A 57,671-nucleotide genomic window follows, 5' to 3' on the forward strand; every position below is an offset into this window, starting at 1 on the left:
GTCGTGGGGCTGCGGATCGGCGGCGACCTGCCGCTCGGGGCGTTCACGCTGCTGATCGGCGCCGCTGCGGCGTGGGGGGTGTCCAACGTGCTCACCCGGCGGGCCGCGGCCCCCGACGCGCTGCGGTTCATGGTCTGGGTGAGCGCCGTGGCCACCGGGCCGCTGCTCGTGCTGTCCCTGGTGTTCGAGGGACCTTCGCGGGACCTGGCCGCGCTGCGCGGGATCGGCTGGCCGGAGGCCGGCGCGGTGTTCTGGGGGGCCGTGGTGTCCACGTTGTTCGGGTTCGGGGTGTGGGGCGCGCTGATGCGCCGGTACAACGCGGCGACCGTGTCGTCCTTCGCCCTCCTCGTACCGTTCTTCGGCCTGGGCTTCGCCGCGCTGGCCCTGCACGAGCGCCCGCACCCCACGGATCTGGTCGGCGCGGTCCTCGTGGTGGGCGGCGTCCTGTGGGGCGCCCGTGCCGTGCGGACCTCCCCGGCGACGACGACCACGGCCTCCCCGGCAGGGGCGACCACGGGCTCCCCGACAGCGCCCGCAGTCACCCCGCTGACCGTCGGAGCCGTTCAGTCGTCCAGCGGCCGGTAGGCCACGCCCTCCGCCTCGTACCGCAGCACCTGGGTAGCCAGCCGGGACCGGAACCCGGTCAGGTCCCCGGCCGTGCCCCACGCCACCTCCGCCACCGCCGCGAGCCGGGGCAGCAGGTTGTACTCGGCCCGCGCCGCGTTCGGCAGGTACTCCGTCCACAGGTTGCCCTGCACGCCGAGCACCCCGTCGCCGGGCTGGTAGCCGTACACCTTCTCCAGCGGCAGGGGCCCGGTGATCGACAACGGCTCGCCCGGCGCCAGGGACTCCGCGTGGTCGAGGTAGAGGTGGCTCTGCGGGGTGGCGATCACCGGATGCCCGGCCGCGAGGGCCTCGTCGACCCGTTCCGGCCCGCGCCAGGCCATCACGACGGCGTCGGCCGGGGCGCCGGCGCCGACCAGCTCGTCCCACACGATGACCTTGCGGCCGCGGGTGGCCAGGTGGTCGGCGAGCTGGCGGATCCACCAGCCCAGGAGGCCCTCGGGCGAGGACAGGCCCAGGTCGGCCATCAGCGCCCGCGCGCCGGGGTTCTCCGACCACTCCCTGGGCGGGACCTCGTCGCCGCCGAGGTGGATGTACTCGCTGGGGAAGACGTCGACGAGTTCGTCGAGCACCCCCCGCATGAAGTCGACCGTGGACTTCTCCACGTTGAGGACGTGTTCGCTGACCCCGAACCTGGTCATCACCGCGTGCTGGACGTCGGGCCGGTTGCCCAGCTCCGGGTACGCCGCGACCGCCGCCTGGGTGTGCCCCGGCAGGTCGATCTCCGGCACGACCGTGACGCCGAGCCGGGCGGCGTACTCGACGAGGCCGCGCAGCTCGTCCTGGGTGTAGTAGCCGCCGTGCGGGGTGTCGTCGGACAGGTCGTCGAGGGTGTGCCCGATCGGGGAGGAACTCCGGAACGCCCCGACCGAGGTCAGTCGCGGGTACCGCCGCACGTCGAACCGCCAGCCCTGGTCCTCGGTGAGGTGCAGGTGGAACCGGTTGAGCTTGTGCGCGGCGAGCAGGTCGGCGAACTTGTACAGGAACGAGACCGGGTGGTGCCAGCGGCCCACGTCGAGCATGCCGCCGCGCCACGCGTGCCGGGGGCTGTCCACGATCCGGCCGCACGGCATCGACCAGTCCGCCTCGACTGGGGTGGGGGAGTAAACCGACGGGGGCAGCAGTTGGCGCAGGGTCTGCACGGCCCACCGGAGCCCGGCCACGGTGTCGGCGGTGGCCAGCACCCCGTCGGGGGAGACCGTGAGGGTGTAGCCCTCCGGGCCGGGCCCGCCGCCGGACGACCCGCTGTCCGACGACCCGCCGTCGGACGACAGGAGCAGCGCGATCATGCCGGGGCCGGCGGGGGCGTCCGGCAGGGCGAGGCCGGTGGCCGGGCCGAGCAGTCCGCGGAGCAGATCCGCGACCTCGGGCGCGTCGGGCGCGTGCACGCCGGTGTCGGCCGTGAGCGTGAACCGCCCCGGGCGGGGCTCGTGCGACGTCGGTCGGGGGATCAGCATGCCGGCTCCTTATTGCAAGGTTCCTTCAATATTGCGTGAGGGTACCCCGCCGACGGCTACAGGCCCAGCTTCGCCGACCGGATGGCCTGCACGGACTCCTCCGGGCCGTCATACGTCACCTGCGCGACCTGCTGCCGGCCGAAGCAGAACAGCGCCAGCTCGCTCGGCGGCCCGGTGACCGTCACCGTGGGCGAGGTCCCGGCGGTCCGCTCGCCGACCCCCGGCGCCACGAGCCGCACCGACTCGTTACCCAGGAGGAGGCCGAGGGCGCGCAGCCGGCCCCAGACCGCGTGCTCGAAGCCCTCGGTGAGGTCGCGGGCTTCGAAGCCCTTCGCGGCACGCCGGACGTCCTCGTGGTGCACGAAGAACTCGACGAGGTTGATGGTCTCGTCCACCGGGGCGATCCACCACGGCCGCTGGCGGACCAGGTCCACGATCTCGGCGTAGCTCCTCCGCTCGCGCAGGGACGCCGCGACCTTGTCCGTCCAGCCGGCGAACGCCGGCACCCACACCCCGAGCCCGGCGTCCGGCCGGCGCTCCCGGATCACCAGGTGCACCGCGAGGTCCAGCGTCCGCCAGCCGCCACACAGCGTGGCGGCGTCGGGGCCGACCTCCAGCAGCAGGTCAGCGAGGAGTTGCCGTTCGCGGAGCGCGTACGAGGTCATTCGGGAATCCTAACGGCGTAACGGACAGTGATCTAGATCGCATTCGAGATGCGTTCGTCACGTTCAACGGCTAGAACTTGTAAGGACCAAGAACGGAAGTTGAGCTGACATGGACAATGGTGTTCTGGGCCGCGGAATGTGGGTGCTCGGCCAGGCCATCCGTGACGAACCAGGTCGGTTCGCGATCGCGGTGGCCGGTAGTTGTGTGTTCGGACTGACGACGGTGGCCAGCGCGTACGTGGTGGGCCGGGTGGTCGGCGACATCGTCGTCCCCGCGTTCGACTCGGGGCACACGACCACTGGTTCCCTCGCCCTGGGAGCCGGGGCGATCCTCGCCGTCTCCCTGGTCAAGGTGCTCGGCATCCTGGGCCGGCGGCTGGGGGCCGGGGCGATGCAGTTTCACCTCCAGGCCCGGTACCGGCGCAAGGTCACCAGCCGCTATCTGCAGCTGCCGCTGGCCTGGCACTCCAAGCACCCCACCGGCACCCTGCTGTCCAACGCGAACGCAGACGTGGACGCCGCCTGGTCGCCGATCGCGCCGTTCCCGATGGCCGTGGGCACCCTGGTGATGCTGGTCGGCGCCGTCGCGTCGCTGTTCGCCGTGGACTGGGTCCTCGCGCTGGTCAGCCTCGTGGTCTTCCCGGCGGTGTTCAGCCTCAACGTCATCTACTCCCGGAGGATGTCCCCGAACATCACCCGTGCCCAGCAGCTGCGGTCCGAGGTCAGCGAGATCGCGCACGAGAGCTTCGACGGGGCCCTGGTCGTCAAGACGATGGGCCGCGAGGAGGCCGAGACCCTGCGGTTCGAGCAGCGGGCCAACGAGCTGCGCGACGCCATGGTGAGGGTCGGCCGGATCCGGGGCGCGTTCGACCCGGCGATGGACGCCCTGCCCCAGCTCGGCACTCTCGCGGTGCTGGTCGTGGGCGCGTGGCGGCTGTCGGCCGGCGCGGTCACGGTCGCCGACGTGGTGGCCGTGGCGTTCCTGTTCACGATCCTGGCGTTCCCGGTCCGGGCGATCGGCTGGGTGCTCGGCGAGCTGCCCCGCAGCGTCGCCGGCTGGGACAGGTTGCAGAACGTGATCACGGCGTCCGGGGACATGGAGTACGGCACGACCCCGCTGCGGGACGCCGGTCCCGCCGTCCTGGAGTTCGCCGGCGTGGACTTCTCCTACGACGACACCCAGGTTCTCGCCGACGTGTCCTTCACGGTCCCGGCCGGCCGGACCGTGGCCCTGGTCGGCCCGACCGGGGCCGGCAAGTCGACCATCGCCTCCCTGGCCGCCCGGCTGGTCGACCCGAACGCCGGCCGGATCAGCATCGACGGCGTGGACGCCCGCCAGCTCAGCGGCGCGGCCCTCGCCGCGACCGTCGGCCTGGTCCCGCAGCTGCCGTTCGTGTTCGACGACTCGGTCCGGGGCAACATCACGCTCGGCCGCGAGGGGCTCGACGACGACGCCGTCTGGGCGGCGCTCGACCTGGCCCAGGCGTCCGGCTTCGTCCGCAAGCTCGACGAGGGCCTCGACACCCGGGTCGGGGAGCGCGGCACGAGCCTGTCCGGCGGCCAGCGCCAGCGGCTCACCCTGTCCCGGGCCCTGGCCGGCGGCCCCCGGCTGCTGGTCCTGGACGACGCGACCAGCGCCGTCGACCCCCGGGTCGAGGCCGCCGTGCTCGCCGGGGTGCGCGGTTCGTCGGCGAGCGTGCTGGTCGTGGCGTACCGCAGGGCCACCATCGCCCTCGCCGACCAGGTGGTCTACGTCGAGCAGGGCCGGGTGGTGGCGACCGGTACGCATGAGGAACTGCTCGCGGAGGTGCCCGGCTACATCGACCTGGTGACGGCCTACGAGCAGCAAGAAGCAGAGAAAGAGCTGGAGGACGCGTGACGGCCGCCGTTATCGAGGAGTCGACCTACGGCACCATGCGCCGGGGCCTGTCCCTGTCGCCAGAGCTGCGCACCGGCCTGGTCGGCACCCTGTGCCTCGCCGTCGTCGCGACCGCCGGCAAGATCGCGGTCCCGGTGGCCGTGCAGCAGGGCATCGACAAGGGGCTGCGCACCGCGTCCGGCGTGCCGGACATGCACGCCATCGCCACCATCGTCACCCTGACGATCGCGATGCTGACCGTGACCGTGACGTGCGGTTACTTCATGAACGTCCGGCTGTTCACGGTCAGCGAGCGGGCCCTGGCGGGGCTGCGGGTGCGCACCTTCCGGCACATCCACGACCTGTCGACCCTGCACCAGCAGACCGAGCGGCGCGGCTCGCTCGTGTCCCGGGTGACCAGCGACATCGACACGATCAGCCAGTTCCTCCAGTTCGGCGGGATGCTGCTGATCATCAGCTTCGGCCAGCTGCTCGTCGCCACCGTGATCATGTCGGTGTACTCCTGGCAGCTCACCCTCGTCGTCTGGGCGGCGTTCGGCCCGCTGGCCTTCGTGATCCGGCACTTCCAGAAGCGGCTGGCGACGGCGTACGGCGTGGCCCGGGTCAAGGTCGGCACCCTGCTCGGCGTGGTGGCCGAGAGCGTGGTCGGCGCGAGCGTCATCCGCGCGTACGGGGTGCACGAGCGCACCGCCGGCCGGCTCGACACGGCGGTGGAGGAGTACCGGGTCGCCCAGTACCGGGGACTGCGCACGTCGGTCGGGATCTTCTCCCTGGGAGAGCTGGCCGCCGGCCTGGTCAACGCCGGCGTGGTCCTGCTCGGCGTGTGGCTCGGCCTCGGCGGCGACCTCAGCGTCGGCGAGCTGACAGCGTTCATGTTCCTCGTGGCGCTGTTCGTGCAGCCGGTGCAGATGGCCACCGAGATCCTCAACGATGCCCAGAACGCGATCGCCGGCTGGCGCCGGGTCCTCGACGTCCTCGACGTCGCGCCCGACGTGGCCGACCCGGTGCCGGGCCGGGCGCTGCCGGCGGGCCCGCTGGGCGTCCAGTTCGACGGGGTCCGGTTCAACTACCCGGGCGGTCCCGACGTGCTGTCCGATGTGGACGTCGTGATCCCGGCCCAGATGAAGATCGCCGTGGTCGGCGAGACCGGCTCCGGCAAGACCACCTTCGCGAAGCTGCTCACCCGGCTGATGGACCCGACGGCCGGCACCGTCCAGCTCGGCGGCGAGCCGCTCGACGAGGTCAGCTTCGTGTCCCTGCGCAGCCGGGTGGTCATGGTGCCGCAGGACGGCTTCCTGTTCGACGCCACGGTGGCCGAGAACGTCCGGTTCGCCCGCCCCGACCTGACCGACGCCGAGCTCCTGGCGGCGTTCGAGGGCCTGGGGCTCGCCGACTGGGTCGCCGGCCTGCCCCAGGGCCTGGCCACCCCGGTCGGGGAGCGCGGCGAGGCGCTCAGCGTCGGCGAACGCCAGCTCGTGGCCCTGGCCCGCGCCTACGTCGCCGACCCCGACCTGCTGGTCCTCGACGAGGCGACCAGCGCCGTGGACCCGGCCACCGAGGTCCGCCTCGCCCGCACCCTCGACGCGGTCACCCGGGGCCGGACCACGGTCGCGATCGCGCACCGGCTGTCCACGGCCCAGGCCGCCGACGAGGTGATCGTCTTCGACGCCGGCCGGATCGTCCAACGCGGCCCGCACGCCACGTTGGTCGCGGAAACGGATTCCGTCTACGCCAAGCTCTATGCCTCCTGGCTGGAACAGACCCGCTAGGTGGTGCCGGCCCGCTGAGGGCGACGATGCGTGCGTTGTCAGGAACCCGGCATACAACACCGGTATGCCGGAACCTTCGCGGTCGTGCCGGAGGCGCGCCAGACAGCAGAGCGCCTCCCCGCCCTCAGCGGGCCACCGGCCTTAGCACAAAAGCAAAGATCAACCACCACTTTCGGTTACGCCGCGTCCCCGACCCGGCAGCCGACGCTCGTCCGCCTCCCTCGGCACCGGTGTCAGCCGGGCGCACTCGGGAGGGGGCGCGACGAGCACCCCTCCGCCGTCGCGGATATGTTGGCGACGGCGATAGGGGAGTGACATGGCCTGGTGGAGCAAGGCGCCTGTCCGGGTGGCCGGCATGCTCGGCCTGGTCGGGGCCGGCGTCGCCGCCGGTGCCGCCCTGGTCGGCCCGTGGTGGGGCTGGGCCGGGGCCGTGGCGGGCTACGCCCTCGCGCACACCGTCGGCTGGGCCCTCGACCGGGCCCGGGGCCGGCCGCGCCGCCCGGGGCCGCCGCCGGCCCAGGCCCAGCGGTACCAGCTGCGGACCACCACCCTGTCCGGTTCGATCGTCGCCGGGCTCGGGTTCGGGCTGCTCGGCATGTTGGTGCTGACCGCCACCCTCGGCCTGATCGGCAACGCCGTCGCCCGCCGGTTCGCGGTCGGCGCGCCGTTCCTGTACCTGACCGTCCTGCTCGTCGGCGTCGTCGGCGGCGTGTTCTGGCTGCGCCGGACCGTGCTGTCCGACGTCGAGGTCACCGTCGGCGGGGCCACCCTGCTCGTGCGCGCCCGGTCCCGCCGCCAGGACTGGCAGGAGCTCCGGCTGCCCGTGGACGCGGTCGTGCGGATCGACGCGTTCTCCGACCCGTTCGGGGCCGCCCGCTGGCTGCGGGTCGACGCGGGGGCGTACGGCCGGTTCGAGCTGCGGTCCTCCGGCGTGCTGGCCGGCAAACGGGCCCAGTCGGCGATCGGCCGGCTCACGGTCGATCTGCTCGACCGGCTGGGCGCGGAGCGGCGCACCCGGCCGTTCCTGGCCCGCTGGGGCACGTACCGCTACGACATCAGGAAGAATCACTCCTCGTGACCGAGACTCTGGCACCCGAGATCGCCGCCCGACTGAAACGCGACGCCGACGGTCTGGTGGCCGTCATCGCCCAGCAGCACGACACCGGCGAGGTGCTGATGCTCGCCTGGATGGACGACGAGGCGCTGCGCCGCACGCTGGCCACCGGCCGGGCGACGTACTGGTCGCGCAGCCGGGGGGAATACTGGGTCAAGGGCGACACGTCCGGTCATGTCCAGCGGGTGCTGTCCGTGCACCTCGACTGCGACGGCGACGCGCTGCTCCTGCGGGTGGACCAGACCGGTCCCGCCTGCCACACGGGCGCACCGAGCTGCTTCTTCACTCCCCTGGAGCTGGCATGACCACCGGCGAGATCCTCCCGGACGAGGCGACGTTCCACGCACTGGCCGCCGGCCGCCGGGTGGTGCCGGTGACCCGCCGGCTGCTGGCCGACGCGGAGACCCCTGTCGGGATGTACCGCAAGCTGGCCGGCGGGCCGGGGACTTTCCTCCTCGAGTCGGCGGAGGCCGGCGGCGTGTGGTCCCGGTACAGCTTCATCGGGGTCCGGTCGTGTGCCACCCTCACCGAGCGCGACGGGCGCGGCGTGTGGCTGGGCGACCCGCCCGCCGGGGTGCCGACCGGGGGCGACCCGCTGGAGATGCTGCGGGCCACGGCCGAGCTGCTGGCCTCGCCCCGGGTGGAGGGCCTGCCGAGCCTCACGGGCGGCCTGGTCGGCTACCTGGCGTACGACATCGTGCGCCGGATCGAGAAGCTGCCGGTGATCGCCGAGGACGACCTGCACCTGCCGGAGTTGGGCATGCTGCTGGCCACCGACCTGGCGGTCCTCGACCACCTGGACGGCTCGGTCCTGTTGATCTCCAATGCCATCCTCCCGGAGACGGGGGCCTCCGGGGGTCACTTCTACGCCGACGCCGTCCGCCGGCTCGACGAGATGGCGACCGCGCTCGCCCAGCCCACTCCGCCGATGGTCGCCACCATGACGAGGATGCCGGCCGAGCACGTCGTCGGACGTACCCCCGAGGGTGGTTACGGCAAGGCCGTCGAGGTGGCCAAGGAGGCGATCCGGGCCGGCGAGTGCTTCCAGATCGTGCCCTCGCAGCGGTTCGAGACCGACACCGACGCCGACCCGCTGGACATCTACCGGGTACTGCGGGCCACGAACCCGAGCCCGTACATGTACCTGCTGCGGTTCGACGACGTCGACATCGTCGGCTCCTCCCCGGAGGCGCACGTCAAGGTCACCGGCCGCCGGGCCCTGCTGCACCCGATCGCGGGCACCCGGCCGCGCGGCGCGACGCCGGAGGAGGACGCGGCGCTCGCCCACGAGCTGCTGGCCGACCCGAAGGAGCGCGCCGAGCACGTGATGCTCGTCGACCTGGGCCGCAACGACCTCGGCAGGGTCTGCGTGCCCGGCAGCGTGCACGTGCCGGAGTTCTTCCAGGTCGAGCGGTACAGCCACGTCATGCACATCGTCTCCACGGTCGTCGGCGAGTTGGAGCCGGACCGCACGGCCCTGGACGCGCTGACCGCGACCTTCCCGGCCGGCACGCTGTCGGGCGCGCCGAAGGTCCGCGCCATGGAGATCATCGAGGAGCTGGAGCCGACCCGCCGCGGCCTGTACGGCGGCACGGTCGGCTACGTCGACTTCGCCGGGGACCTGGACATGGCGATCGCGATCCGCACGGCGCTGATCCGCGACGGCCGGGCGTACGTGCAGGCCGGGGCCGGCGTGGTCGCCGACTCCGACCCGGCGACCGAGGACCTGGAGACCCGGAACAAGGCGGCGGCGGTGCTCTCGGCGATCGCCTCGGCGGGCACCCTGCGCCCGGCGCGCGCGACGCTCCCGGCCCACGCGAGGGCCGCCCCGCCGGCCGGCGCGCGGGTCGCCGACGGGTGGCAGGGGACAGGCTGATGGCGAAGCGGACCTCCGACCCGGCCGACTCCCGGCCCGGCCCCGAGGGCAGTCGGTTCTCCGGCGGGCGGGGTCTGGGCTCCGCCGTCGTGGCCGTTCTCGCCGCCGCCGGCCTGGCCCTCTGGCTCGGCACCCGCCCCTGGCTGATCGAGCTGGTCCACCGCCCGGACCCGCTGCCCGTCGAGCGGGTCGCGCACTCCGGGGCGCAGAACACGCCGTGGCTGACCGCCGCCGCCGTCGTGGCGATGGCCGGCGCGGGCGCCCTGCTGGCCACCAGGGGCCTCGGACGCCGCCTGGTGGGCGTGCTCCTGGTCCTGGCCGGTCTGGGCGTCCTGGCGGCCTCTGGGTACGGCCTGGCGGCCGAGGGCGCCGCCCGGCTCCTCCTGCCCGCCGGCAACGCCCTGTCCGGCCTGGTGCTGTGCGCCGCCGGCGTGGTGGCCGTCCGGTTCGGCGCGGGCTGGCCGACCATGGGCGCGCGCTACGAGCGCGGATCCGAGCAGAAAGACGACATGTGGTCGGCGCTGGATCGGGGGGAGGACCCCACCCGACCGGATGGGCACCACATATCCTGACATGGCGGTGAAAAGAATCCGGGTTAACGCCCGAGTCGTCGAGAGGTCGCGCATTATGCACGATTCCGTGGCGAGAGGTGGGACATACCCCGGGTCCGGGCGGCTGAGTTCCTGGCCCTACGATCGGCCGCATGGCGCCCGGAGAGGGGAGTCCGCGGTGAGTGTGCTGGACGAAATTTTGGCTGGAGTTCGCGAAGATGTCGCGGCCCGTCAACAGCAGGTTCCGTTGGAGCTGGTCAAGGAGCGGGCGGCGGCAGCGCGGCCGGCTCTGGACGCGTACGCGGCACTCCGTGCCCCGGGCGTGGGAGTGATCGCGGAGGTGAAGCGCTCCTCGCCGTCGAAGGGTGCCCTCGCGGACATCCCCGACCCGGCGGAGCTGGCGGCGGAGTACGCGGCGGGCGGGGCGCGGGTGATCAGCGTCCTCACCGAGGGCCGCTGGTTCGGCGGCAGCCTCGACGACCTCGCGGCGGTCCGTGCGGCGGTGAACGTGCCGGTGCTGCGCAAGGACTTCGTGGTGTCGAGCTACCAGGTGCACGAGGCCCGCGCGTACGGCGCGGACATGGTGCTCCTGATCGTCGCGGCCCTGGAGAAGAACGTGCTGGTCGGGTTGCTCGAGCGCATCGAGTCCCTGGGCATGGCGGCTCTGGTCGAGGTGCACGACGAGGACGAGGCCGACATCGCCCTGGAGGCCGGCGCCCGGCTGATCGGCGTGAACGCGCGCAACCTGAAGACCCTCGAGGTCGACCGGTCGACGTTCGAGCGGATCGCGCCCGGGTTGCCGAACAACGTCGTCAAGATCGCCGAGTCGGGGGTGCGGGGGCCGCACGACCTGATCCGGTACGCCTCGGCCGGCGCCGACGCCGTGCTCGTCGGCGAGGGCCTGGTGACCCAGAAGAGCCCGAAGGACGCGGTGAAGGAACTGGTGAACGCCGGCAACCATCCGGCGACGCCACGGCCGGCACGCTGATCTCGCCAGACGCGCGGGTGCGGGGTAAGGTGCGCGGGTGAATCTGGCATCGATCCCCAGCCCTTCGGTAGGCGTCTGGCACGTGCTCGGCATCCCGATCCGGGGCTACGCGCTCTGCATCGTGCTCGGCATCGTCGTGGCCTGCTGGATCACCGAGACCCGGATGCGGCGCCGCGGCGCGCCGAAGTACGCGGTGCTCGACGTCGCGGTGTGGGCGGTGCCGTTCGGCATCGTCGGCGCCCGGCTCTACCACGTGATCACCTCGCCGCAGGCGTACTTCGGCGAGGGCGGCCACGCGATCAAGGCCTTCTACATCTGGGAGGGCGGCCTCGGGATCTGGGGCGGCGTCGCCGGTGGGGCCCTGGGCGCGTGGATCGCGTGCCGGCAGCTGAAACTGCCGCTGCGGATGGTCGCCGACGCCCTCGCGCCCGGGCTGCCCGTCGCGCAGGCGGTCGGCCGGTTCGGCAACTGGTTCAACAACGAGCTGTACGGCGGCCCGACGACGCTGCCGTGGGGCCTCCAGGTGCACGACTGGGATTCCACGAACGGCCGCGCGCAGACCGGCCCGGACGGCCAGCCGCTGCTCAAGGACGGCCTGTACCACCCCACGTTCCTCTACGAGGCCGTGTGGAACATCGGCGTCGCCGGCCTGGTGCTCTGGGCCGAGCGGCGGTTCAAGCTCGGCTGGGGCCGCGCCTTCGCCCTGTACGTGATGGGCTACACCGCCGGCCGGGTCTGGATCGAGGCGATGCGCACCGACCCCGCCAACGAGTTCCTCGGCGTGCGGATCAACGTGTGGACGTCGATCGTGGTGTTCCTCGGCGCGCTGGCCTACTTCGTAGCGAAGCGGGGCAAGCCGCAGGAGAAGCTGGTGGCGATCGAGGGCGTGCTCACGCCGGTACCCCTCGACTGGGAGCCGGAACCGGAGACGGCGTCGGAGGTCGAGGCGGACGTCGAGGTCATCGCGGAGCCGGCCGACGAAGCTGGACCGGACGCGGAAGCCGGGCCGGCCGAAGAGCCGGACACGGAGGCCGAGGCGGACGAGAGCACCGAAAAGCCAGCACCAAACGGGGACAAAACTCACCAGAAGTAGCGCGAGTATCCTGGGTCGAGCGGACAAGAATGGGAGACCCTCAAGCATGGCGAAGATCGACGCGGTAGTCACCGGGGCCGGCGGGTTCATCGGCGGACACCTCACCAAGGCACTCCTGGCGGAGGGCAAGACCGTCCGGGCCGTGGACATCAAACCGCTCAACGAGTGGTACCAGCGGCTCGACACCGCCGAGGAGGTCGTCGCCGACGTCTCCCTGCTGGGCGAGGCCCGCTCGGTGCTCGACGGCGGGGCCGGCGAGGTCTTCAACCTGGCCGCCGACATGGGCGGCATGGGCTTCATCGAGAACAACAAGGCCGCCTGCATGCTGTCGGTGCTGACCAGCACCCACGTGCTGATGGCCGCCAAGGAGGCCGGCGTCGACCGGTTCTTCTACTCCTCCTCGGCCTGCGTCTACGCCGCCGACAAGCAGACCGACGCCGACATCGTCGCGCTGAAGGAGGAGGACGCCTACCCGGCGATGCCCGAGGACGGGTACGGCTGGGAGAAGCTGTTCTCCGAGCGCCTCGCCCGGCACTTCCGCGAGGACTACGGCATCGCCACCCGGATCGCCCGCTTCCACAACATCTACGGCCCCAACGGCACCTGGGACGGCGGCCGCGAGAAGGCCCCCGCCGCCGCGTGCCGCAAGGTCGCGCACGCCGTGCTGACCGGCAACCACGAGATCGAGATCTGGGGCGACGGCCTGCAGACCCGCTCCTTCACGTACGTGGACGACTGCGTCGACGGCATCCTCCGGGTCACCCGGGGCGACTTCGACGAGCCGATCAACGTGGGCTCCTCCGAGGTCGTCACGATCAACCAGCTGTACGCGCTGGTGGCCGACATCGCCGGCGTCGAGATCAGCTACAAGCACGTCCCCGGCGCGCTCGGCGTCCGTGGCCGCAACAGCGACAACACGCTGATCCTCAAGGAGTTCGGCTGGGAGCCCTCGACGCGGCTGCGCGACGGCATCGCCCGGACGTACGCGTGGATCCTCGAGCAGGCCAAGGCCAAGGCCGCCGGTCTGGCGTACACCAACTGATGGGCGACATCCAGCGGGTCGACGTCCTCGGCGTGGGCGTGTCCGCCGTCAACATGGACATGGCCGTCGAGGAGGTCACCCGCTGGGTGGACCACCGCGAGCGGCACTACGTGTGCGTCACCGGCGTGCACGGCGTGATGGAGTCCCAGCGCGACCCCGACCTGCTGCGGATCCACAACGAGTCGGGCCTGACCACCCCGGACGGCATGCCCATGGTGTGGGCCGGCCACCAGGCGGGCGCCGACTGGATGACCCGGGTCTATGGCCCCGACCTCATGCTCCGGGTCCTGGAGTTGGCCGCCGAGCGCGGCTGGGGCTCCTACCTCTACGGCGGCAACGACGGCGTGCCCGAGCTGCTCGCCGCCAAGCTCCAGGAGCGGTTTCCCGGGCTGAAGATCGTCGGGATGCACTCCCCGCCGTTCCGGCCGCTGACGACCGAGGAGGACGAGGCGATCGTCCGCGAGATCAACTCGTCCGGGGCCGAGCTGGTGTGGGTCGGGCTGTCCACGCCCAAGCAGGAGCGCTGGATGTCCGCGCACGTCGGGCGGCTCGACGCGCCGGCGCTGTTCGGGGTGGGGGCGGCGTTCGACTTCCACGCCGGGCTCGTGCCGCAGGCGCCGGCCTGGATCCAGAAGCGCGGCCTGGAGTGGGCGTTCCGGCTCACCAAGGAGCCCAAGCGCCTCTGGCGGCGGTACTTCCGCAACAACCCGGCCTACCTGTGGCAGACCCGCCGCCGGAAGCCGTTCCTGCGCTAAGACCTTTTGACGGTTACGAGTGGCCCCGCCCCGGCCAGCGCCGGCCCTCGGCAAGGAGTCGCCAGCGTGATCTTCATGCGGCCGGGGAGCCCGAACTGCCCGGGCGCATGAAGATCAGCCGGATCGGGTCGGTCGGACAGCTCGGCCGGGTCGAGGGCGAACGGGAACGGGTAGCGGGTCGACCAGCGCTCGCCGGGCGGGACCGTCGCCGTGATCGTGTAGCGGCCCTCGTTGATGAGCTCGTAGACGTGCAGGTTGCCCTCGCGGTCGATCCGCCAGTACGCCGGGATGCCGGCCTCGGCGTAGAACGCCGGCTTGCTGGTCCGGTCGTTCATCTGGGTCGACCGGGACGCGATCTCCACGACCAGCGCGGCACCGGCGACCGGGGTCCACTCCTCACCCCGGACAGCGTCCGGTTTGAGAACCACGATGTCGGGGGTCAGGTTGGCGCTCGGCAGCCGGAGCCCCAGGTCGGTCCGGATCCGCCAGCCTTCCGGGGCCGCGTTCCAGAGCCGGGCATACAGGTTGCCCTGGATGCCCGGGTGCGATTCGTCGCCCGGCGCTGAGATGACCAGGCTTCCGTCGAAGATCTCGTAGCGATGACCGTCGTCGGGGAGCGCCGCGATCGTTTCCTCCGTCCATGCGTCCGGCATCTTCCAGTCGTAGCCGGGCTGAGTCACGGAGCACCTCCTTTTCGGCGGATCCCCAGTTGCCAAGTGGGTCTTCGGGTGGCGCTGGTCAGGCGTCCTCGTCGGGGTCGTCGTCGGCCGGGTCCTCGTCGTCCTCGGTCGGTTCGGGTGCCGGGTCGATCCACACCAGGCGGAACTGGCCGATCCGCGACCACATCCGGCGGGCGCTCTCCGCCGACTGCATGATGTCGGCCAGCGCGCCTTCCTCGAACCTCCGGACCACGGCATGGTCGTCGAACTGCATCCCGTACGCGTAGACCCGGCCGTCCTCGCGGTCGCCCCGCACCTGGCAGAGGGCGAACCGGCGCGGCGCGCCCTCGTGCGCCATCGTCTCCAGCAGCGAGTCGAACTCCTCATCGGTCCACAACTCCACAGCAACCTCCCGAATACGTGGTGTGACTGGGCTGTCTCCAATAGAGCACAGAGCATGGTGAGATCACTAGATTTCTAGCGGCGTGGGAATGTGTCAGGTTTCGGACATGATGTGCGGGGTTGCTAGGCGGCGCGTCGCGACGGTGGCACTATCCGCAGATATGAGCATGCGTCCAGACCCCGCAGCGATGCGCTGGCTGATCGGCGTCGAACTGGCCCGGCACCGGAGGGACGCTGGGTTGTCCCTGGCGCAGGTGTCGGCGGCTACCGGCATCGGCCGACCGAAACTGGGCCACATGGAAACCGGCTTGTACCGCCAGCATGCCGACGACATCTCCACTGTGCTTGGGGCCTACGGGGTGCCGTCGGAGGACATCGCGCGGGTTGCGGCGCTGGCCGGCCATGCCAACGCCCGAACGTGGTGGGCACCCTGGGAGAGCGCGATCCCCGAGTGGATGCGAACCATGGTCGGGCTGGAAGGGATGGCGGAGCGGGAGTTCCTATTCGAGCCGTTGGTGATTCCGGGGCTACTGCAAACGGAGGACTATGCGTTGGCGTTGACCCAGGCGGCTGTCATCGTTCGGCCGGACCGCCGGGAGCGGGTCGTGTCCTTCCGCCGGGAGCGGGCGGCCAGGCTAACCGCGCATGAGCCGCTCGATCTGCATGTTGTGATCGGAGAGGCGGCACTCGGGCTCAGCGTGGGCGATGAGCCAGCTCGGCGTCACCAACTTGAGCATCTGATCCGGATGGCTCAGCAGCCCAACGTGGCGATCCAGGTGATCCGCCCGGAAGGCGGCTCGCACGGCGCTTTGGCGGTGGGCCAGTTCATGGCGCTCAAGTTGCCGGAGACTCGGCCGGTTGTCTACGTGGAGTTGCTCGATGGCGCGTGTTACATCCACGAGCCTGACTTGGTGACCACGTATACGATGGTGGCTGACACGCTACGCCAAGTGGCCCTGTCGCCTGCCGAATCACTCGCGTTGATCAAGGGGCTGGTCAGCGCGGCCTAGCCCGGAGCTATCGATGTCAACGATTGACCTGTCCCACGCACGTTGGTTCAAGAGCAGCCGGAGCGCCAACAACGGGAGTTGTGTCGAGGCGACTGTTCTCGCGGAGCATGTCGCTGTGCGGGACAGTAAGGACGTGGGCGGGCCGGTGCTCGTCTTCGGGGCCGGGGACTGGGGGGCGTTCCTCGCCGGGGCCAAGGGTGGTCGGCTCCGCGGGTGACCCCGGAGAGCCCCAGGTCAGAGGGCCGGCGCTGGCGGGGCACAGCCCACCGTAATCATATGATGGGTTTGATCTGGGTCCCTTGAGGATGGTCGGGCAGCTGACTGCGGGCTGCTGTCGCGGGCCCGACGATGGACGGCATGACGCGGAACCAGCGGATTCTGCTCGTGCTCCTCATCGTGGCCATGCTCGGGCTGGCCGTCACGTTCTACCTGGTCGGGCTCGAACGGTCCGAGAAACTGTCCGGCGTCCTCGGCTCGATCTACGGCGTCGTCGGCGTGATCGGCGGGATCTACGCGCTGGTGGAGCGCAAGCCGACGCCGATCGGTGAGCAGGACACGATCGAGTTCCCGGTGCCGGCCCGGCCGGGGCGCGCCGAACGCCGGACGCTGTACAGCCTGGTCGTGCTGCTGACTCTCGCGCTCGTCGGGGCGGTGCTGGTGCCGTTGCTGATCCGGCACGACGGCGGCGCGCCGGACGCCCGGCAGCCGGGCCCCCAGGTCAGCAGCCCTGTCCCGCAGCCGGGACCGGCCACGTCCCCGAGCACCGGCGGAGGCGGAGGCGGAGGCGGTGGTGGCACCCAGGGGGACCCGGCCAAGCGCACCACCGCGCCCACGGTCGCGCCCACCACGCCGCCGGCACCCCCGCGGCCGACCCCGACGCCGTTCGTGACCACGGCGGCGACGGAGTTCACCCTCTTCGACCGCGACGGGGTGTCCTTCGCCGGCGGCTGGGCCAACCAGCTCGCCAACGGCGGGGGCGGCGACATCTCCTACGACGACGGCAACCACCAGTTGAACTACTACGAGGCGGCCGACACCGACGACACGAGCCATTCCGGGTGCCGGGCGGCGACCGTGCACCAGCTCGCCTTCAAGCTCGAACAGGTGCCGACGGGGACGACGTTCTGCCGGGCCGAGGGCGTGAACGGTAACGACCGGCGGGTGTCCTACGTCGTGATCGTGGCGAAGGGCTTCGACATTCCGCAGCCGTACGTCAAGGTCCGGGTCTATTTCGTGACGGCGAGCTGACCGGTGACCCGGCGGCACCGCCGTTCACCGTCTGCTCGGCAGGACCCCGTCTTAAACCTCGTGCCCCGACAGATTTCCGACATCACCCAGAGTGACCTGCGAGGGTACGCTTCAGCCATGATGCCCGCCGGTGCGAACCTCGGCGGCCGTACCGCAGGCTGTGGCGCCGCCTTCGTGTTCTACGTGCCGGCCCTCGTCCTCGCCTGGATGCTCGCCCGACTGCTCCCGGACGACCTGCCGTGGTGGGGCCGGTTCGCGGTCGGGGTGCTCGTCCTCGTCGTCTTCTCCGCGGCGCTCCTGCTCGTCGTCTCCCAGGTCGACCACTGGATCCGCACGCCCGGCGAGCAGGTGCCCGGGCGGGCCTGGGCCTTCTTCGGGGCCGGCCTGGTCGCGGGCGTCCCGCTGGCGTATCTGGGCAGCGAGCTGTTGTCTCGACTATTCTGAATGCACTCATTCATCCGGTCGTTACTTTGATCACAAGACGGGTGTACTGCTAGGCGCGTTCCGTCGCGTACACTCAGTTCCACCTATCGGGCCGACGCTGTCCCGCCACCATGCGACCGCGTCAGGAGGCTCGATGCCTGGTTCCCGCATCCCCGCACTCCAGGGCCTTTACGATCCCGCCAACGAACACGATGCCTGTGGCGTCGCCTTCGTGGCGGATCTGCGTGGCGCATCCCACGATGTGGTCAGCAAGGGGTTGTCCGCCCTGGTCCGCATGGAGCACCGGGGCGCGCAGGGCGCGGATCCCGGTACGGGCGACGGTGCGGGCATCATGATCCAGATCCCGGACGCGTACTACCGGGCCACGGTCGACTTCGACCTGCCCCCGGCCGGCCACTACGCCACCGGCCTCGTGTTCATGGAGTCGGACGACACCCGGGTGCTGGAGAAGTACGCGATCGCCGAGCACGCCCACATCCTCGGCTGGCGCGACGTCCCGATCGACGAGACCGGCCTCGGCGAGGACGCCGTCGACGCGATGCCCGTCATCCGGCAGGTCTTCCTCGCCTCCGACGAGGGCAAGAGCGGCATGGACCTCGAGCGGGTCGTGTACTGCGTCCGCAAGCAGGCCGAACGCGAGTCCCGCGAACGCGGCGCGCCCCTGTACTTCCCGTCGCTGTCCACCCGGACGATCGTGTACAAGGGCATGCTCACCCCGGCGCAGCTCGGCACCTTCTTCCCGGAGCTGTCCGACCCCCGGATCGTCAGCGCCCTCGCCCTGGTGCACAGCAGGTTCTCCACCAACACGTTCCCGTCGTGGCCGCTGGCGCACCCGTACCGGCTGGTGGCGCACAACGGGGAGATCAACACGATCAAGGGCAACCGGAACTGGATGGCCGCCCGCGAGGCCCTGCTGGACAGCGACGTGCTGCCCGGCCGGATCAAGCGGCTGTTCCCGATCACCACGCCCGGGGCCAGCGACTCCGCGACCTTCGACGAGGTCCTCGAACTGCTGCACCTGTCCGGGCGGAGCCTGCCGCACGCGGTGCTGATGATGGTGCCCGAGGCATGGGAGAACGACCCGGACATGGACCCCGCCAAGCGGGCGTTCTACCAGTTCCACGGTTCGCTGATGGAGCCATGGGACGGGCCGGCCTGCGTCGCGTTCACCGACGGCACCCGGATCGGGGCCGTCCTCGACCGCAACGGGCTGCGGCCGGCGCGCTGGTGGCGCACGTCCGACGACCTGGTCATCCTCGCCAGCGAGGCCGGCGTCGTGGACCTGGACCCGGCGACAGTGATCGCCAAGGGCCGGCTCCAGCCGGGCCGGATGTTCCTGGTCGACACCGCCGCGCACGCCATCGTGTCCGACGACGAGGTCAAGGCGGAGCTGGCCGCCGAGCAGCCCTACGCCGACTGGCTGCACGCCGGGCTGATGCACCTGGAGACCTTGCCGGAGCGCGAGCACATCGTCTACACCCACGCCTCGGTGCTCCGCCGGCAGCAGACGTTCGGCTACACGGCCGAGGAGCTGCGCCTGCTGCTCGCCCCGATGGCCGTGTCCGGCGCGGAGCCCCTCGGTTCGATGGGTACCGACACGCCGATCGCCGCGCTGTCCAAGCGCCCCCGGCTGCTGTACGACTACTTCAGCCAGCTGTTCGCGCAGGTCACCAACCCGCCGCTGGACGCGATCCGCGAGGAGCTGGTCACCAGCGTCGCGACCACGATCGGGCCGGAGCACAACCTGCTCGACCCGGGCCCGGCGAGCTGCCGGCAGATCACCCTGCCCTACCCGGTGATCGACAACGACGAGCTGGCCAAGATCCTGTCGATCGACGAGGACGGCAACCTGCCCGGCTTCCAGGCCGTGCGGGTCTCCGGGCTGTACCGGGTCGCCGACGGCGCGGCCGGCATGAAGGCCCGGATCACCGAGATCTGCCGGCACGTGTCCGAGGCGATCGCCGACGGCGTGCGGATCCTCGTGCTGTCCGACCGCGACTCCACCGCCGACCTGGCACCGATCCCGTCGCTGCTGCTCACGGCCGCCGTGCACCAGCACCTGGTCCGCGAGCAGACCCGCACGATGACCTCCCTGGTCGTCGAGTCGGGCGACTGCCGGGCCGTGCACCACGTCGCGCTGCTCATCGGGTACGGGGCGGCGGCGGTCAACCCGTACCTCGCCCTGGAGTCCGTCGAGGACCTGATCAGCACCGGTGGGCTCGACCTCGCCCCGGCCAAGGCGGTGCGCAACTACGTCAAGGCGCTCGGCAAGGGCGTCCTCAAGGTGATGTCGAAGATGGGCATCTCCACGGTCAGCTCGTACTGCGGCGCCCAGGTCTTCGAGGCCATCGGCCTGTCCACCGAGCTGGTCGGGCGCTACTTCGCCGGCACCACCGCCCGGCTCGGCGGCATCGGGCTCGACGGCGTGGCCGACGCGGTCGCCCAGCGGCACGCGGCGGCGTACGGCGGGGCGAGCGAGCTGGGCACGGGCGGGGAGTACCAGTACCGGCGCGACGGGGAGGTGCACCTCTTCAACCCGGAGACCGTGTTCCTGCTCCAGCACGCGACGCGGTCGAAGCAGTTCGACGTGTTCCGCAAGTACACGGAAAAGGTCGATGGTCTGACGGCCGACAGCGGTTCCCTGCGCGGACTGCTGGGCTTCGCCGACACGTCGCCGGTGCCCCTCGACGAGGTCGAGCCCGCGTCGGAGATCGTCAAGCGGTTCAACACCGGCGCGATGTCCTACGGCTCGATCAGCGCCGAGGCGCACACCGACCTGGCGATCGCGATGAACCGCCTCGGCGCGAAGTCCAACACCGGCGAGGGCGGCGAGGACCCTGAGCGGCTCTACGACCCCGCGCGGCGCAGCGCCGTCAAGCAGGTCGCGTCGGGCCGGTTCGGGGTGACCAGCGAGTACCTGGTCAACGCCGACGACATCCAGATCAAGATGGCCCAGGGCGCCAAGCCCGGCGAGGGCGGCCAGCTGCCCGGCAACAAGGTGTGGCCCTGGGTCGCCAAGACCCGGCACTCCACGCCCGGCGTCGGGCTGATCTCGCCGCCGCCGCACCACGACATCTACTCGATCGAGGACCTCGCCCAGCTCATCCACGACCTGAAGAACGCCAACGACGCGGCCCGCATCCACGTCAAGCTGGTGTCCGAGGTCGGCGTGGGCACCGTCGCGGCCGGCGTGGCCAAGACCAAGGCCGACGTCATCCTGATCTCGGGCCACGACGGCGGTACCGGCGCCTCGCCGATGAACTCCCTCAAGCACGCCGGCGCCCCCTGGGAGCTCGGGCTCGCCGAGGCCCAGCAGACCCTGCTGCTCAACGGCCTGCGCGAGCGGGTCACGGTGCAGGTCGACGGCCAGCTCAAGACCGGCCGGGACGTGATCGTGGCCGCGCTGCTCGGGGCCGAGGAGTTCGGCTTCGCCACCGCGCCGCTGATCGTGCAGGGCTGCGTGATGATGCGGGTCTGCCACCTCGACACCTGCCCGGTGGGCATCGCCACCCAGGACCCGGTGCTGCGCGAGCGGTACACCGGAAAGCCCGAGTTCGTGGAGAACTTCTTCCTGTTCCTGGCCGAGGAGGTGCGGGGCTACCTCGCGGCCCTCGGGCTCCGGACGATCGACGAGGCCGTCGGTCGCGTCGAGCTGCTCCGGCAGACCTCCGGCGACCTCGACCTGGCTCCGGTGCTGCACATGCCGGACGTGGACTCCGCCCGGCGGCGCACCACCACCCAGAGCCACGACCTGTCGAAGATCGACCTGGACCTCGTGTCCCGGTGGACCCCCGGCCGGCCGCTGCGCGCCACCCTCGACGTGCACAACACCGACCGGTCGGTCGGCACCCTGCTCGGTTCCGCCGTCACCCGGCACGCCGGCGGCGCGGGCCTGCCCGACGGCACGATCGACATCACCCTGCGGGGCACCGCCGGGCAGTCGCTCGGCGCGTTCCTGCCGCGCGGCGTCACCCTGCGGCTCTACGGCGACGCCAACGACTACGTCGCCAAGGGCCTGTCGGGTGGCCGGATCGTGCTCCGGCCGTTCGTGTCCGCCCGGTTCGCGGCGTCCCAGCAGGTCATCGCCGGCAACACCATCCTGTACGGCGCCACCTCCGGCTCCTTCCACGCCTCCGGCCAGGTCGGCGAGCGGTTCGCCGTCCGCAACTCCGGGGCGCTCGGCGTCGTGGAGGGCGTGGGGGACCACGGCTGCGAGTACATGACCGGCGGCACCGTCGTCGTCCTCGGCCGGACCGGGCGCAACTTCGCGGCCGGCATGTCCGGCGGCGTCGCGTACGTGCTCGACCTCGACCCGGTCATGGTCAACCGCGAGCTGGTCGACCTGGAGCCGGTCGCGGATCCAGCGGCTCTGAAGGGCATCGTCGCCCAGCACCTCGAACTGACCGGCTCCACCACGGCGGCGCTCCTGCTGTCCGAGTGGGACCCGGCGCGGTTCACCCAGGTGATGTCCCGGGAGTACAAGGCGGCGCTGGCCGTGGTTGCAGAGAGGCAGGTCGTCCATGCCTGATCCGAAGGGCTTCCTCACCCACGGCCGCCAGACGGCTCCCCGCCGGCCGGTGCCGGTCCGGATCTCCGACTGGCGCGAGGTCTATCTGCCCGCGTCCGACGAGCTGCTGAAGAACCAGGCGTCGCGGTGCATGGACTGCGGCATCCCGTTCTGCCACGACGGCTGCCCGCTCGGCAACCGGATCCCGGACTGGAACGACCTGGTCCGCACCGGCCGGTACGACGCCGCGGCCGAGCAGCTGTACGCCACGAACAACTTCCCGGAGTTCACCGGCCGGCTGTGCCCCGCCCCGTGCGAGGCGGCCTGCGTGCTCGGCATCGCGTCCGACGCGGTCACGATCAAGCAGGTCGAGCAGGCGATCGGGGACCGGGCGTCCCTGGCCCCCGGTGTCGTCGCCCCGGCCACCGGCCGGCGGATCGCGGTCGTCGGCTCCGGCCCCGCCGGGCTCGCCGCGGCGCAGCAGCTGGTCCGGGCCGGGCACGCCGTGACCGTCTTCGAACGCGACGACGCCCCCGGCGGCCTGCTCCGCTACGGCATCCCGGACTTCAAGCTGGAGAAGACCGTCCTCGACGCCCGGCTCGACCAGCTCCGTCTTGAGGGCGTGGTCTTCGAGTGCGGTGTCAACGTCACCGACCTGGCCGCGCTCCGGGAGTCCTTCGACGCCGTCCTGCTCGCCGTCGGGGCCCTCGCCGGCCGCGAGGTCGACACCCCCGGCCGGCACCTGGCCGGCGTGCACCAGGCCATGGAACACCTCGTCGAGGCCAACCGGTGGATCGCGTTCGGCGAACAGCCGGTCATCGACGCGGCCGGCAAGCACGTCGTCATCATCGGCGGCGGCGACACGGCCGCTGACTGCCTGGGCGTCGCCCACCGGCAGGGCGCGGCCTCCGTGACCCAGCTCGACCGGTACCCGGTGCCGCCCACCAGCCGCGACGGCGACCGCGACCCGTGGCCCACGTGGCCCTGGCTGCTGCGCGACTACGCGGCGCACGAGGAGGGCGGCGAGCGCGCCTTCGGGGTTGCGGTCTCGGAGTTCGAGGGCGCCGACGGTCAGGTCACCGGCGTGCGGATCGACGAGGTGACCGTCGTCAACCGGGTGGCCACCCCGGTGCCCGGCACCTCGCGGGTACTGCCCGCCGACCTGGTCCTCCTCGCGATCGGCTTCGCCGGCACCGACTCCCCGCTGGGGCTCGCCGAGGGCGGGCGCTTCCCGGCAGGCGACGACTGGCAGACGGGCACCGACGGCGTGTTCGTGGCCGGGGACGCGCACCGGGGCGCATCGCTCATCGTGTGGGCGATCGCCGAGGGGCGCGCGGCGGCCTCGGCGATCCACTCCTACCTGGGCGGGACCGGCGCGTTGCCGGCTCCGGTGCGCCCGACGTCGGCGGCACTGACGGTGTAGGTTCCGGCTCCGGGCGGGCTCCAGGCTCCGGCCGGCCCCGGGCGGGCTTCGGCCCGGCTCGGCCGGCTTCGGCCCGGCTGTCCGGACGGGTTTCCGGCCTGGTAGCGACACCTTTCTGCAAGGTGCCGCCACCAGGGGCCGGGCCCCGTGCTCACATGCTCGGCGGCGCCGAGTACACCGCGTTGCAGTACCGGGCGAGCTTCTCCTCCGAGATGTGCGTCGCCAGGTCCGCCTCGCTGATCATGCCGACCAGCCGCTTGTCGTCCATCACGGGCAACCGGCGGATCTTGTGGTCCTGCATCATCTTGATGACCTCGTCCTCGTCGGCGTCGGCCTCCACCCAGAAGATCCGGCCCTGGGCCATCTCCGCCGCCGTGACCTTCGACGGGTCCAGCCCGTGCGCCACGCACTTCACCACGATGTCGCGGTCGGTGATGATGCCCTTCAACCTGTTGTCGGACCCGCAGATGGGCAGCGAGCCGACGTTGCGGTCCCGCATCATCTGGGCCGCCCGGTCCAGGGTCTCCATCTCCGGTACGCATTCCACCCCGGCGTGCATGATGTCCCGCGCGCTGCTCATGGTCCCTCCTCGGCTGTTCCTCCCCGTCCCCTGAGCATGCCGTCTGGGCGTCCCCCGCGAGGGCCGGATCCGAAAACCGCTCATGGTCGGGCCGCGTGATCCGCCAGCCTGAATTGATGGTTTCCGCGAGGAATGTTGACAGAAGTCATGGTTCTTATGGTGGGACGAGGGAGACCGGCGTCACGCTGGGCATACGCCGCGACTAGGCTCGAACACGTGACTCGTCGCGCGAAAATCGTCTGCACACTCGGCCCTGCTACCGCCACCCCGGAGCGTATCCGCGACCTCGTCGAGGCCGGAATGGATGTCGCCCGACTCAACTTCAGCCACGGTACCCACGCCGACCACGAACGGGTGTACCACCTGGTCCGCGAGGCCGCCGACGCCACCGGGCGCGCGGTCGGGGTGCTCGCCGACCTGCAGGGCCCGAAGATCCGGCTCGGCAAGTTCGCCAACGGCCCCGTCGAGTGGCGCAACGGCGACCGGATCGTGATCACCAGCGACGACGTGCTCGGCACGGCGGACAGGGTGAGCTGCACGTACAAGAAGCTGCCCGCCGAGGTGAAGGCCGGCGACCGGCTGCTGATCGACGACGGCCGGCTCGCGCTCGAGGTGCTCGGCGTCGAGGGCGGCACGGACATCGAGGCCCTGGTCGTCGAGGGCGGCACGGTCTCCGACAACAAGGGCATCTCGCTGCCCAACGTCGCGGTGTCGGTGCCCGCGCTGAGCGAGAAGGACGCGGCCGACCTGCGGTTCGCCCTCGGCCTCAAGGTCGACATGGTCGCGCTGTCGTTCGTCCGCTCGCCCGACGACATCAAGCTCGTGCACGAGATCATGGACGAGGCCGGCGGCCGGGTGCCCGTGCTGGCCAAGATCGAGAAGCCGGAGGCCGTGGAGCGCCTCGACGCGATCGTGGACGCGTTCGACGGCATCATGGTGGCCCGGGGCGACCTCGGCGTCGAGCTGCCGCTGGAGCAGGTGCCGCTGGTCCAGAAGCGCGCCGTGCAGATGTGCCGCGAGGACGCCAAGCCGGTCATCGTGGCGACCCAGATGCTCGACTCCATGATCGAGAACTCCCGGCCGACCCGCGCGGAGGCCTCCGACGTGGCCAACGCCGTGCTCGACGGGGCGGACGCCGTGATGTTGTCGGGGGAGACCTCGGTCGGCAAGTACCCGATCCTGACGGTCTCCACGATGGCCCGGATCATTGAGACCACCGAGTCCGGCGAGCTCAAGGCCCCGAAGCTGCGGCACGCCCCGAAGACCCCGGGAGGCGCGATCACGGCGGCGGCGTTCCAGATCGCCGAGGCCGTCGACGCCCAGGCGCTCGTCGCGTTCAGCCAGACGGGCGACACGGTGCGCCGGCTCGCCCGGCTGCACTGCGAGCTACCGCTGCTCGCGTTCACCCCCGAGCCCTCGGTGCGCTGCCAGCTGGCGCTGTCCTGGGGCGTGGAGACGTTCCTGGTGCCGTTCGTGCAGCACACCGACGAGATGTTCCGCCAGGTCGACTCGGCGCTGCTTGGCCTCGGGGTGGCCACGCTCGGCGACTCGGTGATCATCGTGGCCGGCTCGCCCCCCGGCACCCCGGGATCGACCAACACCATCCGCCTGCACCGGCTGGGCGACCTGACGGAGAATCGTTAGGGAATCCGCCGCCGTAGCGGCATCGAACGAAGTGGGATGACGCTGTGGCGATGGTCGGTCAAGAGGCGCTCGACGCCCTGCTGGAGGTCCTCGACCTGGAGAAGGTCGAGGTCAACATCTTCCGGGGCATCAGCCCCCCGGTGGGGCCCCAGCGGGTGTACGGCGGCCAGGTCGCCGGCCAGGCCCTGGTCGCCGCCGGCCGCACGATGGAGCCGGACCGCAGGGTGCACTCCCTGCACGGCTACTTCGTCCGGCCGGGCGACACGACCATCCCGATCGTGTACTCGGTGGAGAACATCCGCGACGGCCGCTCCTTCTCCGTACGCCGGGTGACGGCCATCCAGCACGGCAAGCCCATCTTCTTCATGTCGGCGTCGTTCCAGCAGGACGACGGCGGCGCGAACCCGATGGACCACCAGAGCGACTCCCCGATCGACCAGGTCCCCGGGCCGGACGAGCTGCCGACGATGCTGGAGCAGCTGGAGAAGTACCCGGAAAGGGCCCAGATCTGGGCCGGCGTGCCCCGGCCACTGGACGTGCGCTACGTCGGGGAGTCCGGCTGGACCCGCAGCGGGGAGCGGACCACCGAGCCCCGGCAGCGGGTCTGGATGCGGTTCGACGGCACGCTGCCCGACGACCCGCTGCTGCACGCCTGCCTGCTGACCTACGCCTCGGACCTGACCCTGCTGGACGCCGTGCTGTCCACGCACGGCGAGACGTGGGGCCCGGGCGGCGTGATCGGCGCGAGCCTGGACCACGCGCTGTGGTTCCACCGGTCGTTCCGGGCGGACGAGTGGTTCCTGTACGACTGCTGGAGCCCGTCGGCCTCCGGGGGGCGCGGACTGGCCAACGGCAGGATGTTCTCGCCGGACGGCCGGCATGTGGCCAGCGCCGTACAAGAGGGACTCCTCCGGCGGGTCGGCTGAGGAAGGCCGTACCCTCCGATCATGAGACTCTCCGCCCGGGTTGACTACGCCCTGCGCGCCTGCGCCGAGCTCGCCGCGTCCGGCGAGAAGTTGGTGACGGCGGAAAAGCTCGCCCGCGCCCAGGACATTCCGCCCAAGTTCCTCGAAAGCATCCTGGTTCAGCTGCGCCGGGGCGGGATCGTCAACGCCCAACGCGGCCCCGAGGGCGGCTACTGGCTGGCCCGCCCGGCCGGCGACATCCACCTCGCCGAGGTGATCCGGGTGATCGACGGCCCGCTGTCCAACGTCCGCGGCCACCGGCCGGAGGACCTGGGCTACACGGGCACCGCGCGCGCGTTGCAGGAGGTCTGGATCGCGCTGCGGGCCGCCGAACGGCAGATCCTGGAGGAGGTCACGGTCGCGGACGTGGCCACCGGCAAGCTCCCGGAGCGGATCACGTCCCTGGCCGCCGACCCGGCCGCCTGGTCCTAGAAAACCGCAGATCTGACGGTTACGGCGACCACCGACCCGCCGCGCGACGGCCGGAGCCCGGGGTGTCCCGGGCCTACGACAGGGGCCAGGCCCCGTTCTGAGGGGGGAACGGGGCCTGGCCGGGTCCTGGAATGAGGACCCCGGGATGGTCTAACCCTCCACGCGGTGGTTCGCCCAGAAGGACGTCAGATCCGTGGAGCCGGCCGCCGCCTGGGCCGCGACCTTGAAGTCCGCGACCGTGGACACGCCGTACCAGTGCGACGCCGCGTAGTCGTGCAGCAGCGTCGTCATGGCCGTGGTGCCGATCAGGCGGCGCAGGTCGTGCAGCGTGCACTTGCCGTAGCCGTAGACGACCGTGGAGTAGCGCGAGGAGTGCGCGTCCCAGTAGCCCATGTTGTTGGTGAGCTTCTCCGCCGACGAGGCCCAGCTGATCGAGCAGCCGGAGCCGTCGATGCCCCGGTACAGGTCGGTGGCGTAGTCCGTGAAGCCCTCGTCGAGCCACGGGGTGGCGTACTGGTCGTCGCCGACGATCCCGTAGAACCACTGGTGCGCGATCTCGTGCGGCAGCGCGGTGCTGCTGACCAGGTCGAGCACGAAGCCCGGGTACTCCATCCCCCCGAACCAGAAGTTGTTGTCGATCACGGCGTCGAGCTCGGCGTACGGGTAGTTCCCGAACCGGGCCGAGTGCGCGTCGACGGCCGACTTGGCCAGGCTGTGCATGGAGTTGAGGTCGGCGCTGGAGATGCCGCTGACCCCGTAGGTGTTGACGATGACCCCGTTGCCCGAGGTGCCGGTCAGCTTGCTGAACGGGCCGGCCGCCCACGCGAAGTCGCGGACCTTGGTGGCCGTGGCGTGGGTGGTGGTGTTCGAGCCGCTGGTGGTCTCCGTCGAGGAGCCGGTCGCCGGGGTGAGCAGCGAGGTCGGGTGGACCAGGGTGACGTCCCAGTCGCTGATCAGGCTGTAGAAGGACTCGCCGTTGTTGGTGTACGGGTCCAGGTGCCATCCGGCCGCGTCGCGCACCGCGAGCACCGGCACGGCGTTGCCGATCATGTTGTACGCGCCGTCGTAGCCGAACCGGTCGGCCCCGCTCGGCACGTCGATCCTCAGGTCGTACCCGATGGTGCCGCTCTGGCCCTGGGCCAGCGGCGTGGGCAGCGTGATCTTCAGGGCGGTGCAGTTCACCGACAGGGCCGAGGGCGTGCCGCCGGTGACGTTGGTGACCGTGATCGGCGTGGTCGGGCACGAGCCGTGCCAGTTGTCCCACAGGCGCAGGTACACCTCGGGCAGCGCGGTCGGCGAGGCGTTGGTGAAGCCGGTGCTCACGTGGCCGGTCCACGAGTGACCGTCGGAGTTGCTGGTCAGGCTGACCGTGTAGACGGGGCTGGCCGGGGTCCGGGTCGGGTCGTTGGACGCGCCGTTCACGGTCCAGGTGAAGGTGGCCGTGCCGGAGTTGTTGCCCGGGTCCTTGGCCGTGACGGTCACCGACGAGGAGCCGGTCGCGGTCGGGGTGCCGGAGATCAGGCCGGTGGACGCGTTGATGCCCAGCCCGGCCGGCAGCCCGGTCGCCGAGTAGGTCAGGGCGTCACCCTGCGGGTCGGTGGCCTGGATCTGGAGCGAGGCGGCCTGGTTGACCGTGGAGCTCTGGTTTCCCGGGTTGGTCACGGTCGGGCTCTGCCCGCCGCCGCCCCCGGTCAGGGTCAGCGAGACGTCGTCGATCACGAAGTTGGTGGCGAGGCTGGAGTCCTCGGTGCCGGTGAACTTCAGGGTCACGGTCTGGCCGATGTAGGACGTCATGTTGACGGTCCGCTGGACGTAGCCGGTCGCGGCGTTGACGTTGGAGTAGCTGGCCACGGTCGTGGATCCGACCTGGGCGGTCAGCTTGTCGTACACCGTGGAGCCGGTCTCCTTGGTGTCGATGTGCAGCCAGTACGTCAGCGTGGCGGCGGTGCAGCCGGCCGGCAGCGTCAGCGACTGGCTGAGGGTGTCGGTGTGGGTGCTGCCGTATCCGTCCAGCCAGGCGATCTGGGTGCCGCCGTGCGCCGGTTCCGCGGTGGTCGCGGCGGAGACCACGCCGGAGGTGGCGGTCCACGGGGTCGTGCCGGACTCGAAGCCCCCGTTGGCGACCACCTGGCTGGTGCAGTCCGCCGCGGCGGCCGGCGACGCGGCCCCCAGACTGCCGAGGAGCCCCGCCGCCAGGAGCAGCGTCGCCCCCATGACTGTGCGTCTCATCTGTGATCCTTTGCCCGAGGGGTCCGGCGCGGCGACCGGGAGGGTCGACAGTCCGGTTGGCGGCCAGAATGGCCCTGAACGCCGCACTAGGACAAGACACAGTTATTCACATGGGTTAATCGTTTGTTATGGGAAACAGGCTAAAACAGTGCAATCAGGCGGATGCCGTCTCGCGCTCCGGCGTCGTGCGCTGCGCGGGGACCGCCACCGGCCGCCGGTCGTGCCACCACCTGTTGATCCGGTTCGTGAGGAACAGGGCCAGCGCCGCCGTCGCGAACCCGGCCGCCACGTCCACGGCGTAGTGCACCCGCAGGTACATCGTCGACAGGTACAGGCCGAGCGCGACCGGGAGGTACGTCCAGAACAACCGGCGCGCGTCCCGCCACATCAGCCCGAGGACCACGGTGGTCATCGCGGTGTGCAGGCTGGGGAACGCGTCGCGCGCGCTGCCCTTCATCTTGTTCAGGGTGTCCAGCAGGCCGCCGTGGCCCCAGTCGGTCAGCGGGTCGGGGTAGAGCTGCGCCTGGAAGATGTACGGGCCGACGGCGGGGACGAGCAGGTAGCCGCAGTACCCGATGAAGGCGGTGATCGCGATCGCCAGCGAGAAGTCGCGGAAGGCGTCCATCTTCCCCCGGAAGTACTGCAGCCCGGCGTAGACCGGCGGCGCGAACGCGTAGCTCACGTAGCAGTAGGTCATGATCGAGGTGAAGGTCGGCGAGCCGAGGTGGTCGTTGAGCCACCGGCCGACGTCGGTGCCGAACACCGCGTGGTCGATCGCGACCAGGTGCCGGTCGACGATGTCGGGCCGCAGCACCGGGGTCAGGTCGTGCAGCGCCTCGTAGATCGCCATGCACGCGAACAGCGGGCTGAACTCGCGGAGCGTGCGGCCGAGGGTGCGCCAGCCGGCGTTGGCCCGGGCGCGGTAACCGACGGTGTCGAGCCGGGCCCGCCAGAAGGCGCGGGCGTAGACCACGGCGCACATGCCGGCGACGATCGCGGGGAACCGGATGTCACTGACCAGGCGCAGGAGTGTGGAGTAGCCCTCGCCGGTGTAGACCATGAGGACGACCAGCACCACACCAAAAAACAGGAAAAGGCATTCTTCCGGACGAAGGACTCGCCGAAAATCCCTTACGATCCCCGAATTCAGCATCAGCGGATCGTACTTCGCGTGATCGACGGACGTCGCGCCGGTAAACGCCAGGAGACTCCGCTCACCGTATTGACCCATTGGGATGTATCACTGAGGATCGGCGCATGACCTCACCCTTTGCCCGCAGCGTCGCGGTTCTCGCGCTTGTTGGCGGATTCCTGTCAGTAGCGGCCCCCGCGACGGCCGCCCCGAGCTGCCGGGACGCCTCCGTTCCCCTGACCGTGGAGGAGACCCGGCTCACCAGGACCATCGGCGCCGACCCCACCCCGGTGCCCGCCCGGCTGATCAGGTCCGGCGGCCTCGACGGCCTGGTCGCGACCTTCGAGACCTCCCTGTGCCACGTGCCGAACCGGCGCGCCGCCGAACTCGCCGTCGACGTCGCGGGCCGGCTGCTGTGGGAGACCGCCGTCGCCCGGGGCGGCGACGACCGTCCGTTGTACTGGGCCCGCCTCACCCTCACCCGCGCCCTGCGCCAGTGGACGCCCCGGTTCACGGTCTCGCACCCCGACCTGGAGGGCCGGCTCGAGCGCGCCTCCCGGGGCATCACCAGCTCGGCCTTCGCGCCCGGTACCCGGAAACTGTTCGTCTCCGGCTTCGACCCCTTCCTTCTGGACACCGAGATCCGGCGCAGCAACCCGTCCGGCGTGAACGCGCTCGCCCTCGACGGGAAGTGGATCACCGTGGACGGCGAGCCGGTCCAGATCCAGACCGCGATGTTCCCGGTCCGCTACGCCGACTTCGACCACGGCATGGTCGAGGACGCCTTCCGTGCGCACCTCGCGCCGGGCCCGCAGCGCGCCGACCTGGTCGTCACGGTCAGCCAGGGCCGGCCCGGCCAGTTCGACCTGGAGGTCAACAACGGCCGGCGGCGTTCGGTGTCCTCGATCGGGGACAACGACAACGTCTGGGGCGGCGGCAGTGTCACCGCGCCGCTGACCTTCCCCGGCGTCGGCCCGGGCGCGGAGTTCGTGCCCACCTCGCTGCCCGTGGACGCGATGCGCACCGCGACCGGCCGGTTCCCGGTGCTCGTCAACCACTCGGTGACGGAGATCCCGGCCGGCGGCACCGGCCCGGTGTTCCGCCCCGACGGCCCGACCCCGGGCTCGGTGGCCGTGAACGGCGGCGGTGGCGGCTACCTGTCCAACGAGATCGCCTACCGGGCCACCCGGCTGCGGGTCGAACTCGGCGCGCCGGTCGCCGGCGGGCACGTGCACACCCCGGTCCTGGACTTCGGCGCGGGCAACACCACCGAGCTCACCGACCCGGTGTTCGAGGCCAACCGGTCCGACATGACCGCCCAGCTCCTGCTCATTCTGCGGGCCGGAATCAGCGCGCGTGTCGCAATTGCTCAATAGGAGTAAATAGATACTCTGACGACGCTTGGACCCATCGGCCTCGGGGGGCGTCGTGGCGGACAGGAACACAAGGCACGGTGCGGTAGCCATTGTTGTCGGACTCCTGGCCGCCACGGCGTTCTCCCTGGCCGTGAGCCCGCCCGGATTCGCGGACCCGCTGCCGGGCGGGCTCGGGCCGTGCGTCCCGGGCAGCTGCCCGGCGGTCTGGCCGGACCCCAACAGCAACGCGCCCACCGGGTACGACAACGGGATCAACACCTTCGTCGGCACCGACTACCTGGTCCGGGAGGCGGTCGCCGAGTCGGAGGGCCGGATCGTGGTCCTCGGCAACTTCGACATGAACAAGTCCAGCGGCTCCTCCATCTACAACGTCGGCGTGGTCGGCTCCGGCTCCCGGATCCCGCCGCCGGTCGGCAGCGACTACCTCACCGTCGGCGGGGACGTGACCGTCGCGACCGGCCAGCACCTCGCGGCTGACGGCGGCGTGGTGAAGTACGCCGGCTCCCTGTCCATGACCGGCACGGTCACCGACACCTCGGTCCGGGACGACAAGGCCGTCGACGGGTACGCCCACCTGCGCGCCGACCTCGAGGCCGCCTCGAAGTGCTACGCGGACGCCAACCGGGTCGCGCCGACGGGCACTTTCAAGGTCGCGTTCTCGACGGCCACCTTCACCGGCGACGGCAGCGCGATGTTGCAGGTGATCAACGTCGACGCCGACATCGTCGCGGCCAACGGCACCGGCGCCGTGGACATGGTGTTCGCCAACATGCCGGCCGGCGCCACGATCCTGATCAACGTCGTCAAGACCGGCACCCTGGTCGTGCGGACCACGAGCGGGGCGGAGGCGAACTGGACGCCGTTCCGCCGGAAGTTGCTGTGGAACGTGCCGTCGGCGGACACGATCGCGTTCGACGGCTCAGGCCAGTACCAGGGGAGCGTGCTCGTCGGGAACCCCGCGAGCATGACGACCGTGCGGATGCCCGGCATGAACGGGCGGTTCTTCACCACGGGTGGGTTGACGCACGCGTCGTTGGCGACCGGGGGAGGCGGGCAGGAACTGCACTCCTATCCGTTCGACGGGGATCTGCCCCGGTGCACCCAGCCGAGACCGACGCCGAGCCGCACGGCGACGCCGACTCCTACCGCCAGCCCTAGCCCTAGCCCTAGCCCGAGCCGCAGTCCCAGTCCGAGCCCGAGTCCGAGTCCGAGTCCGAGTCCGAGTCCGAGCCCGAGTCCGAGCCCGAGTCCGAGCCCCAGTCCGAGTCCTAGCCCGAGTCCTAGCCCGAGTCCTAGCCCGAGTCCTAGCCCGAGTCCGAGTCCGAGCCCCAGTCCGAGTCCTAGCCCGAGTCCGAGCCCTAGTCCGAGTCCGAGTGACAGCCCGAGCCCCGGCCCGGTGCCGTCGTGGTCGGGTGAGCCCACGAGCGGCACCCCCGTGGTGGTGCCGACCACTCCGACGCCGGACGGCGGCGGCCTGGTCGTGACCGGTGGCCGGGTGCAACTCCTGCTCGGGGTGGCCGTGAGCCTGGTGCTGGCCGGCGTGGGCCTGCTCCTCGCCCTGCGCCGTCGCCGACTGGCCGACTGACCGCCCTGATCCTCCCGGCCCGACCCACCGGGTCGGGAGGACGACCAGCCGCGACCAAGCCACCTGCGCCCCGGCCGGACTGCGCCCGCCCGGGCCGGACAGGGCGGCCTGTGCCGACCGGTACCCGGAAAATCGGGGTTTCGGGTCAGCGCACGATCCGGATCCGGTTCTCGCCGGGGTCCTCCATCTCGGAGGCGGCCTCGATCAGCAGCCGGTGTCCGAGGTCCGACATCGCCCGGGCGACGGCGAGTTCGTCGCCGATCTCGGGGACGTCGTCGTCGGCGGGGTTCAGTTGCGCCCAGCCGACGCCTTTCATGCCGAAGACGTCACCAGCGGTCAGCCGGGCCTCGGCGCGGGTACGCCCGTCGCTCTCCTCGATCAGGATGTCGACGGACCATTGCTTCGACGGGGACATGGTCGACCTCCGATGCGGGCGGGATGTCTCCCTCCAGAGTGCGTCCGGTACGGGGCCCGGCACGGGGGAACGGCCCAAAACGGTGTTCTCAGCCTGGTGGCTGGCCGCAGTCGCGGGTCGGGTGGGTGCTCAGCCAGCCGGGGACGTCATCGGCGGCCACCGCCGCGTACAGCGGCCGGGCCTGGGCCGGGTCGGACCACACCACGCTCTGGTCGCCGACCGAGCCGGTACCGGCGCTCGGACTGGTCAGGCAGGTGAACTGCCCCGCGCGCAGGTCCCGTAGCTCGATCGCGGTGTCGACCAGCGCGAAACCGGTGTCCACCACCACGGCCCGCGCGGCGGTCTCCAGGAACGTCCGGAGCGCGAACGGGTTGGTCAGCATCCCGATGTTGGCGGCCTTGGCGAGCATCGCGATGAGGTACCCCTGCTGGTGCCGGATCCGGGTGAAGTCCCCGTCGGCGAACTGCTTGCGCTGCCGGATGTACTCCAGGGCCGACGCGCCGTCGAAGTGGTCCGTGCCCCGGGGCCAGAACCGGTGGCCCTCGAAGGTGGAGGTGGTGTCCTGCTCGACCACCATGTCCACCCCGCCCAGCGCGTCGGTCACCGCGACCAGCCCGCCGAAGTCGATCATCGCGACGTGGTCGATCCGGACTCCGGTGAACTCCTCGACGGTGCGGATCGCGAGCGGCAGCCCACCCCAGGCCAGCGCCGCGTTGATCTTCGCGTCGGCGTCGCCGGTGCCGCCGTTCGGGTTCGCGGGCACGTGGACCCAGGTGTCCCGGGGGATGGAGACCAGGTACGCCGCGTCGTGGCTCGCCGGCACGTGCACCAGGATCAGGGTGTCGCTGCGCGACCCGTCGAGCATGTCCTCCGGGTTGCGCGAGTCGGTGCCGAGCAGCAGCACGTTCAGCGCGCCGGGCACCACCCGCTGCGGCCGCTCCTCGTGCAGGCCGGCGAACGCGTCGGTGCGGGGGACCCGCGATTCCAGGGACCGGGCGTAGGACCAGGCTGCCAGGCCAGCGCCGACGAGCACCAGCGCCACGGCGGCCGCCAGCAGCAGCAGGATCCGGCGTCGCTGGGACACCTTCTCACCGTAGCCACGGGGTATCGGCGGGGCGGAGGCCGTCGGGGCGGCGTACAACCTCCGAACACTGGCCGACCGGGGCGCACAATGAGAACGGTCCGTGACGACGGATTCTCCATCAGTCACGGACCGGCGGTGCGTGGTCGTGAGAGTGCCCCCGGTGGGATTCGAACCCACACTGGCGGTGGTTTGAGCACCGTGACTCTGCCGATTGGTCTACAGGGGCGCAAGGCGGCACCAGCATACCCACTACGCTGATGCCGACAGTAGTGACCCGCCAGGAGGTACCCGACCGTGAGTAGCGAAGCCCAGGCCAGCCGGGTGCTGATCGCCGAGGACGAGGCCCTGATCCGGCTCGACCTCGCAGAGATGCTCACGGAGGAGGGTTATGACGTCGTCGGTGAGGCCGGCGACGGGGAGACGGCTGTCCGGCTCGCCGAGGAACTGCGCCCGGATCTCGTGATCATGGACATCAAGATGCCGATCATGGACGGGATCGCCGCGGCGGAGAAGATCGCCGGCGCGCGGATCGCCCCGGTGGTGATCCTGACGGCGTTCAGCCAGCGGGACCTGGTGGAGCGGGCCCGGGCGGCCGGCGCGATGGCGTACCTGGTGAAGCCGTTCCAGAAGAGTGACCTGGTGCCGGCCGTGGAGATCGCGCTGTCCCGGTTCGCGGAGTTGCACGCCCTGGAGTCCGAGGTCGCGAGCCTGACGGACCGGCTGGAGACCCGCAAGGTCGTGGAACGGGCAAAGGGGCTGTTGATGGCACAGTTCAACATGACCGAACCCCAGGCTTTCCGCTGGATCCAGAGCGCCGCGATGGACCACAGGATGTCCATGCGGCAGGTCGCGGACCGCATAATCGCTGATCAGACGGGTTCAGACAACCTCGGTTCCGAAGATCAGCAAAAGAAAACGTAACGTTTTGGGTGTGCCTCGCTGCAAGGTGTTTCCCTCGGCCCCGAATTCGGAGTAGCTTTCCGCCCGCACGGACTGGTGTGTGTCCCCGTTCACATTGCGTGGGACCACCCCGGCCAACGACGGAGGAGGGCTCGGAGCCTTGAGGCAGACATTTGTACGGGCGTTCGGCGGCGCAGCGGTACTGGCGCTCGCCCTGGGCGCCAGCGCCGGCTGTGTGAAGAGTGGCAGCGACTCCAACAGCGCCACTGGTAAGGACTGCAGTGTCAAGATCGCCTTCTTCGGCGCTCTGACCGGTCCGAACGCGGCGCTGGGCATCAACATCAAGGACGGCGCGAAGCTGGCGATCGACCAGTACAACGCCAGCAAGTCGGCGGACAACTGCAAGATCGAGCTCGTGAACAACGACTCCCAGGGTGACGAGAAGCAGGCCCCGGGTCTCGCGGACGCCATCGTGCAGGACGCCAAGATCATCGGCGTCGTCGGCCCGGCGTTCTCCGGCGAGTCGAAGGCCGCCAACGGCAAGCTCTCCGACAACGGCGTCACGATCATCACCCCGTCGGCGACCAACCCGACGCTGGCCGACAAGGGGTGGAAGACCTTCCACCGCGCCCTCGGCAACGACGCGGCGCAGGGCCCGGCCGCCGGCCGCTACATCAAGGACGTCGTCAAGGCGACCAAGGTGTTCGTCATCGACGACACCTCCGAGTACGGCAAGGGCCTGGCCGACGAGGTCAAGAAGACGGTCACCCCGGTCGCGACCGGTACGACCAGCAAGGGCCAGACCGACTTCTCCGCCCTGATCACCCAGATCAAGTCCTCGGGCGCCGACGCGGTCTACTACGGCGGTTACTACGCCGAGGCCGCCCCGTTCGTGAAGCAGCTTCGCGGCCAGGGCGTCAAGGCCACCTTCGTCGCCGGTGACGGCGTCAAGGACGACAAGTTCATCGAGGGTGCTGGCAAGGACGCGGCCGAGGGCGCGATCCTGACCTGCCCGTGCGTCCCGCCGGACAAGGCCGGTGGCACGTTCGCCGCTGACTACAAGAAGGCGACCGGCAACGACCCGGGCACCTACAGCGCCGAGGCGTACGACGCCGCGAACATCCTCGTCGCCGCCGTCAAGGCCGGCAACATCACCCGCCCGAAGGTCGAGGCCTTCGTCGACGCCTACAACGGCAAGGGCGTCACCACGACCTTCAAGTTCACCGACAAGGGCGAGATCGACCTCTCGGCCGTCGCCGTGTGGGCCTACAAGGTCGAGGGCGGCAAGATCGTCGCTCTGCAGGAGATCCCGAAGCCGTAGCTCTGACGTTCGACAAGACGGATCTGGCCGGGGGCGTTGGTGCCCCCGGCCAGTCCATAAGACAAGGGCCAGTGGGGGTCTGCTGTGCATTTTCAGTACTGGTTGGATAATTTCTGGAGCCTGTCGGTCGGGGGGCTGACACAGGGCGCCATCTACGCGCTCGTCGCGCTCGGCTACACGCTCGTCTACGGCGTGCTCCGCCTCATCAACTTCGCGCACTCCGAGGTCTTCATGACCGGGACGTTCGCCGTGATCACCGTCTGGAACCTGGTCGGCTACGACCTGAACGCCGGCCGTCCCGGCACCGGCATGGTGATCGCACTCCTCGTGCTCGGCCTGGTGGCCGCGTCGCTCACCTCGGCAGGCACCGCGCTGCTCGTCGAGCGGGTCGCGTACCGGCCGCTGCGCCGCAAGAACCCGCCGTCCCTGGTCTTCCTGATCACGGCGATCGGCGCCTCGGTGGTGCTGCTCGAGACCATGGGTCTGCTGACCGAGCGCAAGCTCAAGGGCGCGATCACGCTCGTACAGCCGAAAGAGGTCTTCTCGTTCTTCGGGGCGACCGTCGACAACGTGCAGATCATCATCATCGTCTCCGCGATCGTGATGATGTTCGGCCTGGAGCAGTTCATCAACCGCACCCGGCTCGGCCGGGGCGTGCGCGCCGTGGCCCAGAACCCGGACGCCGCGGCCCTGATGGGCGTCAACCGCGACCGCGTCATCATGCTGATCTTCATGATCGGCGGCCTGATGGCCGGCGGCGCGGCCCTGCTGCACATCGTCAAGGTCGGCTCCACCCAGTACGACGTCGGCTTCATCCTCGGCGTCAAGGCCTTCGCCGCCGCCGTGCTCGGCGGGATCGGCAACCTGCGCGGCGCCCTGCTGGGCGGCCTGCTGCTCGGCCTCGTCGAGAACTGGGGCGCCGGCGTCTTCGGCTCCGAGTGGATGAACGTCGTCCCGTTCGCGTGTCTGGTGCTCATTCTGATGTTCCGCCCGACGGGTCTGCTGGGCGAGTCGCTGGGGAGGGCTCGAGCATGATCGGCAAACTGCAGAAGGCCGACGACCGTCGGCTGAGCATCCTCGCCGGGATGGGCGACCGCTGGCGCGCCGTCCCCAAGGCGTGGCGGGTCGCGGTGGGGTGCGCGTTCGTGCTGCTCCTGTTCGCGCTGCCCCGGATCTACATCCCGGGCGTCGACGAGATCATCCGGACCACGAAGACCGACTTCACCACCGTCCTCTTCCTGGTCGCCATGTACGTCGTCGTCGCCGTCGGCCTCAACGTCGTCATCGGCCTCGCCGGCCTGCTGGACCTGGGCTACATCGGTTTCTTCGCCGTCGGCGCGTACACGGTGGCCCTGTTCGGTTCCCCCGACTCCCCGCTGCACGGCTCCAAGCTCGCCACCTTCATGCACACCCCGTACGGCTGGCTGCTGTGCGTCCCGCTGGCCGTGGCCGTCACGATGTTGTCCGGGGTGCTTCTCGGCTGGCCCACGCTCCGGGTCCGGGGCGACTACCTGGCCATCGTGACCCTCGGCTTCGGTGAGATCGTCCGCCTCGTCGCGCAGAACGCCAACGGCCTGACCAACGGCCAGCGCGGCATCAGCGACATCGCGCACCCGGGCGGCACCTGGCCGAACCTGCTGCCGGGCTTCATCGACGAGAACTGGGTCGGGTTGCCGATGTTCGGCTCCGCCACCAGTCTCGCCTGGTACTGGCTCGCGCTCGTCTGCGTCATCGTGTGCATGTTCGCCTCGCGCCGCCTGGAGCGCAGCCGGGTCGGCCGGGCGTGGGTCGCGATCCGCGAGGACGAGGACGCCGCCGAGATCATGGGCGTGCAGGCGTTCAAGTTCAAGCTGTGGGCCTTCGCGTTCGGCGCGGCCCTCGGAGGCCTGGCCGGCGCGCTCTACGCCGGCAAGCAGCAGTTCATGGGCTCCAACAGCTTCGACCTGATCACCTCGATCCTGTTCGTGGCGATGGTCGTCGTCGGCGGCGCGGGCAACCTTGCCGGTGTCACAGTCGGCGCGATCCTGGTGTGGTACCTGCCGGAGCGCCTGCGCGGGATCGACTTCTTCGGGATCGAGCTCAACACCGGTGAGTACCGGCTGCTGACCTTCGGTCTGGCACTCATCGTCATCATGACCTTCCGGCCGAAGGGCCTGCTGCCCAAGCGTTACCGCAGCTCCCAGCCGCCGCTCGTGGAGGCCCACGTGGCCGAGGAGGCGTCAGCATGAGCGAGAACGCGAGCACCGGCGTGGTGACCAGGGCACCCGCCGAGACCCTGCTGAAGGTCGACAACGTCACGCTCAAGTTCGGTGGCCTGGTGGCCCTCGACGGGGTCAGCTTCGACGTCCGCAAGGGCGAGATCCTGGGCCTGATCGGGCCGAACGGCGCCGGCAAGACGACCTGCTTCAACGTGATGACCGGCGTCTACAAGCCGACGTCCGGCCAGGTCACCTTCGACGGCGGGCGGGTCAGCGGCCGGCCCCGGTACGCGATCACCCGGATGGGCATCGCCCGGACGTTCCAGAACATCCGGCTGTTCCCCGAGATGACCGCGCTGGAGAACGTGCTGGTCGGCACCGACGTGCGGCACAAGACCAGCGTGGTCGGCGCCCTGTTCCGGATCAGCCGGGTCAGGGGCACCGAGGACACCCTGCCGAAGAACCCGATCAAGCGGGCCTTCGCGAACGTGTTCGGCGTGTCCCGGTACGTCGCCGAGGAGCGCGCCGGCCGGGAGAAGGCCCAGGAGCTGCTGACGTTCGTCGGCATCACGGCGCACGCCGACGAGCAGGCCAAGAACCTGTCCTACGGCGACCAGCGCCGGTTGGAGATCGCCCGCGCGCTGGCCACGGAGCCGAAGCTGCTCTGCCTGGACGAGCCGGCGGCCGGGTTCAACCCGACCGAGAAGGCCCGGTTGCTGGAGCTGATCCGCAAGATCCGTGACCTGGGGCTGACCGTGCTGCTCATCGAGCACGACATGCGCCTGGTCATGGGGGTCACGGACCGGATCGTCGTGCTGGAGTTCGGCAAGAAGATCGCCGAGGGCAGTCCGGCGGAGGTCCGGGCGAACCCGAAGGTCGTCGCCGCGTACCTGGGGGTGCCTGAAGATGCTGCTTGAGATCGAGAACATGTCGCTGCACTACGGCCGGATCCAGGCCCTGCACGGCATCAGCGTCGAGGTGGGCGAGGGCGAGATCGTGGCCCTGATCGGTGCGAACGGCGCCGGCAAGTCCACCACGATGCGGGCCATCTCCGGGCTGCGTCCGGTGTCGCAGGGCACGATCAAGTTCAACGGCAAGGACATCACCAAGGAGCGGGCCGACCGCCGGGTGATCCGCGGGATCAGCCAGTCGCCGGAGGGCCGCGGGGTGTTCCCCGGCATGACGGTGCTCGAGAACCTGGAGATGGGGTGCTACACCCGTAAGGACAAGGCCGGGATCCGTTCCGACCTGGACCGGGTGTTCGGCCTGTTCCCCCGGCTGGCGGAGCGGCGCAAGCAGATCGGCGGCACGATGTCCGGTGGCGAGCAGCAGATGGTCGCGATCGGGCGGGCACTGATGGCCCGGCCGAGGCTGCTGCTGCTCGACGAGCCGTCGATGGGGCTGGCGCCGATCCTGATCCAGCAGATCTTCTCGATCATCACGGAGATCAACCAGCAGGGCACCACGATCCTGCTGGTGGAACAGAACGCGCAACAGGCGCTTTCACGTGCACACCGTGCGTACGTATTGGAAACTGGACGGATCGTTAAGTCCGGCACCGGTGCCGAGCTGCTCGTCGACCCGTCCGTGCAAGAGGCCTACCTGGGTGTGGCCTGAGCGAGTGCTAGACGTGGCCCGGCCCGCCCGCCGGGCCACGCAACCTCTGGGAGGAGACCCCGTGCGCAAGGTTCTGGCGGTACTCGGCGCGGTCGCCCTGATGTCAGGGATCGCCGGCTGCGGCGCGAAGGATAACGCGACGCCGAAGACCGACTCCAAGGTGGCGGTCGACAAGGCCCTCGCCGACAAGGTGCCCGCGGCGATCAAGGCCGACGGCAAGATCCACATCGGGGTGGACTCGACCTACCCGCCGAACGAGTCCCTCGACGCCGACGGCAAGACCGTGATCGGCTTCGACGTCGAGCTGTTCGACGCCGTCGCCGCGAAGCTCGGCCTGAAGACCGAGTGGACGACGAGCGCGTTCGACGACATCCTGCCGGGCATCCAGTCGGGCAAGTACGAGGCCGGCGTGTCCTCGTTCACCATCAACGACGAGCGCAAGAAGAACACGCTGATGGTCAGCTACTTCAGCGCCGGCACGCAGTGGATCACCGCGAAGGGCAACCCGTCGAAGGTGTCCCCGGACGACGCGTGCGGCAAGAAGGTCGCCGTGCAGACCGGCACCGTGCAGGAGACCGTGGACCTGGCCGCGAAGCAGGCGGCGTGCAAGGCCGCAGGCAAGCCGGCGATCACGATCTCGCCCTACCAGGCCCAGGCCGACGCCACCGCGTCCGTCGCCTCCGGCAAGGACGACGCGATGCTCGCCGACTCCCCGGTGTGCGTGGACGCCGTCGCCAAGACCGGCGGCAAGCTCGAGCTGCTCGGCAAGATCTACGACTCGGCCCCCTACGGCTACGTGGTCGCCAAGGACCAGACGCCGTTCGCCGAGTCGCTGCGCGACGCCCTCAAGGCGCTGATCGCCGACGGCACCTACGACACGATCCTGAAGAAGTGGAACGTGCAGGACGGCAAGCTCCCGGGCGCCCCGGAGATCAACCCGTCGTGAGCGAGTGGAAGAGCCCGGACGAGGTACGGCCGATGAAGGTCGTGCCCGTCCGGCACCCCTGGCGCTGGGTCGCTGTCGCCGCCCTCGCGGTGCTCGCGGCGATGTTCGTGCACATGCTGGTCACCAACTCCCACTTCCACTGGGCGTTCATGGTCGACAACGCGTTCCGGCCTCCGGTCATCGACGGCCTGCTGCGGGGCACGATCGCCGGCACCCTGATCGCGATGACGATCGGCGTCGTCCTCGGCGTGGTCGTCGCCGTGATGCGGCTGTCGGACAACCCCGTGCTGTCCGGCACCGCGTGGCTGTTCACCTGGGTGTTCCGGGCCGTGCCCCGGGTCGTGCTGATCGTGCTGTTCGCCAACCTGGGCATCCTGTGGAAGCGGCTGGAGTTCGGTCTGCCGTTCGACCACCAGCTCGGCGCGCTGTTCGGCATCCACGACTTCGAGGCCCGGGTGTTCGGCATCGACGCCGCGACGGCGCTGACCGGTTTCGTCGCGGGCATGCTCGCGCTGGGGCTGTCGGAGGCCGCGTACATGGCCGAGATCGTCCGGGCCGGCATCCAGTCCGTGGACGAGGGCCAGAGCGAGGCGGCCGCGGCGCTGGGCATGCCCAAGGGCCGGATCCTCCGCCGGATCGTGCTGCCCCAGGCGATGCGGGTGATCGTGCCGCCGACCGGCAACGAGACGATCGCGATGCTCAAGGACACGTCGCTGCTGGCGTACGCCCCGGTGATCTTCGAGCTGTTCTACCAGCTCAAGGCCGTGGGCACCGCGTCGTTCGACGTATTCCCGATGCTCGTGGCCGCCGCGTTGTACTACCTGTTCATCGCCAGCCTGCTCATGATCGTCCAGGCGTTCCTGGAACGGAAGTTCGGTGCCGGCCAGCGCCGGAGCGAGAACACCGGGCTGCTCAAGTGGCGGTTCGGAGGCAATCGATGATCACTATCTCGGACGTACACAAGAAATTCGGTCTGAACGAGGTGCTCCGGGGCATCGACCTGGAGATCGCCGCCGGCGAGGTGTGCTGCGTGCTCGGCCCCTCCGGGTCGGGCAAGTCCACCCTGCTGCGCTGCGTGAACCACCTCGAGAAGATCAACGCGGGCCGGATCACGGTGGACGGGCAGCTCATCGGCTACAAGCAGCGCGGCGACCGGCTCTACGAGATGCGGGAGAAGGAGATCGCCGCCCAGCGCCGCGACATCGGCATGGTCTTCCAGCGGTTCAACCTGTTCCCGCACCTCACGGCCCTGGACAACATCATGGAGGGCCCCTACCAGGTGCTCGGCCGGTCCCGGTCGGAGTGCAAGACCAGGGCCCTGGAGCTGCTCACCCGGGTCGGGCTGGGCGACAGGGGCGGGGCCTACCCGAGCCAGCTGTCCGGCGGCCAGCAGCAGCGGGTGGCGATCGCCCGGGCGTTGGCCATGGAGCCCAAGGTGATGCTGTTCGACGAGCCGACCAGCGCGCTGGACCCCGAGCTCGTCGGCGAGGTGCTCGACGTGATGCGGGACCTGGCCGCCTCGGGCATGACGATGATGGTCGTGACCCACGAGATCGGCTTCGCCCGCGAGGTGGGCGACTCGCTGGTGTTCATGGACGGCGGCGTCATCGTCGAGGCCGGCAATCCCCGCGAGGTGCTGGCCAACCCGCAGCACGAGCGCACCAAGGCGTTCCTGTCGAAAGTTCTGTAAAACATCATCTGGTACGCCGTGCCGCCCCGCCGTTGTTCGCAGCGCGCGGGGCGGCACGGGTTTTGTCGGGGGCGGCGACTAGGCTGTCGGGCGTGAAACGGCTGCTGCTCCTCGACGGACACTCGCTGGCATACCGGGCGTATTTCGCGCTGCCGGTGGAGAACTTCGCGACCACGACGGGGCAGCCCACCAACGCTGTCTTCGGGTTCACCTCGATGCTGATCAACCTGATCCGCGACGAGAAGCCGACCCACGTCGGGGTGGCCTTCGACGTGTCCCGCCGCTCCTTCCGCACGGAGCAGTACGAGGAGTACAAGGCCGGCCGGTCGGAGACGCCGAACGAGTTCAAGGGCCAGGTCTCCCTCATCCACGAGGTGCTCACGGCCCTCGGCGTGACGTATGTGGAGATGCCCGGCTTCGAGGCCGACGACATCCTGGCGACCCTGTCCACCAGGGCGGTGGCCGACGGCTTCGAGGTGCTGATCGCCAGCGGTGACCGCGACTCGTTCCAGCTGGTCAACGACAAGGTCACGGTGCTCTACCCGGTCAAGGGCGTCTCCGTGCTCAACCGGTTCGACCCGGCGGCCGTCGAGGCGAAGTACGGCGTGGCCCCCGACAGGTATCCGGACCTGGCCGCCCTCGTCGGGGAGGACTCCGACAACCTGCCGGGCGTGCCCGGGGTCGGTCCGAAGACCGCCGCCAAGTGGATCAATCAGTACGGCGACCTGGACACCATCATCGCCCGGGTCGACGACATCAAGGGCAAGGTCGGCGACAACGTCCGCGAGCACCTGGCGTCCGTGATCCGCAACGCCAGCCTGAACAAGCTGATCCGCACCCTCGAGCTGCCCTGCGGCCCCGACGACCTCACCTGGTCCGGCGGCGACCCGCAGGAGATCGACCAGGTCTTCGACACCCTGCAGTTCCGGGTGCTGCGCGAGCGCCTCACCGGCATCCTCGGCTCGGACCAGCCGGAGTCCGCCGACGCCATGGCCAGCCTCGACGGCACGGTGCTCGGCTCCGGCGAGGTCGCGGCCTGGCTCGCCGCGCTCGGCCCGCAGACCGCCGGCGTCGCGCTGGCCGGCACGTTCGGCCGGGGCACCGGGAGCATCGACGCCATCGCGGTGTCCGGGCCCTCGGCCTCGGCCTGGTTCGCCACCGCCGGGCTCGATCCGGCCGACGAGGCCGCCGTCGCCGCCTGGCTGGCCGACCCGGCCCGCCCGAAGGCCCTCCACGACCAGAAGCCGGCCCTGTGGGGCCTCGCCGCCCACGGCTGGCAGCTGGCCGGGCTGACCATGGACACCGCCCTGGCGGCGTATCTGGCCCGCCCCGACGCCCGCAACTACGACCTGGCGGAGCTGTCCCGGCGCTACCTGGGCCGCGACCTGCGCACCGACGAGCCCGCCAACGGCCAGCTCACCCTCGACGGCCTGGGCGCGGACTCCGACGACGAGGCCAACGGGCTGATGCTGCGCGCCGCCGCGACCCGCGAGCTCGCCGAGACCCTCAGCGGGGAGCTCGCCGGCCAGGGCGCCGCCGGTTCGCTGCTGGCCGACCTGGAGCAGCCCCTCGGCGTGCTGCTCGCCGGGCTGGAGGGCGCGGGCATCGCCGCCGACACGGAGTATCTGTCCGAGCTGGAGGCGCACTTCGCCGCCGAGGTGAAGTCGGCGGCCGAGCTGGCGTACTCGGTGGCGGGGCGCGAGTTCAACCTCGGCTCGCCGAAGCAGTTGCAGCAGCTCCTCTTCGACGAGCTGGGCCTGCCGAAGACCAAGAAGATCAAGACGGGGTACACGACGGACGCCGACGCCCTGCAGGGCCTGTTCGAGAAGACCCAGCACCCGGTCCTCGAACACCTGCTCCGGCACCGCGACGTCGCCCGGCTCAAGTCCACTGTCGAGGGCCTGCTCAAGAGCGTCTCCGACGACGGCCGGATCCACACCACCCTCAACCAGACGGTCGCCGCCACCGGCCGGCTGTCGTCCACGGATCCGAACCTGCAGAACATCCCGATCCGCACCGAGGAGGGCCGCCGGATCCGCCGCGCCTTCATCGTCGGCGCGGGCTACGAGACCCTGCTGACCGCCGACTACAGCCAGATCGAAATGCGGATCATGGCGCACCTCTCCGAGGACGCCGACCTGATCGCCGCGTTCCAGTCCGGCGAGGACCTGCACACCACGGTCGCCCGCAAGGTGTTCGAGACCGACGAGGTCACCCCGGAGCACCGCCGCCGGATCAAGGCCATGTCCTACGGCCTCGCCTACGGTCTGTCCGCCTACGGCCTGTCCCAACAGCTCGGGATCAGCCCCGGCGAGGCCCAGGTCCTGATGGACGGCTACTTCGAGCGCTTCGGCGGCGTCCGCGACTACCTGCGCGAGATCGTCGTGAAGGCCCGCGCCGACGGCTACACGGAGACCCTCCTGGGCCGCCGCCGCTATCTGCCCGACCTGAACAGCGACAACCGCCAGCGCCGCGAGATGGCCGAGCGGATGGCCCTCAACGCCCCCATCCAGGGCACCGCGGCCGACATCATCAAGGTGGCGATGCTGCGGGTCGATCAGGCCCTGCGCGCGGAGGGTCTGGCGTCGCGGATGCTGCTCCAGGTGCACGACGAGCTCATCTTCGAGGTGTCGCCGGGCGAGCAGGGGCCGTTGGAGGCGGTGGTGCGCCGGGAGATGGGCGCGGCGCATGAGCTGGCCGTGCCGTTGGAGGTGTCGGTGGGGGCCGGCCGGGACTGGTCGGAGGCTGGCCACTAGCGCGTGACCTGGCGGTTGGCGGGACGTTGGTGCCGGGTCGCTGTCGCGTTCATGCGGCAGCGCTCATGAGGGTCGGCGTCGCGGGCTCGGCGGCAGCGGGTTCCGCGGCAGCGGGCTCGTCCCGGGGGCCGAAGCGGGCCACCGCCAGCCCCGCCAGCCCGGTCGCCGCGGCCAACGGGATCCACAGGACCGCCGGGGCCACCCCGAACAGCGTCGTCAGCACGGCCGGCGCCAGCGCCTTGCCGAGTCCGGTCGACAGCTCCCACCGGGCGAGCGCCCGACCGAGCCGCCCCGGCTGGGCCGCGGCGATGACGAGCGCCGTCCCGGTACCGGAATAGAGGATCTCCGCGACGGTGTACACGACGCCGAACAGTGCCACCCCGACCGCGCCACCGAGCCCACCCAGCGCCCCCGCGCCGAGAAAGCCCAGGTAGGCGACGGCGAACCCGAGCCCGGACAGTCCGAACACGCTCCGCCGGGACCGGTGCGCCAGCCGGACGACCAGGGGTACCGACAGCACGACCACGAGCACCGTGTTGCCGATGAAGACGGCCCCCGGCCAGGCGGCGCTGCTGCCCAACTGCTGGAGGAAGACGGCGGGAAGGGCGACCTCGAGTACGTCGAACAAGAGCGCGAACGGCAGGTTCCCCACGAACAACACCAGGAACGCGGCCCGCCCGGCCGGCGCGGGCGCAGCCTCCCTGGTCACGGCCCCTGACCCGGGTGCGGTCCCCGCGCAGGCCACCACCGGCGAGGACTCCGGCACAGACACGGCACCGACCAACGAAGGCACCCGCATCGACGCCACCAGCAGCCCCGCCGCCACGAACCCCACCCCACTCACCACAGCCAACCCCCGCAACGCGCCAGCCCCGCCCGCCAACGTCACGGTCGCGATCAGCGCCCCCACCCCGAGCCCGGCGTTCCGGACGGCCCGACCGGCGCTGAGCGCGACGTCCCGATGCCGCCCGGCCACCAGCGCGGTCACCACGGCGGCGTGCGCCGGCGGCCAGGTCTGGGTGCCGAGGCTGAGCAGGACCGCCGCGGCGAGGAAGGTGCCGAGCGAGTCGGACGCCAGCAGGACGACCACGCCGAGCGCCCGGACCAGCAGGGCGCCGATGACGGGCCACCGGCCCCCGGCGCGGTCGATCCACCGGCCGGACAGCGGGATGGCGGCCAGTCCGACGAGGAGGCCGACGGTCATGGCCGCGCCGGTGGGCACGAGACCGAGGTCGAGGACGCGCAGGCCGTACAGCAGCATGAACGGGCGGAGCAGGCCGGCGCCGACGGCGTCGACGAGGAGGGCTGCGGAGTACCGGCGACTGCCGCCGACGGCCACCAACGCGTGGAGTCTCATGCCGGCCACCGTGACCGCCGTCGGCGGGGGTCCGGCAGCCGCTTGACGATCTTCGTCAACTCCGGTCGGGCGTTCCCGGCGGGGCTGGGAGGATCACGGGGTGACCCTGACGATCGAACTGGGGCCGGATCCGCAGGTCGCGTTCGGGCCGTCGCCGCTCGGCGAGCTGATCGGCGCGCTGCACGTGCTGAGCGACCCGGCGCACCACCCGACGCAGCATGCCTGGGCCGCGGCCGTGGCGGCGACGTTGCCGGCGGACCTGGCGGACCGGATCGACGCGGCGAGTTTCCTGTGGCAGGTGGGCAGGGCGGATTTCCTGGTACCGTCCGCGATCCGCGCCACCCTCGCCGAGGACCTCGACGACCTGGACGCGCTCGACGACGACACGTTCCTGTACGCCGCGTTCATCCCGGCCTGCGGGGCGGACCGCCGCACCCGCCGCACCCGCCCCTCCCCGGTAAGCCGCGCGCCCGCCGCCGGACACCAGACCGATCCGACGGGTACCGCGCCACCCGCCACCCGTCACCCGACGGTCACCACGCGAGTGCCAGGCTCCGGCCGCCCGGCGGACCAAGACCCGCCCGGACCCACCACGAGCCACCCGGCCATGCCGCACCCCGGCCTCTCCGACCCGACGATCGCGCCGACTCCCGACCTCCCGGGTCCGACGGCCGCCCCGGACCGGTGGGCGGCCGAGATCTGGGCCATGACCCGCGACCGCGCCCGCGAGCTGTCCCGCGCCCGCGGCCCGGCCCAGTCCGAGTTCGTCGAACGTCTCCTCACGGACCTGCCGGGCCTGCGCGCCTGGCTGCGCCGCCTCTTCGAGGACTGCGAGTCGGCGTTCTTCGGCGAGGCGTGGCGGCAGGTCCGGGTCCGGCTGATGTCCGACGCCCGGGACAAGTCCGAGCTGTTCCGCCGCAGGGGGCTCGCCGCGGCCGTGGCGGCGATGTCGCCGGCGCTGTCCGTCCGGGGCACGAGGCTCCTGATCGACAAGCTGCGGGTCAGTACGGCCTCCGCCGTCGACGCCGGCATCACCTTCGCCCCGACGGCGTTCGGCTGGCCGCACCTGGTGATCTCCGACGAGCCGGGCTGGCGGCCGGTGGTGCAGTACCCGGTGGCGCCGGAGGCGGTCGTGCCCCTGGATCTGGTGCGCCGGCGGATGGAAGCTCTGGCGAATCCGGCGAGGATGCGGCTGTGCTGGCTGCTGGCCCGGGGGGCGCACACGACGGGGGAGCTGGCCGACGCCTGGCAGTTGACCGCTCCGGAGGTGTCCCGGCACCTGGCGGTGCTGCACAGGGCCGGGTTGTTGGAGAAGGAGCGGCGGGGCCGGTACACGTTGCACAGGTTGGATCTGGCGGCGGTCGGCAGGCTGGGTTCGGATCTGGTGGAGGCACTGCTCCGGTAGTTATTCAAGAAGTCTTGTGCAACTAAAGTTGCGCAACTAATCTTGTGCACATGGCAGAGCAGACGACGCCGATCCAGGACCCCTCGGTCCTCAAGGCGGTCACCCACCCGCTGCGGATGCGCCTCTACGGCCTCCTCAACACCTTCGGCCCCTCCACGGCCAGCACCCTCGCCGAGCGGGTCGACCTGGCCGTCGCCAAGGTCAGCTACCACCTGCACCAGCTGGCCAGGTTCGGCTTCGTCACCGAGGCCCCCGAGCTGGCCCGCGACGGCCGCGAGCGGTGGTGGCGCGCGGTCCCCGGCGGGATCAGCTGGAACGAGGGCGACTTCCCGGCCGGCAGCGAGGGCCGCGCGATCTCCGAGGCCGTCACGGCCGACACGATCCGCCGCCGGTTCCAGCTCCTCGACGACTACCTGAAGAGCCAGGACGCCTGGTCGGAGGAGTGGCGCGACGCCGCGTGGAGCACCAACGGCCGGATCCGGGTCGACCGGGCCGAGCTGGCGGAGTTCACCGCGGAGCTCGCCGAGCTGTTCCGCCGCTGGGGTGCCCGGCCGGTCGACGAGACCGACGACCGCCAGTTCGTGTACCTGTTCGCCCACGCCTTCCCCTACGTCCCATGACCGCCGTCGTCGAGGCGCGCCCGCGACGCGCCGCCTACCGCAACCCCACCTTCCTCGGCTGGCTCGCCGGCTACTGGCTGTCCCTGGTCGGCGACCAGATCTACTTCATCGCGTTCGCCAACGCGGCGGCCCACCTGGGTGACCCGCTGCTGACCAGCGTCGTGTCGATGGCCAGCTCGATCCCGCGTGCGATCCTGATGCTGTTCGGCGGCGCGCTCGGCGACCGGGTCGGCCTGCGCAAACTCATGCTGATCTCCGACGCGTTCCGGGTGCTCGTGATGGCGGTCGCGGCGTTCGCCGGCCTGGGTGGCACGTCGATGTGGCTGCTCGTCGGGGCCGCGCTGGTGTTCGGGGCGGTGGACGCGGCGTACATGCCGGCGGTCACCGCGCTGCCGGCCCAGATCCTGCCGGGGGAGCAGTTGCCGGCCTCGGTGGCCGCCCGCCAGCTCGCCAACCGGTGCGCCCTGCTGCTCGGCGCGCCGCTCGGCGGCCTGCTGGTCGCGGTGGGCGGCTTCCCGCTCGCGTGCGGCCTCAACGCCGTCAGCTTCGCCGTCTCGGTCGCCATCCTGGCGAAGATCAAACCACAGTTCGAGTCGGGGGTACGCGACCCGAAGCCCCGCCGCGACCTCCTCGCCGAGGTGGGCGACGGTCTGCGGTTCGTGATCGGCCAGCCGGTGCTCCGCGGCGTGTTCCTGGTGCTCACGACCCTGGAGTTCTGTGTGACCGGCCCGGTCAACCTCGCGGTGCCGCTGCGCTCGGTGGCGGAGGGCTGGGGCTCGGCCGGTCAGGGCTGGATGCTCGGCTCGCTCGGGGTCGGCGGCGCGGCCGGGGCCCTGCTGGTGATCGTGGCGAAGAGGTGGTCCCGGCCGGTCACGATCGGGCTGTGGGTGATGCTGGTCCAGGCGGTCGGCGTGGTCCTGGTCGGCTACGGTCCGACCCTGCCGACCGTGTGCGCGGCCATGGTGGCGATCGGCGCGTCGGGCGGCGTGGCCGGCTCCCTGCTCGGTGGGGCGACCCAGTCCCTGATCCCCGACGGGTACCGGGCCCGGGTCGGCTCCATCTTCGTCCTCCAGGGCATGGGCCTGGTACCCGTCTCGTTCACGCTCTTCGGCCTGCTCGGCACGGCCGTCGGAGTCCCCGCGGCGTGCGCGGTGTGCGGGGTGCTGATCGCGGCCTCGGTCGCGGCGGCCTTCACCCTGCCGGCCATCCGCCGCACCTGACCGGGCCCGCTACCCCGGTTTGGCGGTCACGTAGATCGCCGTACCGGGGAAGATCTTCCCCCGCAGCGGGCTCCACTGGCCCCACTCCTGGGTGTGGCCCTCCGGCCACTCCGGCTCGACGAGGTCCACCAGCGTCAGCCCGGCCGCGACGATCTCCCGGACCCGGTCCCCGAGCGTCCGGTGGTGCTCCACATACGTCGGCACCCCGTCGGTGTACTCGACATACGGCCGCCGGTCGAAGTACGAGTGGATCGCCACCAATCCGGCCTCGCCCGGATCGTCCGGAAAGATCCATCTCATCGGGTGCGTGACGGAGAACACCCACCGGCCCCCGGGGCGCAACACGCGGGCCGCCTCGCGCATCACGAGCGCCGAGTCCGTGACGAACGGAACGGCCCCGAAAGCGGTGAAGATCACATCGAACACGCCGTCGCGGAAGGGCAGGCACTCGGCGTCGGCGAGGGCGAGTGGGATCCGTACCCCTGAATGCTCGTTGCCCGCCACGGCGTGCCGCAACATGCCGGCGGACAGGTCGGTGGCGACCACCTCTGCGCCCTGGGTGCGCAGCCACCGCGAGCTGGAGGCCGATCCGCAGCCGATCTCCAGGATCCGCTTCCCGGCCACCGGGCCGAGCAGTCCGGCATCGGCCTCGGTCAGTCCCTCGGGGCACCACCGCAGCAGCACCTCGCCCAGGAACGCGCCGTGTTCCTCGTGGTAGTGATCTGCATCACTGTCCCACCAGTGGGTGTTGGCCTGCCGGCTCTCGGCTCTGGTCGTGGCCCCTCGGGCGGTGTGCGTTTGGTTCACGGCGTGACATTATGCCGGGGGACGGTTGGACCGTGTGGTATTGGGCGGGGTAGGCTGGACGACGCGTTGGTGGGTCGCGCGTCTCGGCAGGGAGCAGGCCCGCAACTGCTGGCAGAGGCCGGCGGAAGGGCCCATGAGCGCACCGAACACACGATCGACAACCCAAACCGGAGCACCTGCCCACATGACGAGCAGCATCGAGGTCTCCTCGAACACGGTCGCAATCAATGACATCGGCTCTGAGGAAGATTTCCTCGCCGCCATTGATCTGACCATCAAGTACTTCAACGACGGTGACATTGTCGAAGGCACCGTCGTCAAGGTCGACCGGGACGAGGTCCTGCTCGACATTGGCTACAAGACCGAGGGCGTCATCCCCTCGCGCGAGTTGTCGATCAAGCACGACGTTGACCCGGCCGATGTGGTCGCTGTGGGCGACCAGATCGAGGCCCTTGTTCTCCAGAAGGAGGACAAGGAGGGTCGGCTGATCCTGTCCAAGAAGCGTGCGCAGTACGAGCGCGCGTGGGGCACGATCGAGAAGATCAAGGAGGACGACGGCGTCGTCCGCGGCACCGTCATCGAGGTCGTCAAGGGTGGTCTCATCCTCGACATCGGCCTCCGGGGCTTCCTGCCGGCCTCCCTGGTCGAGATGCGGCGCGTCCGCGACCTCCAGCCCTACGTGGGCCGTGAGCTCGAGGCGAAGATCATCGAGCTGGACAAGAACCGCAACAACGTGGTCCTGTCCCGCCGGGCGTGGCTCGAGCAGACCCAGTCCGAGGTCCGCACCGAGTTCCTCAACAAGCTCGCCAAGGGCCAGGTCCGCAAGGGCGTCGTGTCCTCGATCGTCAACTTCGGCGCGTTCGTGGACCTCGGCGGCGTCGACGGCCTCGTGCACGTCTCGGAGCTGTCCTGGAAGCACATCGACCACCCGTCCGAGGTTGTCGAGGTCGGCCAGGAGGTCGAGGTCGAGGTTCTCGACGTCGATCTCGAGCGTGAGCGCGTCTCCCTGTCGCTGAAGGCGACGCAGGAGGACCCGTGGCGTCAGTTCGCCCGGACCCACCAGATCGGCCAGATCGTGCCCGGTAAGGTCACGAAGCTGGTTCCGTTCGGTGCGTTCGTGCGCGTCGACGACGGCATCGAGGGCCTGGTGCACATCTCCGAGCTGGCCGAGCGCCACGTGGAGATCCCGGAGCAGGTCGTTCAGGTCAACGGCGACGTTCTCGTCAAGGTCATCGACATCGACCTCGAGCGTCGGCGGATCTCGCTCTCGCTCAAGCAGGCGAACGAGGGCTTCGTCGAGGGCGACGAGCACTTCGACCCGACCCTCTACGGTATGGCTGCCACCTACGACGAGGCCGGCAACTACATCTACCCGGAGGGCTTCGACCCGGAGACGGGCGAGTGGCTCGAGGGCTTCGACGCGCAGCGCGAGGTGTGGGAGAAGCAGTACGCCGACGCCCGCGTCCGCTGGGAGGCGCACGCCAAGCAGGTCGAGGCGGCCCGTGTCGCTGACGCCGAGGCCGAGGCCAACCCGCAGCCCGTCACCGTCGGCGCTCCGGCCGGTGGCTCGGGTGCGACCAGCATGACCAGCAGCACCCCCTCGGCCACCAAGGCCCCGGAGGAGCCGGCTGGCACCCTCGCCACCGACGAGGCGCTCGCGGCTCTGCGCGAGAAGCTCGCGGGCGGCAAGGGCTAAGTCGCTCTGTAGTTCGTAGAAAGGGCCCCGGCGCGAAGCGCCGGGGCCCTTTCGTGTGCGCCGGGGAGCCCCGCTGTCGGGGACGTGACCGGTGCCGGGTCGGGTGCGTCCGGTCGGTGGGTCCGGCCGGGTGGGGTGCGTCCAGCGCGTGGGCCCGGCCGGACTCGCGCAACCCCGTCGGTGCGGGGATCTCCCGCCCGGCCCGCCTCGCCCACCGCCCGGTGCGGGACCTCCTGCCGGGCATGGCACGGCCGGGGCGGGTCGGTAGGGTCGGGGCATGTTGAGAGTGGGACTCACGGGCGGTATCGGGGCGGGGAAGAGCGCCGTCGCGCGGTACCTGGCCGGGCGGGGCGCCGTGATCGTGGACTCCGACGTGCTGGCCCGCGAGGTCGTCGCGCCCGGTACCGAGGGGCTGGCCGAGGTCGTCGACACCTTCGGGGACGGCGTCCTGCGGGACGGCGCGCTCGACCGGGCGGCGCTGGCCGCTGTCGTGTTCGCGGATCCGTCGGCCCGGGCGCGACTGGAACGGATCATCCACCCTCGCGTGCGGGCCCGGTCCGAGGAGCTCACGGCCGCTGCCGGGGACTCGATCGTGGTCAACGACATCCCGCTCCTGGTCGAGGTGGGCCTGGCGCCGACGTTCCCTCTGGTACTCGTCGTCGAGGCCGGTCACGACGTCCGGCTCGCACGACTGGTGGAGCGCGGGCTGCCCCCTGCCGAGGCCGAGTCCCGGATGGCGGCTCAGGCCAGTGACGGCCAGCGCCGGGCGGCGGCCGATGTCGTGGTGGACAACTCGGGCACCCTGGCCGAGTTGCACACCAGGTTGGCCACCGTGTGGGACCGGTTCGTCGGGTTCGACGAGAATCTGGCGGCGGGTCGCCGGGCTGCCCGCCCCGTGGAGCTGACCATCGCGGCCCCGGACGGGACGTGGCCGGAGCAGTACGCGCGGCTGGCGGCCCGGATCCGGCACGCCGCCGGGGACCTGGCGGTTACCCTCGACCACATCGGTTCTACCTCGGTGCCCGGCCTGCCCGCCAAGGACATCCTCGACATCCAACTGGGCGTCACCGACCTGGCCGCCGCCGACCGGCTGGCCCCCGTGCTGGCCGCCGTCGGCTTCCCCGCGAATCCGGGCGAGTGGTGGGACAACCCGAAACCCCCGGACACCACCATCTGGTACAAAAGGTTGCACGGCTCCGCCGACCCCGGCCGCCCGGTCAACCTGCATGTCCGCACGCTGGACTCGCCCGGCTGGCGCTGGGCGCTGATGTTCCGCGACTGGCTCCGGGCCAACCCGGCAGAGGTGGCGGGATACGCCCAGCTCAAGGCGCGGCTGGCGGCGGAGGGCCTCACGGTGAACGACTACGCGGACGCCAAGGAGCCCTGGTTCGACGAGGCTGGCGCCCTGGCGGAGAAGTGGGCGGCGACCACAGGCTGGGCCCCGACCGCCGCGACCGGCTAGCACCACATTCGTAACCAAAAAAGGGATTGTGATCTCAACGTCTTGGCCCGCTGAGGGCGGGGAGGCGAAGGCGGAGGTGCGCCTGAATACCGGTGTTGTATTCAGGCGTGCCGACAACGCACGCATCGTCGCCCTCAGCGGGCCCCACCCACCAAAAGAGGAGAGCTTTGCCGGGTGGGGCAAAGCTCTCCCTTTTGGCAGGCTCGACGACCCCGGGCGACACGAGGTCGACCGACGCCCGATGCGCTCACCGACGTGTGGGGTCGGGAGCTGCGACCGGTGCCCGGGGCTCTGACCGAGGTCATCCGCCGGGAAAGGCCGCCACCGCCTGCTGCACGATCGAGGCTAGCCCCGGGATCTTGGGGGCACAATGCTTTTGGGCCTTGTTGGCGCATCGTAAATCGGGGTTGTCGTACCTGGCGCGTACGGTGGGTTCTATGGCGCTGGACATCCCCCGGGCATCGGGCCGTTTCGAGGTTGTGAGTGAGTACAAGCCGGCTGGTGACCAGCCGACCGCGATCGCCGAGCTGGCCGCCAGGGTGCGGCGCGGCGAGGAGCATTCGGTGCTGTTGGGCGCCACGGGCACGGGCAAGAGCGCCACGACGGCGTGGTTGATCGAGGAGCTGCAGCGCCCAGCGCTGGTGCTCGCCCCGAACAAGACCCTGGCCGCGCAGCTGGCGACGGAGTTCCGCGAGCTGATGCCGCACAACGCTGTCGAGTATTTCGTCAGCTACTACGACTACTACCAGCCCGAGGCGTACATCGCCCAGTCGGACACGTACATCGAGAAGGACTCCTCGGTCAACGAGGAGGTCGAGCGGCTGCGGCACTCGACCACGAAGAGTCTGCTCAGCCGCCGGGACGTGATCGTGGTGGCCACCGTGAGCGCGATCTACGGCCTGGGCACGCCGGAGGAGTACCTGGAGCGGGCCGCCGTCGTGAAGATGGGCGAGGAGCTGGACCGGGACACGTTCCTGCGTCGGCTCGTCGACATCCAGTACACGCGGAACGACGTGGCGTTCGTCCGGGGCACCTTCCGGGTGCGCGGGGACACGATCGAGATCATTCCGGCGTACGAGGAGCTGGCGCTACGGATCGAGCTCTTCGGCGACGAGGTCGAGAAGCTGTCCTACCTGCACCCGCTGACCGGCGACGTGGTCCGCGAGGTCGACTCGATGGTGGTGTTCCCGGCGACCCACTACGCGGCCGGCCCGGAGCGGATGGAGCGCGCGATAGGCCAGATCGAGGTGGAGCTCGCCGAGCGCCTCGCCGAGCTGGACCGGCAGGGCAAGCTGCTGGAGGCCCAGCGGCTGCGGATGCGCACGACGTACGACCTGGAGATGATGCGCCAGGTCGGCTTCTGCTCCGGCATCGAGAACTACTCCCGGCACATCGACGGCCGTGACGGCGGCAGCCCGCCGCACTGCCTGCTCGACTACTTCCCGGCGGACTTCCTCACGGTCATCGACGAGTCGCACGTGACGATCCCCCAGATCGGCGGGATGTACGAGGGGGACGCCTCCCGGAAACGTTCCCTGGTCGACCACGGTTTCCGGCTGCCGTCGGCGATGGACAACCGGCCGCTGCGGTTCGACGAGTTCACCGAGCGGGTCGGCCAGGCGGTGTACCTGTCGGCGACCCCCGGCCCGTGGGAGCTGCGCAAGACGGAGGGCGAGTTCGTCGAGCAGGTCATCCGGCCGACCGGCCTGATCGACCCCGAGGTGGTGATCAAGCCGACCAAGGGCCAGATCGACGACCTGATGCACGAGATCCGGGTCCGCTCGGAGCGCGACGAGCGGGTGCTGGTCACGACGCTCACGAAGAAGATGGCCGAGGACCTCACCGACTACCTGCTCGAACACGACATCCGGGTGCGGTATCTGCACTCGGAGGTCGACACCCTTCGCCGGGTCGAGCTGCTCCGCGAGCTGCGCAAGGGCGACTACGACGTGCTCGTCGGCATCAACCTGCTCCGTGAGGGCCTGGACCTGCCGGAGGTGTCCCTGGTCGCGATCCTGGACGCCGACAAGGAGGGCTTCCTGCGCTCGGCGACGTCGCTGATCCAGACCATCGGGCGGGCCGCGCGTAACGTGTCCGGCCAGGTGCACATGTACGCGGACAAGATCACGCCGTCGATGGCCCAGGCGCTGGACGAGACGGACCGCCGGCGTGCGAAGCAGATCGCGTACAACGAGGCGCACGGGGTGGACCCGCAGCCGCTGCGCAAGCAGATCCGCGACGTCCTCGAGGGCATCTACCGGGAGGCCGAGGAGACGGACGCGGCGCTGGTCGGCGGCGGTCGTCAGCTGTCCCGGGGCAAGTCGCCGGTGCCGGGTTCGCCGGGTAGCGGACGGATCCGGAGCACGACGGCGGCGGAGCCGGGGATGGCCCGGGCCGATCTGGCCGACCTGATCGGGCAGCTCAACGAGCAGATGCTCGGGGCGGCGCGCGAGCTGCAGTTCGAGGTGGCCGCGCGGATCCGGGACGAGATCAAGGAGTTGAAGAAGGAGCTGCGGCAGCTCGACGCGGCGGGGGTGTGACCGGCGCGGAGGGGCCGGGGGAAGGCGCGGCGGACGTGGTCGGGCGGGTCAGTGAGGAGTGGCTCGCCGTGCCGCGTCGGCCGGGACCTCGCGGCGACTCCGACGCGGACGATGTCGAGGCGGGCGATCATCTGGCGGGCGGTGACCTGGCGGTCCGGGCCGGGATCCACCGGGTGGTGTCGGACGTG

Annotated in this window: 49 protein-coding genes, 1 tRNA gene and 1 pseudogene (2 of these 51 cut by a window edge); 39 read left to right on the forward strand and 12 right to left on the reverse strand. The window is 70.8% G+C overall.

Annotated features, from left to right (window positions below):
• Positions 1 to 585: the 3' portion of an EamA family transporter gene (locus IW245_RS36730; protein ID WP_197007673.1), read on the forward strand. It extends 384 nt beyond the left edge of the window; the window shows 585 of its 969 coding nt (coding positions 385-969); the start codon falls outside the window, past its left edge; it ends in the stop codon at positions 583 to 585.
• On the opposite strand, the gene IW245_RS36735 is transcribed toward IW245_RS36730, so the two are convergent.
• Together IW245_RS36735 and IW245_RS36740 are read right to left on the reverse strand one after the other, a co-directional pair.
• Positions 564 to 2,081, reverse strand: a complete 1,518-nt coding sequence (locus IW245_RS36735; RefSeq protein ID WP_197007674.1) for a beta-N-acetylhexosaminidase — start codon at positions 2,079 to 2,081, stop codon at positions 564 to 566. The two genes, IW245_RS36730 and IW245_RS36735, sit on opposite strands and share 22 nt — an antisense overlap.
• Before the next feature lie 56 nt (positions 2,082 to 2,137).
• Positions 2,138 to 2,746 (reverse strand): TIGR03085 family metal-binding protein, encoded by a 609-nt coding sequence (locus IW245_RS36740; protein ID WP_197007675.1) that lies wholly within the window; start codon positions 2,744 to 2,746, stop codon positions 2,138 to 2,140.
• A gap of 109 nt (positions 2,747 to 2,855) precedes the next feature.
• Here IW245_RS36740 and IW245_RS36745 point away from each other — a divergent pair, with 109 nt between their 5' ends.
• The 10 genes and pseudogenes from IW245_RS36745 (at position 2,856) to IW245_RS36790 (ending at position 13,813) form a co-directional block, all read left to right on the forward strand.
• Entirely contained in the window at positions 2,856 to 4,625 is a 1,770-nt protein-coding gene (locus IW245_RS36745; protein ID WP_197007676.1) for an ABC transporter ATP-binding protein, read from the forward strand.
• Between the two features lie 35 nt (positions 4,626 to 4,660).
• Positions 4,661 to 6,394, forward strand: a complete 1,734-nt coding sequence (locus tag IW245_RS36750; RefSeq protein WP_197008875.1) for an ABC transporter ATP-binding protein — start codon at positions 4,661 to 4,663, stop codon at positions 6,392 to 6,394.
• Positions 6,395 to 6,710: 316 nt separating this feature from the next.
• On the forward strand, positions 6,711 to 7,472 hold the full coding sequence (locus tag IW245_RS36755) for a hypothetical protein (protein WP_197007677.1): 762 nt from the start codon (positions 6,711 to 6,713) through the stop codon (positions 7,470 to 7,472).
• A complete protein-coding gene (gene hisI, locus IW245_RS36760; protein WP_233473182.1) occupies positions 7,469 to 7,813 on the forward strand; it encodes a phosphoribosyl-AMP cyclohydrolase in 345 nt (114 codons plus the stop codon). The genes IW245_RS36755 and hisI overlap by 4 nt, the downstream gene beginning before the upstream one ends.
• Positions 7,810 to 9,306: pseudogene (locus tag IW245_RS36765) on the forward strand (anthranilate synthase component I); the annotation flags it as partial. The gene hisI and the pseudogene IW245_RS36765, both read left to right, overlap by 4 nt.
• Before the next feature lie 77 nt (positions 9,307 to 9,383).
• Positions 9,384 to 9,956, forward strand: coding sequence for a Trp biosynthesis-associated membrane protein (locus tag IW245_RS36770; RefSeq protein WP_197007679.1), 573 nt, complete (start codon positions 9,384 to 9,386; stop codon positions 9,954 to 9,956).
• Positions 9,957 to 10,119: 163 nt separating this feature from the next.
• Complete coding sequence (gene trpC / locus IW245_RS36775) at positions 10,120 to 10,923, forward strand: indole-3-glycerol phosphate synthase TrpC (protein ID WP_197008877.1); 804 nt, start codon at positions 10,120 to 10,122, stop codon at positions 10,921 to 10,923.
• Between the two features lie 37 nt (positions 10,924 to 10,960).
• Positions 10,961 to 12,016: a prolipoprotein diacylglyceryl transferase gene (gene lgt / locus IW245_RS36780; RefSeq protein ID WP_197007680.1), complete on the forward strand. Its 1,056-nt coding sequence runs from the start codon at positions 10,961 to 10,963 to the stop codon at positions 12,014 to 12,016.
• A gap of 46 nt (positions 12,017 to 12,062) precedes the next feature.
• The gene (locus IW245_RS36785) at positions 12,063 to 13,058 is read left to right on the forward strand and encodes an NAD-dependent epimerase/dehydratase family protein (RefSeq protein WP_197007681.1); all 996 of its coding nucleotides are present in this window, start codon (positions 12,063 to 12,065) and stop codon (positions 13,056 to 13,058) included.
• Positions 13,058 to 13,813, forward strand: coding sequence for a WecB/TagA/CpsF family glycosyltransferase (locus IW245_RS36790; RefSeq protein ID WP_197007682.1), 756 nt, complete (start codon positions 13,058 to 13,060; stop codon positions 13,811 to 13,813). The genes IW245_RS36785 and IW245_RS36790 overlap by 1 nt, the downstream gene beginning before the upstream one ends.
• On the opposite strand, the gene IW245_RS36795 is transcribed toward IW245_RS36790, so the two are convergent.
• A complete protein-coding gene (locus IW245_RS36795; RefSeq protein ID WP_197007683.1) occupies positions 13,810 to 14,493 on the reverse strand; it encodes a Uma2 family endonuclease in 684 nt (227 codons plus the stop codon). The two genes, IW245_RS36790 and IW245_RS36795, sit on opposite strands and share 4 nt — an antisense overlap.
• A 58-nt stretch (positions 14,494 to 14,551) precedes the next feature.
• The gene (locus IW245_RS36800) at positions 14,552 to 14,875 is read right to left on the reverse strand and encodes a hypothetical protein (protein ID WP_197007684.1); all 324 of its coding nucleotides are present in this window, start codon (positions 14,873 to 14,875) and stop codon (positions 14,552 to 14,554) included.
• Positions 14,876 to 15,062: 187 nt separating this feature from the next.
• Here IW245_RS36800 and IW245_RS36805 point away from each other — a divergent pair, with 187 nt between their 5' ends.
• From IW245_RS36805 to IW245_RS36830, 6 genes are all read left to right on the forward strand, one after another.
• Positions 15,063 to 15,884, forward strand: a complete 822-nt coding sequence (locus IW245_RS36805; protein WP_197007685.1) for a helix-turn-helix domain-containing protein — start codon at positions 15,063 to 15,065, stop codon at positions 15,882 to 15,884.
• Positions 15,885 to 15,897: 13 nt separating this feature from the next.
• Positions 15,898 to 16,101 (forward strand): DUF397 domain-containing protein, encoded by a 204-nt coding sequence (locus tag IW245_RS36810; RefSeq protein ID WP_197007686.1) that lies wholly within the window; start codon positions 15,898 to 15,900, stop codon positions 16,099 to 16,101.
• A gap of 140 nt (positions 16,102 to 16,241) precedes the next feature.
• Entirely contained in the window at positions 16,242 to 17,132 is an 891-nt protein-coding gene (locus IW245_RS36815; protein WP_197007687.1) for a hypothetical protein, read from the forward strand.
• 117 nt (positions 17,133 to 17,249) lie between these two features.
• Positions 17,250 to 17,576, forward strand: coding sequence for an FtsB/FtsL family cell division protein (locus tag IW245_RS36820; protein ID WP_197007688.1), 327 nt, complete (start codon positions 17,250 to 17,252; stop codon positions 17,574 to 17,576).
• 133 nt (positions 17,577 to 17,709) lie between these two features.
• Positions 17,710 to 22,104, forward strand: coding sequence for a glutamate synthase large subunit (gltB, locus tag IW245_RS36825; protein WP_197007689.1), 4,395 nt, complete (start codon positions 17,710 to 17,712; stop codon positions 22,102 to 22,104).
• Positions 22,097 to 23,506 (forward strand): glutamate synthase subunit beta, encoded by a 1,410-nt coding sequence (locus tag IW245_RS36830; RefSeq protein ID WP_197007690.1) that lies wholly within the window; start codon positions 22,097 to 22,099, stop codon positions 23,504 to 23,506. Before gltB ends, IW245_RS36830 begins: the two co-directional genes overlap by 8 nt.
• A 151-nt stretch (positions 23,507 to 23,657) precedes the next feature.
• On the opposite strand, the gene IW245_RS36835 is transcribed toward IW245_RS36830, so the two are convergent.
• A complete protein-coding gene (locus tag IW245_RS36835; RefSeq protein ID WP_197007691.1) occupies positions 23,658 to 24,086 on the reverse strand; it encodes a CBS domain-containing protein in 429 nt (142 codons plus the stop codon).
• A 156-nt stretch (positions 24,087 to 24,242) separates the two neighbouring features.
• Between IW245_RS36835 and pyk the strand changes: the two genes are divergently transcribed.
• The 3 genes from pyk to IW245_RS36850 are packed head-to-tail and all read left to right on the forward strand — an operon-like array spanning position 24,243 to position 27,127.
• On the forward strand, positions 24,243 to 25,730 hold the full coding sequence (gene pyk / locus IW245_RS36840) for a pyruvate kinase (protein ID WP_197008878.1): 1,488 nt from the start codon (positions 24,243 to 24,245) through the stop codon (positions 25,728 to 25,730).
• 50 nt (positions 25,731 to 25,780) lie between these two features.
• On the forward strand, positions 25,781 to 26,656 hold the full coding sequence (locus tag IW245_RS36845; RefSeq protein WP_197007692.1) for an acyl-CoA thioesterase: 876 nt from the start codon (positions 25,781 to 25,783) through the stop codon (positions 26,654 to 26,656).
• Between the two features lie 21 nt (positions 26,657 to 26,677).
• Positions 26,678 to 27,127: an RrF2 family transcriptional regulator gene (locus tag IW245_RS36850; protein ID WP_197007693.1), complete on the forward strand. Its 450-nt coding sequence runs from the start codon at positions 26,678 to 26,680 to the stop codon at positions 27,125 to 27,127.
• A gap of 150 nt (positions 27,128 to 27,277) precedes the next feature.
• Here the strand turns inward: IW245_RS36850 and IW245_RS36855 are convergent, their stop codons facing one another.
• Both IW245_RS36855 and IW245_RS36860 read right to left on the reverse strand, forming a co-directional pair.
• Positions 27,278 to 29,356: a putative Ig domain-containing protein gene (locus IW245_RS36855; protein WP_197007694.1), complete on the reverse strand. Its 2,079-nt coding sequence runs from the start codon at positions 29,354 to 29,356 to the stop codon at positions 27,278 to 27,280.
• 154 nt (positions 29,357 to 29,510) lie between these two features.
• A complete protein-coding gene (locus tag IW245_RS36860; protein WP_197007695.1) occupies positions 29,511 to 30,431 on the reverse strand; it encodes a phosphatase PAP2 family protein in 921 nt (306 codons plus the stop codon).
• A gap of 182 nt (positions 30,432 to 30,613) precedes the next feature.
• Between IW245_RS36860 and IW245_RS36865 the strand changes: the two genes are divergently transcribed.
• Both IW245_RS36865 and IW245_RS36870 read left to right on the forward strand, forming a co-directional pair.
• Positions 30,614 to 31,864 (forward strand): PA0049 C-terminal domain-containing protein, encoded by a 1,251-nt coding sequence (locus tag IW245_RS36865; protein WP_197007696.1) that lies wholly within the window; start codon positions 30,614 to 30,616, stop codon positions 31,862 to 31,864.
• 52 nt (positions 31,865 to 31,916) lie between these two features.
• Complete coding sequence (locus IW245_RS36870) at positions 31,917 to 33,449, forward strand: choice-of-anchor A family protein (protein ID WP_197007697.1); 1,533 nt, start codon at positions 31,917 to 31,919, stop codon at positions 33,447 to 33,449.
• Positions 33,450 to 33,594: 145 nt separating this feature from the next.
• On the opposite strand, the gene IW245_RS36875 is transcribed toward IW245_RS36870, so the two are convergent.
• The 3 genes from IW245_RS36875 to IW245_RS36885 all read right to left on the reverse strand — a co-directional run bounded on the left by IW245_RS36875 (position 33,595) and on the right by IW245_RS36885 (position 35,174).
• Complete coding sequence (locus IW245_RS36875) at positions 33,595 to 33,864, reverse strand: DUF1876 domain-containing protein (protein WP_197007698.1); 270 nt, start codon at positions 33,862 to 33,864, stop codon at positions 33,595 to 33,597.
• A gap of 88 nt (positions 33,865 to 33,952) precedes the next feature.
• Positions 33,953 to 34,948 (reverse strand): LCP family protein, encoded by a 996-nt coding sequence (locus IW245_RS36880; protein ID WP_233473180.1) that lies wholly within the window; start codon positions 34,946 to 34,948, stop codon positions 33,953 to 33,955.
• A gap of 152 nt (positions 34,949 to 35,100) precedes the next feature.
• Positions 35,101 to 35,174: transfer RNA gene (locus tag IW245_RS36885), tRNA-Leu, on the reverse strand.
• Positions 35,175 to 35,242: 68 nt separating this feature from the next.
• Between IW245_RS36885 and IW245_RS36890 the strand changes: the two genes are divergently transcribed.
• From IW245_RS36890 to polA, 10 genes are all read left to right on the forward strand, one after another.
• Positions 35,243 to 35,869, forward strand: a complete 627-nt coding sequence (locus IW245_RS36890; RefSeq protein ID WP_197007699.1) for an ANTAR domain-containing response regulator — start codon at positions 35,243 to 35,245, stop codon at positions 35,867 to 35,869.
• Positions 35,870 to 36,008: 139 nt separating this feature from the next.
• Positions 36,009 to 37,169 (forward strand): branched-chain amino acid ABC transporter substrate-binding protein, encoded by a 1,161-nt coding sequence (locus IW245_RS36895; RefSeq protein ID WP_197007700.1) that lies wholly within the window; start codon positions 36,009 to 36,011, stop codon positions 37,167 to 37,169.
• 84 nt (positions 37,170 to 37,253) lie between these two features.
• Positions 37,254 to 38,204 (forward strand): branched-chain amino acid ABC transporter permease, encoded by a 951-nt coding sequence (locus tag IW245_RS36900; protein ID WP_233473179.1) that lies wholly within the window; start codon positions 37,254 to 37,256, stop codon positions 38,202 to 38,204.
• On the forward strand, positions 38,201 to 39,397 hold the full coding sequence (locus tag IW245_RS36905) for a branched-chain amino acid ABC transporter permease (protein WP_197007701.1): 1,197 nt from the start codon (positions 38,201 to 38,203) through the stop codon (positions 39,395 to 39,397). Before IW245_RS36900 ends, IW245_RS36905 begins: the two co-directional genes overlap by 4 nt.
• Entirely contained in the window at positions 39,394 to 40,284 is an 891-nt protein-coding gene (locus tag IW245_RS36910) for an ABC transporter ATP-binding protein (protein WP_197007702.1), read from the forward strand. The genes IW245_RS36905 and IW245_RS36910 overlap by 4 nt, the downstream gene beginning before the upstream one ends.
• A complete protein-coding gene (locus IW245_RS36915; protein WP_197007703.1) occupies positions 40,274 to 40,984 on the forward strand; it encodes an ABC transporter ATP-binding protein in 711 nt (236 codons plus the stop codon). The genes IW245_RS36910 and IW245_RS36915 overlap by 11 nt, the downstream gene beginning before the upstream one ends.
• A gap of 61 nt (positions 40,985 to 41,045) precedes the next feature.
• Positions 41,046 to 41,930 (forward strand): ABC transporter substrate-binding protein, encoded by an 885-nt coding sequence (locus IW245_RS36920; RefSeq protein ID WP_372445290.1) that lies wholly within the window; start codon positions 41,046 to 41,048, stop codon positions 41,928 to 41,930.
• A 32-nt stretch (positions 41,931 to 41,962) separates the two neighbouring features.
• The gene (locus tag IW245_RS36925) at positions 41,963 to 42,871 is read left to right on the forward strand and encodes an amino acid ABC transporter permease (protein ID WP_197008882.1); all 909 of its coding nucleotides are present in this window, start codon (positions 41,963 to 41,965) and stop codon (positions 42,869 to 42,871) included.
• The gene (locus IW245_RS36930; protein WP_197007704.1) at positions 42,868 to 43,620 is read left to right on the forward strand and encodes an amino acid ABC transporter ATP-binding protein; all 753 of its coding nucleotides are present in this window, start codon (positions 42,868 to 42,870) and stop codon (positions 43,618 to 43,620) included. Before IW245_RS36925 ends, IW245_RS36930 begins: the two co-directional genes overlap by 4 nt.
• Positions 43,621 to 43,712: 92 nt before the next feature.
• On the forward strand, positions 43,713 to 46,376 hold the full coding sequence (gene polA / locus IW245_RS36935; protein ID WP_372445291.1) for a DNA polymerase I: 2,664 nt from the start codon (positions 43,713 to 43,715) through the stop codon (positions 46,374 to 46,376).
• 49 nt (positions 46,377 to 46,425) lie between these two features.
• Here the strand turns inward: polA and IW245_RS36940 are convergent, their stop codons facing one another.
• Positions 46,426 to 47,733 (reverse strand): MFS transporter, encoded by a 1,308-nt coding sequence (locus tag IW245_RS36940; RefSeq protein WP_197007705.1) that lies wholly within the window; start codon positions 47,731 to 47,733, stop codon positions 46,426 to 46,428.
• Positions 47,734 to 47,833: 100 nt separating this feature from the next.
• Between IW245_RS36940 and IW245_RS41245 the strand changes: the two genes are divergently transcribed.
• The 3 genes from IW245_RS41245 to IW245_RS36955 are packed head-to-tail and all read left to right on the forward strand — an operon-like array spanning position 47,834 to position 50,978.
• Complete coding sequence (locus IW245_RS41245) at positions 47,834 to 49,138, forward strand: ArsR/SmtB family transcription factor (RefSeq protein WP_233473178.1); 1,305 nt, start codon at positions 47,834 to 47,836, stop codon at positions 49,136 to 49,138.
• 50 nt (positions 49,139 to 49,188) lie between these two features.
• Positions 49,189 to 49,758 (forward strand): winged helix-turn-helix domain-containing protein, encoded by a 570-nt coding sequence (locus tag IW245_RS36950; protein ID WP_197007706.1) that lies wholly within the window; start codon positions 49,189 to 49,191, stop codon positions 49,756 to 49,758.
• Positions 49,755 to 50,978 (forward strand): MFS transporter, encoded by a 1,224-nt coding sequence (locus IW245_RS36955; RefSeq protein WP_197007707.1) that lies wholly within the window; start codon positions 49,755 to 49,757, stop codon positions 50,976 to 50,978. Before IW245_RS36950 ends, IW245_RS36955 begins: the two co-directional genes overlap by 4 nt.
• Before the next feature lie 9 nt (positions 50,979 to 50,987).
• On the opposite strand, the gene IW245_RS36960 is transcribed toward IW245_RS36955, so the two are convergent.
• A complete protein-coding gene (locus tag IW245_RS36960; RefSeq protein WP_197007708.1) occupies positions 50,988 to 51,785 on the reverse strand; it encodes a class I SAM-dependent methyltransferase in 798 nt (265 codons plus the stop codon).
• 184 nt (positions 51,786 to 51,969) lie between these two features.
• On the opposite strand from IW245_RS36960, the gene rpsA reads away from it, so the two are divergent.
• From rpsA to IW245_RS42505, 4 genes are all read left to right on the forward strand, one after another.
• Entirely contained in the window at positions 51,970 to 53,481 is a 1,512-nt protein-coding gene (gene rpsA / locus IW245_RS36965; protein WP_231399059.1) for a 30S ribosomal protein S1, read from the forward strand.
• Positions 53,482 to 53,758: 277 nt separating this feature from the next.
• The gene (gene coaE / locus IW245_RS36970) at positions 53,759 to 54,943 is read left to right on the forward strand and encodes a dephospho-CoA kinase (RefSeq protein WP_197007710.1); all 1,185 of its coding nucleotides are present in this window, start codon (positions 53,759 to 53,761) and stop codon (positions 54,941 to 54,943) included.
• Between the two features lie 437 nt (positions 54,944 to 55,380).
• Positions 55,381 to 57,483, forward strand: a complete 2,103-nt coding sequence (uvrB, locus tag IW245_RS36975) for an excinuclease ABC subunit UvrB (RefSeq protein ID WP_197007711.1) — start codon at positions 55,381 to 55,383, stop codon at positions 57,481 to 57,483.
• A protein-coding gene (locus IW245_RS42505) for a GNAT family N-acetyltransferase (protein WP_197007712.1) crosses the window boundary here: on the forward strand, positions 57,480 to 57,671 show its 5' portion. It continues 513 nt past the right edge of the window; the window shows 192 of its 705 coding nt (coding positions 1-192); its start codon is at positions 57,480 to 57,482; the stop codon falls past the right edge of the window. Before uvrB ends, IW245_RS42505 begins: the two co-directional genes overlap by 4 nt.

Source organism: Longispora fulva (genome assembly GCF_015751905.1).
Classification (GTDB): domain Bacteria; phylum Actinomycetota; class Actinomycetes; order Mycobacteriales; family Micromonosporaceae; genus Longispora; species Longispora fulva.

Bases quoted from the DNA above. Each gene is read 5' to 3' on its own strand.
- IW245_RS36735 (WP_197007674.1), bottom strand. From the start codon at position 2,081: ATGCTGATCCCCCGACCGACGTCGCACGAGCCCCGCCCGGGGCGGTTC.
- IW245_RS36740 (WP_197007675.1), bottom strand. From the start codon at position 2,746: ATGACCTCGTACGCGCTCCGCGAACGGCAACTCCTCGCTGACCTGCTG.
- IW245_RS36745 (WP_197007676.1), top strand. From the start codon at position 2,856: ATGGACAATGGTGTTCTGGGCCGCGGAATGTGGGTGCTCGGCCAGGCC.
- IW245_RS36750 (WP_197008875.1), top strand. From the start codon at position 4,661: ATGCGCCGGGGCCTGTCCCTGTCGCCAGAGCTGCGCACCGGCCTGGTC.
- IW245_RS36755 (WP_197007677.1), top strand. From the start codon at position 6,711: ATGGCCTGGTGGAGCAAGGCGCCTGTCCGGGTGGCCGGCATGCTCGGC.
- IW245_RS36770 (WP_197007679.1), top strand. From the start codon at position 9,384: ATGGCGAAGCGGACCTCCGACCCGGCCGACTCCCGGCCCGGCCCCGAG.
- IW245_RS36785 (WP_197007681.1), top strand. From the start codon at position 12,063: ATGGCGAAGATCGACGCGGTAGTCACCGGGGCCGGCGGGTTCATCGGC.
- IW245_RS36790 (WP_197007682.1), top strand. From the start codon at position 13,058: ATGGGCGACATCCAGCGGGTCGACGTCCTCGGCGTGGGCGTGTCCGCC.
- IW245_RS36805 (WP_197007685.1), top strand. From the start codon at position 15,063: ATGCGCTGGCTGATCGGCGTCGAACTGGCCCGGCACCGGAGGGACGCT.
- IW245_RS36810 (WP_197007686.1), top strand. From the start codon at position 15,898: ATGTCAACGATTGACCTGTCCCACGCACGTTGGTTCAAGAGCAGCCGG.
- IW245_RS36815 (WP_197007687.1), top strand. From the start codon at position 16,242: ATGACGCGGAACCAGCGGATTCTGCTCGTGCTCCTCATCGTGGCCATG.
- IW245_RS36820 (WP_197007688.1), top strand. From the start codon at position 17,250: ATGATGCCCGCCGGTGCGAACCTCGGCGGCCGTACCGCAGGCTGTGGC.
- gltB (WP_197007689.1), top strand. From the start codon at position 17,710: ATGCCTGGTTCCCGCATCCCCGCACTCCAGGGCCTTTACGATCCCGCC.
- IW245_RS36830 (WP_197007690.1), top strand. From the start codon at position 22,097: ATGCCTGATCCGAAGGGCTTCCTCACCCACGGCCGCCAGACGGCTCCC.
- IW245_RS36835 (WP_197007691.1), bottom strand. From the start codon at position 24,086: ATGAGCAGCGCGCGGGACATCATGCACGCCGGGGTGGAATGCGTACCG.
- pyk (WP_197008878.1), top strand. From the start codon at position 24,243: ATGGTGGGACGAGGGAGACCGGCGTCACGCTGGGCATACGCCGCGACT.
- IW245_RS36845 (WP_197007692.1), top strand. From the start codon at position 25,781: ATGGTCGGTCAAGAGGCGCTCGACGCCCTGCTGGAGGTCCTCGACCTG.
- IW245_RS36850 (WP_197007693.1), top strand. From the start codon at position 26,678: ATGAGACTCTCCGCCCGGGTTGACTACGCCCTGCGCGCCTGCGCCGAG.
- IW245_RS36855 (WP_197007694.1), bottom strand. From the start codon at position 29,356: ATGAGACGCACAGTCATGGGGGCGACGCTGCTCCTGGCGGCGGGGCTC.
- IW245_RS36865 (WP_197007696.1), top strand. From the start codon at position 30,614: ATGACCTCACCCTTTGCCCGCAGCGTCGCGGTTCTCGCGCTTGTTGGC.
- IW245_RS36875 (WP_197007698.1), bottom strand. From the start codon at position 33,864: ATGTCCCCGTCGAAGCAATGGTCCGTCGACATCCTGATCGAGGAGAGC.
- IW245_RS36905 (WP_197007701.1), top strand. From the start codon at position 38,201: ATGATCGGCAAACTGCAGAAGGCCGACGACCGTCGGCTGAGCATCCTC.
- IW245_RS36910 (WP_197007702.1), top strand. From the start codon at position 39,394: ATGAGCGAGAACGCGAGCACCGGCGTGGTGACCAGGGCACCCGCCGAG.
- IW245_RS36915 (WP_197007703.1), top strand. From the start codon at position 40,274: ATGCTGCTTGAGATCGAGAACATGTCGCTGCACTACGGCCGGATCCAG.
- IW245_RS36925 (WP_197008882.1), top strand. From the start codon at position 41,963: ATGAAGGTCGTGCCCGTCCGGCACCCCTGGCGCTGGGTCGCTGTCGCC.
- IW245_RS36930 (WP_197007704.1), top strand. From the start codon at position 42,868: ATGATCACTATCTCGGACGTACACAAGAAATTCGGTCTGAACGAGGTG.
- IW245_RS36940 (WP_197007705.1), bottom strand. From the start codon at position 47,733: ATGAGACTCCACGCGTTGGTGGCCGTCGGCGGCAGTCGCCGGTACTCC.
- IW245_RS36950 (WP_197007706.1), top strand. From the start codon at position 49,189: ATGGCAGAGCAGACGACGCCGATCCAGGACCCCTCGGTCCTCAAGGCG.
- IW245_RS36955 (WP_197007707.1), top strand. From the start codon at position 49,755: ATGACCGCCGTCGTCGAGGCGCGCCCGCGACGCGCCGCCTACCGCAAC.
- rpsA (WP_231399059.1), top strand. From the start codon at position 51,970: ATGACGAGCAGCATCGAGGTCTCCTCGAACACGGTCGCAATCAATGAC.
- coaE (WP_197007710.1), top strand. From the start codon at position 53,759: ATGTTGAGAGTGGGACTCACGGGCGGTATCGGGGCGGGGAAGAGCGCC.
- uvrB (WP_197007711.1), top strand. From the start codon at position 55,381: ATGGCGCTGGACATCCCCCGGGCATCGGGCCGTTTCGAGGTTGTGAGT.